This window comes from Variovorax sp. Soil_C_17 (assembly GCF_057657265.1).
This window is the reverse complement of sequence record NZ_JBDGIT010000015.1, coordinates 1-54,666: the sequence shown is the minus strand read 5'-3', so window position 1 is coordinate 54,666 and position 54,666 is coordinate 1. Positions and strand designations below refer to the sequence as shown.

General features: G+C 66.8%; 54 protein-coding genes and 1 tRNA gene (1 of these 55 only partly in view). 36 read left to right on the top strand and 19 right to left on the bottom strand.

The features are described from left to right. The 7 genes from AC3A6Y_RS32420 to AC3A6Y_RS32390 form a co-directional block, all read left to right on the top strand. Nucleotides 1-11 carry the 3' portion of a tripartite tricarboxylate transporter TctB family protein gene (locus tag AC3A6Y_RS32420; RefSeq protein WP_487872326.1) on the top strand. Its footprint begins 478 nt before the window's first position, so the window shows 11 of its 489 coding nt (coding positions 479-489); its start codon lies off the left edge, out of view; it ends in the stop codon at nt 9-11. Nucleotides 12-24: 13 nt separating this feature from the next. Next, entirely contained in the window at nt 25-1,539 is a 1,515-nt protein-coding gene (locus AC3A6Y_RS32415; RefSeq protein ID WP_487872325.1) for a tripartite tricarboxylate transporter permease, read from the top strand. Nucleotides 1,540-1,621: 82 nt separating this feature from the next. Beyond that, nucleotides 1,622-2,602, top strand: coding sequence for a Bug family tripartite tricarboxylate transporter substrate binding protein (locus tag AC3A6Y_RS32410; protein ID WP_487872324.1), 981 nt, complete (start codon nt 1,622-1,624; stop codon nt 2,600-2,602). A 4-nt stretch (nt 2,603-2,606) separates the two neighbouring features. Next, nucleotides 2,607-4,220 carry a gamma-glutamyltransferase family protein gene (locus AC3A6Y_RS32405; protein WP_487872323.1) on the top strand — a complete coding sequence of 538 codons (1,614 nt, stop codon included), beginning with the start codon at nt 2,607-2,609 and terminating at the stop codon, nt 4,218-4,220. A gap of 6 nt (nt 4,221-4,226) precedes the next feature. Then, a complete protein-coding gene (locus AC3A6Y_RS32400) occupies nt 4,227-5,156 on the top strand; it encodes a DMT family transporter (protein ID WP_487872322.1) in 930 nt (309 codons plus the stop codon). Nucleotides 5,157-5,176: 20 nt separating this feature from the next. Continuing rightward, the gene (locus AC3A6Y_RS32395) at nt 5,177-5,980 is read left to right on the top strand and encodes an SDR family oxidoreductase (protein ID WP_487872321.1); all 804 of its coding nucleotides are present in this window, start codon (nt 5,177-5,179) and stop codon (nt 5,978-5,980) included. A 111-nt stretch (nt 5,981-6,091) separates the two neighbouring features. Next, nucleotides 6,092-7,078: a quinone oxidoreductase family protein gene (locus AC3A6Y_RS32390; protein WP_487872320.1), complete on the top strand. Its 987-nt coding sequence runs from the start codon at nt 6,092-6,094 to the stop codon at nt 7,076-7,078. An 18-nt stretch (nt 7,079-7,096) separates the two neighbouring features. On the opposite strand, the gene AC3A6Y_RS32385 is transcribed toward AC3A6Y_RS32390, so the two are convergent. The 4 genes from AC3A6Y_RS32385 to AC3A6Y_RS32370 form a co-directional block, all read right to left on the bottom strand. Further along, nucleotides 7,097-8,755 (bottom strand): Na/Pi cotransporter family protein, encoded by a 1,659-nt coding sequence (locus tag AC3A6Y_RS32385; RefSeq protein ID WP_487872319.1) that lies wholly within the window; start codon nt 8,753-8,755, stop codon nt 7,097-7,099. 53 nt (nt 8,756-8,808) lie between these two features. After that, complete coding sequence (gene lspA / locus AC3A6Y_RS32380; protein ID WP_487872318.1) at nt 8,809-9,312, bottom strand: signal peptidase II; 504 nt, start codon at nt 9,310-9,312, stop codon at nt 8,809-8,811. Continuing rightward, nucleotides 9,312-12,167 (bottom strand): isoleucine--tRNA ligase, encoded by a 2,856-nt coding sequence (ileS, locus tag AC3A6Y_RS32375; protein WP_487872317.1) that lies wholly within the window; start codon nt 12,165-12,167, stop codon nt 9,312-9,314. The genes lspA and ileS overlap by 1 nt, the downstream gene beginning before the upstream one ends. Before the next feature lie 122 nt (nt 12,168-12,289). After that, nucleotides 12,290-13,327, bottom strand: a complete 1,038-nt coding sequence (locus tag AC3A6Y_RS32370) for a bifunctional riboflavin kinase/FAD synthetase (protein WP_487872316.1) — start codon at nt 13,325-13,327, stop codon at nt 12,290-12,292. Between the two features lie 164 nt (nt 13,328-13,491). Between AC3A6Y_RS32370 and AC3A6Y_RS32365 the strand changes: the two genes are divergently transcribed. After that, nucleotides 13,492-14,049: an HNH endonuclease gene (locus AC3A6Y_RS32365; RefSeq protein ID WP_068681453.1), complete on the top strand. Its 558-nt coding sequence runs from the start codon at nt 13,492-13,494 to the stop codon at nt 14,047-14,049. 12 nt (nt 14,050-14,061) lie between these two features. On the opposite strand, the gene AC3A6Y_RS32360 is transcribed toward AC3A6Y_RS32365, so the two are convergent. From AC3A6Y_RS32360 to AC3A6Y_RS32350, 3 genes are all read right to left on the bottom strand, one after another. Next, complete coding sequence (locus AC3A6Y_RS32360) at nt 14,062-15,441, bottom strand: alpha/beta fold hydrolase (protein WP_487872315.1); 1,380 nt, start codon at nt 15,439-15,441, stop codon at nt 14,062-14,064. Between the two features lie 88 nt (nt 15,442-15,529). Then, nucleotides 15,530-16,645: an acyl-CoA dehydrogenase family protein gene (locus AC3A6Y_RS32355; RefSeq protein ID WP_487872314.1), complete on the bottom strand. Its 1,116-nt coding sequence runs from the start codon at nt 16,643-16,645 to the stop codon at nt 15,530-15,532. A gap of 28 nt (nt 16,646-16,673) precedes the next feature. Continuing rightward, the gene (locus AC3A6Y_RS32350) at nt 16,674-17,855 is read right to left on the bottom strand and encodes an acyl-CoA dehydrogenase family protein (protein WP_487872313.1); all 1,182 of its coding nucleotides are present in this window, start codon (nt 17,853-17,855) and stop codon (nt 16,674-16,676) included. 148 nt (nt 17,856-18,003) lie between these two features. On the opposite strand from AC3A6Y_RS32350, the gene purN reads away from it, so the two are divergent. Next, nucleotides 18,004-18,588 (top strand): phosphoribosylglycinamide formyltransferase, encoded by a 585-nt coding sequence (purN, locus tag AC3A6Y_RS32345; protein WP_487872312.1) that lies wholly within the window; start codon nt 18,004-18,006, stop codon nt 18,586-18,588. Nucleotides 18,589-18,717: 129 nt separating this feature from the next. Here the strand turns inward: purN and AC3A6Y_RS32340 are convergent, their stop codons facing one another. Continuing rightward, entirely contained in the window at nt 18,718-18,969 is a 252-nt protein-coding gene (locus AC3A6Y_RS32340; RefSeq protein ID WP_487872311.1) for a DUF1653 domain-containing protein, read from the bottom strand. A gap of 26 nt (nt 18,970-18,995) precedes the next feature. Here AC3A6Y_RS32340 and AC3A6Y_RS32335 point away from each other — a divergent pair, with 26 nt between their 5' ends. The 3 genes from AC3A6Y_RS32335 (at nt 18,996) to AC3A6Y_RS32325 (ending at nt 23,483) form a co-directional block, all read left to right on the top strand. Further along, nucleotides 18,996-20,852, top strand: coding sequence for a M48 family metallopeptidase (locus tag AC3A6Y_RS32335; protein WP_487872310.1), 1,857 nt, complete (start codon nt 18,996-18,998; stop codon nt 20,850-20,852). A gap of 12 nt (nt 20,853-20,864) precedes the next feature. Next, nucleotides 20,865-22,136 (top strand): RsmB/NOP family class I SAM-dependent RNA methyltransferase, encoded by a 1,272-nt coding sequence (locus AC3A6Y_RS32330; protein WP_487872309.1) that lies wholly within the window; start codon nt 20,865-20,867, stop codon nt 22,134-22,136. Nucleotides 22,137-22,268: 132 nt separating this feature from the next. Then, entirely contained in the window at nt 22,269-23,483 is a 1,215-nt protein-coding gene (locus AC3A6Y_RS32325; protein WP_487872308.1) for a DesA family fatty acid desaturase, read from the top strand. A 130-nt stretch (nt 23,484-23,613) separates the two neighbouring features. On the opposite strand, the gene rpmG is transcribed toward AC3A6Y_RS32325, so the two are convergent. The 3 genes from rpmG to trxB all read right to left on the bottom strand — a co-directional run bounded on the left by rpmG (nt 23,614) and on the right by trxB (nt 25,174). Beyond that, nucleotides 23,614-23,787, bottom strand: coding sequence for a 50S ribosomal protein L33 (rpmG, locus tag AC3A6Y_RS32320; protein ID WP_007830291.1), 174 nt, complete (start codon nt 23,785-23,787; stop codon nt 23,614-23,616). 11 nt (nt 23,788-23,798) lie between these two features. After that, on the bottom strand, nt 23,799-24,032 hold the full coding sequence (rpmB, locus tag AC3A6Y_RS32315; protein ID WP_086925294.1) for a 50S ribosomal protein L28: 234 nt from the start codon (nt 24,030-24,032) through the stop codon (nt 23,799-23,801). Between the two features lie 179 nt (nt 24,033-24,211). After that, nucleotides 24,212-25,174 carry a thioredoxin-disulfide reductase gene (trxB, locus tag AC3A6Y_RS32310; RefSeq protein ID WP_487872307.1) on the bottom strand — a complete coding sequence of 321 codons (963 nt, stop codon included), beginning with the start codon at nt 25,172-25,174 and terminating at the stop codon, nt 24,212-24,214. 163 nt (nt 25,175-25,337) lie between these two features. Here trxB and AC3A6Y_RS32305 point away from each other — a divergent pair, with 163 nt between their 5' ends. The 8 genes from AC3A6Y_RS32305 (at nt 25,338) to AC3A6Y_RS32270 (ending at nt 34,439) form a co-directional block, all read left to right on the top strand. Further along, a complete protein-coding gene (locus AC3A6Y_RS32305; RefSeq protein ID WP_487872306.1) occupies nt 25,338-26,012 on the top strand; it encodes a Crp/Fnr family transcriptional regulator in 675 nt (224 codons plus the stop codon). A 128-nt stretch (nt 26,013-26,140) separates the two neighbouring features. Then, nucleotides 26,141-28,525 (top strand): DNA translocase FtsK, encoded by a 2,385-nt coding sequence (locus AC3A6Y_RS32300; RefSeq protein ID WP_487872305.1) that lies wholly within the window; start codon nt 26,141-26,143, stop codon nt 28,523-28,525. A gap of 16 nt (nt 28,526-28,541) precedes the next feature. Further along, nucleotides 28,542-29,180 (top strand): outer membrane lipoprotein periplasmic chaperone LolA, encoded by a 639-nt coding sequence (gene lolA, locus AC3A6Y_RS32295; RefSeq protein WP_487872304.1) that lies wholly within the window; start codon nt 28,542-28,544, stop codon nt 29,178-29,180. A 91-nt stretch (nt 29,181-29,271) separates the two neighbouring features. Next, a complete protein-coding gene (locus AC3A6Y_RS32290; RefSeq protein WP_487872303.1) occupies nt 29,272-30,567 on the top strand; it encodes a replication-associated recombination protein A in 1,296 nt (431 codons plus the stop codon). A gap of 233 nt (nt 30,568-30,800) precedes the next feature. Next, nucleotides 30,801-31,730, top strand: a complete 930-nt coding sequence (locus AC3A6Y_RS32285) for a branched-chain amino acid ABC transporter permease (protein WP_487872302.1) — start codon at nt 30,801-30,803, stop codon at nt 31,728-31,730. A 12-nt stretch (nt 31,731-31,742) separates the two neighbouring features. Continuing rightward, complete coding sequence (locus AC3A6Y_RS32280; RefSeq protein WP_487872301.1) at nt 31,743-32,933, top strand: branched-chain amino acid ABC transporter permease; 1,191 nt, start codon at nt 31,743-31,745, stop codon at nt 32,931-32,933. 17 nt (nt 32,934-32,950) lie between these two features. Continuing rightward, nucleotides 32,951-33,721, top strand: a complete 771-nt coding sequence (locus tag AC3A6Y_RS32275) for an ABC transporter ATP-binding protein (protein ID WP_487872300.1) — start codon at nt 32,951-32,953, stop codon at nt 33,719-33,721. Between the two features lies 1 nt (nt 33,722). Beyond that, on the top strand, nt 33,723-34,439 hold the full coding sequence (locus AC3A6Y_RS32270; RefSeq protein ID WP_487872299.1) for an ABC transporter ATP-binding protein: 717 nt from the start codon (nt 33,723-33,725) through the stop codon (nt 34,437-34,439). 27 nt (nt 34,440-34,466) lie between these two features. On the opposite strand, the gene AC3A6Y_RS32265 is transcribed toward AC3A6Y_RS32270, so the two are convergent. Both AC3A6Y_RS32265 and AC3A6Y_RS32260 read right to left on the bottom strand, forming a co-directional pair. Next, nucleotides 34,467-35,444: a Bug family tripartite tricarboxylate transporter substrate binding protein gene (locus tag AC3A6Y_RS32265; protein ID WP_487872298.1), complete on the bottom strand. Its 978-nt coding sequence runs from the start codon at nt 35,442-35,444 to the stop codon at nt 34,467-34,469. 34 nt (nt 35,445-35,478) lie between these two features. After that, complete coding sequence (locus AC3A6Y_RS32260) at nt 35,479-36,543, bottom strand: CDP-6-deoxy-delta-3,4-glucoseen reductase (RefSeq protein ID WP_487872297.1); 1,065 nt, start codon at nt 36,541-36,543, stop codon at nt 35,479-35,481. Between the two features lie 41 nt (nt 36,544-36,584). Here AC3A6Y_RS32260 and AC3A6Y_RS32255 point away from each other — a divergent pair, with 41 nt between their 5' ends. From AC3A6Y_RS32255 to AC3A6Y_RS32245, 3 genes are read left to right on the top strand one after another with little or no spacing between them, the layout of a single operon-like run. After that, complete coding sequence (locus AC3A6Y_RS32255) at nt 36,585-37,508, top strand: SDR family oxidoreductase (protein ID WP_487872296.1); 924 nt, start codon at nt 36,585-36,587, stop codon at nt 37,506-37,508. Nucleotides 37,509-37,536: 28 nt separating this feature from the next. Next, on the top strand, nt 37,537-38,805 hold the full coding sequence (locus AC3A6Y_RS32250) for a cation:proton antiporter (RefSeq protein WP_487872295.1): 1,269 nt from the start codon (nt 37,537-37,539) through the stop codon (nt 38,803-38,805). A 22-nt stretch (nt 38,806-38,827) separates the two neighbouring features. Further along, entirely contained in the window at nt 38,828-39,409 is a 582-nt protein-coding gene (locus AC3A6Y_RS32245; RefSeq protein ID WP_487872294.1) for a GNAT family N-acetyltransferase, read from the top strand. Between the two features lie 60 nt (nt 39,410-39,469). Here AC3A6Y_RS32245 and AC3A6Y_RS32240 read toward each other — a convergent pair whose 3' ends face one another. Continuing rightward, the gene (locus tag AC3A6Y_RS32240; RefSeq protein ID WP_487872293.1) at nt 39,470-39,820 is read right to left on the bottom strand and encodes an alpha/beta hydrolase; all 351 of its coding nucleotides are present in this window, start codon (nt 39,818-39,820) and stop codon (nt 39,470-39,472) included. 194 nt (nt 39,821-40,014) lie between these two features. On the opposite strand from AC3A6Y_RS32240, the gene AC3A6Y_RS32235 reads away from it, so the two are divergent. Together AC3A6Y_RS32235 and AC3A6Y_RS32230 are read left to right on the top strand one after the other, a co-directional pair. Then, nucleotides 40,015-40,899, top strand: a complete 885-nt coding sequence (locus AC3A6Y_RS32235; RefSeq protein WP_487872292.1) for a S1C family serine protease — start codon at nt 40,015-40,017, stop codon at nt 40,897-40,899. Between the two features lie 20 nt (nt 40,900-40,919). Continuing rightward, entirely contained in the window at nt 40,920-41,282 is a 363-nt protein-coding gene (locus tag AC3A6Y_RS32230) for a response regulator transcription factor (protein WP_487872291.1), read from the top strand. 171 nt (nt 41,283-41,453) lie between these two features. Here the strand turns inward: AC3A6Y_RS32230 and AC3A6Y_RS32225 are convergent, their stop codons facing one another. Next, entirely contained in the window at nt 41,454-41,609 is a 156-nt protein-coding gene (locus AC3A6Y_RS32225; protein WP_487872290.1) for a hypothetical protein, read from the bottom strand. A gap of 163 nt (nt 41,610-41,772) precedes the next feature. On the opposite strand from AC3A6Y_RS32225, the gene AC3A6Y_RS32220 reads away from it, so the two are divergent. The 3 genes from AC3A6Y_RS32220 (at nt 41,773) to rbp (ending at nt 43,030) form a co-directional block, all read left to right on the top strand. Beyond that, the gene (locus AC3A6Y_RS32220) at nt 41,773-41,949 is read left to right on the top strand and encodes a hypothetical protein (protein ID WP_487872289.1); all 177 of its coding nucleotides are present in this window, start codon (nt 41,773-41,775) and stop codon (nt 41,947-41,949) included. 183 nt (nt 41,950-42,132) lie between these two features. Next, nucleotides 42,133-42,411, top strand: a complete 279-nt coding sequence (locus AC3A6Y_RS32215; protein ID WP_487872288.1) for a hypothetical protein — start codon at nt 42,133-42,135, stop codon at nt 42,409-42,411. Between the two features lie 223 nt (nt 42,412-42,634). Then, nucleotides 42,635-43,030, top strand: coding sequence for an RNA-binding regulator (rbp, locus tag AC3A6Y_RS32210; protein ID WP_487872287.1), 396 nt, complete (start codon nt 42,635-42,637; stop codon nt 43,028-43,030). A 96-nt stretch (nt 43,031-43,126) separates the two neighbouring features. Here rbp and AC3A6Y_RS32205 read toward each other — a convergent pair. Further along, a tRNA-Leu gene (locus AC3A6Y_RS32205) sits at nt 43,127-43,211 on the bottom strand. A gap of 51 nt (nt 43,212-43,262) precedes the next feature. On the opposite strand from AC3A6Y_RS32205, the gene cysM reads away from it, so the two are divergent. From cysM to AC3A6Y_RS32185, 4 genes are read left to right on the top strand one after another with little or no spacing between them, the layout of a single operon-like run. Continuing rightward, nucleotides 43,263-44,165: a cysteine synthase CysM gene (gene cysM, locus AC3A6Y_RS32200; RefSeq protein ID WP_487846294.1), complete on the top strand. Its 903-nt coding sequence runs from the start codon at nt 43,263-43,265 to the stop codon at nt 44,163-44,165. Between the two features lie 5 nt (nt 44,166-44,170). Beyond that, nucleotides 44,171-44,728: an NUDIX domain-containing protein gene (locus AC3A6Y_RS32195; protein ID WP_487872286.1), complete on the top strand. Its 558-nt coding sequence runs from the start codon at nt 44,171-44,173 to the stop codon at nt 44,726-44,728. A gap of 40 nt (nt 44,729-44,768) precedes the next feature. Next, the gene (locus AC3A6Y_RS32190) at nt 44,769-44,996 is read left to right on the top strand and encodes a sulfurtransferase TusA family protein (RefSeq protein ID WP_106558597.1); all 228 of its coding nucleotides are present in this window, start codon (nt 44,769-44,771) and stop codon (nt 44,994-44,996) included. A 10-nt stretch (nt 44,997-45,006) separates the two neighbouring features. Continuing rightward, on the top strand, nt 45,007-46,122 hold the full coding sequence (locus AC3A6Y_RS32185; protein WP_487872285.1) for an SGNH/GDSL hydrolase family protein: 1,116 nt from the start codon (nt 45,007-45,009) through the stop codon (nt 46,120-46,122). Here the strand turns inward: AC3A6Y_RS32185 and galU are convergent. From galU to AC3A6Y_RS32170, 3 genes are all read right to left on the bottom strand, one after another. Beyond that, complete coding sequence (galU, locus tag AC3A6Y_RS32180) at nt 46,103-46,993, bottom strand: UTP--glucose-1-phosphate uridylyltransferase GalU (protein WP_487872284.1); 891 nt, start codon at nt 46,991-46,993, stop codon at nt 46,103-46,105. The genes AC3A6Y_RS32185 and galU overlap by 20 nt on opposite strands. Nucleotides 46,994-47,081: 88 nt before the next feature. Then, on the bottom strand, nt 47,082-49,952 hold the full coding sequence (locus AC3A6Y_RS32175) for a valine--tRNA ligase (protein ID WP_487872283.1): 2,871 nt from the start codon (nt 49,950-49,952) through the stop codon (nt 47,082-47,084). Between the two features lie 93 nt (nt 49,953-50,045). Beyond that, entirely contained in the window at nt 50,046-51,023 is a 978-nt protein-coding gene (locus tag AC3A6Y_RS32170; protein ID WP_487872282.1) for an MBL fold metallo-hydrolase, read from the bottom strand. Between the two features lie 84 nt (nt 51,024-51,107). Between AC3A6Y_RS32170 and yaaA the strand changes: the two genes are divergently transcribed. The 4 genes from yaaA to queF are packed head-to-tail and all read left to right on the top strand — an operon-like array spanning nt 51,108 to nt 54,517. Further along, nucleotides 51,108-51,893, top strand: a complete 786-nt coding sequence (gene yaaA / locus AC3A6Y_RS32165) for a peroxide stress protein YaaA (protein WP_487872281.1) — start codon at nt 51,108-51,110, stop codon at nt 51,891-51,893. Further along, nucleotides 51,890-52,732, top strand: a complete 843-nt coding sequence (locus AC3A6Y_RS32160; protein WP_487872280.1) for a 2OG-Fe(II) oxygenase — start codon at nt 51,890-51,892, stop codon at nt 52,730-52,732. Before yaaA ends, AC3A6Y_RS32160 begins: the two co-directional genes overlap by 4 nt. A 37-nt stretch (nt 52,733-52,769) precedes the next feature. Beyond that, on the top strand, nt 52,770-53,663 hold the full coding sequence (locus AC3A6Y_RS32155; protein WP_487872279.1) for an alpha/beta fold hydrolase: 894 nt from the start codon (nt 52,770-52,772) through the stop codon (nt 53,661-53,663). Next, complete coding sequence (queF, locus tag AC3A6Y_RS32150; RefSeq protein ID WP_487872278.1) at nt 53,660-54,517, top strand: NADPH-dependent 7-cyano-7-deazaguanine reductase QueF; 858 nt, start codon at nt 53,660-53,662, stop codon at nt 54,515-54,517. Before AC3A6Y_RS32155 ends, queF begins: the two co-directional genes overlap by 4 nt. The last annotated feature ends 149 nt before the right edge of the window (nt 54,518-54,666 follow it).

The following is a 54,666-nucleotide window of genomic DNA, read 5'->3' as shown; positions in this document are numbered from 1 at the left end:
TTACCGGCTGAGAGCGACAACGCCATGGATCTCATCAACAACCTCACCATCGGGTTCACCGCGGCTTTCACGCTGCAGAACCTCATCTACGCTTTCGTCGGCTGCCTGCTGGGCACGCTGATCGGCGTGCTGCCGGGCATCGGCCCGGTCGCCACCATCGCCATGCTGCTGCCGGCCACCTACGCGCTGCCACCGGTGGCCGCGCTGATCATGCTGGCCGGCATCTACTATGGCTCGCAATACGGCGGCTCCACCACGGCCATCCTGGTGAACCTGCCGGGTGAATCGTCCTCGGTCGTCACGGTGATCGACGGCCACCAGATGGCCAAGCAGGGGCGAGGAGGGGCCGCGCTCGCGGCAGCCGGCCTGGGGTCCTTCTTCGCGGGCTGCGTCGGCACGCTGATCCTGGCCGCCTTCGCACCGCCGCTGACCGAGCTGGCCTTCAAGTTCGGCCCGGCCGAGTACTTCTCTCTGATGGTGCTGGGCCTGATCGGCGCGGTGGTGCTGGCCTCGGGCTCGCTGCTCAAGGCGATCTGCATGATCGTGCTGGGCTTGCTGATCGGGCTGATCGGCACCGACGTGAACTCGGGTGTGGCGCGCTACAGCTTCGACATCCCCGAGCTGACCGACGGCATCGGCTTCATCGTGATCGCGATGGGCGTGTTCGGCTATGGCGAGATCATTTCCAACCTTTCGCGTCCCGAGGAAGACCGCCAGGTCTTCACCTCCGAGGTGCACCACCTGTGGCCCACCAAGGAAGACTTCAAGAACGGCTTCCCCGCGGTGCTGCGCGGCACCACGCTCGGCTCCTGCCTCGGCATCCTGCCCGGCGGCGGCGCGCTGCTGTCGGCCTTCGCGGCCTACACGCTCGAGAAGAAGATGAAGCTCAAGGCCGGCGAAGTGCCCTTCGGCAAGGGCAACATCCGCGGCGTGGCCGGGCCCGAGGCGGCCAACAACGCGGGCGCCCAGACCTCCTTCATCCCGCTGCTGACCCTGGGCATCCCGCCGAACCCGGTGATGGCGCTGATGGTCGGCGCGATGACCATCCACAACATCCAGCCCGGCCCGCAGGTGATGACCAGCAATCCCGAGCTGTTCTGGGGCCTGATCGCCTCGATGTGGATCGGCAACCTGATGCTGATCATCCTGAACCTGCCGCTCATCGGCATCTGGATCAAGCTGCTGTCCATTCCTTACCGCTGGCTGTTCCCGGCCATCGTGCTGTTCTGCGCCATCGGCGTGTACTCGACCAACAACAACACCTTCGACGTCTGGATGGTCGCGATCTTCGGTGTGGTGGGCTACATGTTCATCAAGCTGGGCTGCGAGCCGGCGCCGCTGCTGCTGGGGCTGATCCTCGGGCCGATGATGGAGGAGAACCTGCGGCGTGCGCTGCTGCTGTCGCGCGGCTCGTGGAGCGTGTTCGTCACGCGGCCGATTTCGGCCGGGCTGCTGGTCGCGGCTGCGCTGATGGTCGTGATCGTGCTGCTGCCGGCGGTCAAGTCCAAGCGCCAGGAAGCCTTCGTCGAAGTCGACTGAAGCTTCTCGCTTCGCCGAGCGGCGCCTTCGGGCGCCGTTTTGCTTTGAGCAGCCGCAACGCCGAAGCCTCAGAATCTGACCCATGAAAGTGAAAAGATCCGCCCTTCTTCGTGCCGGCGCACTGGTGCTGTGCGCGGCTGCATTGCCCGCTGCCTTCGCGCAGCAGGCCTACCCCAACAAGCCGATCCGTCTGATCGTGCCTTTCCCGGCCGGTGGCGCCACCGACCTCTTCGCGCGCACCCTGTCGCAAAAGATGGGCGAGAAGCTGGGTACGACGCTGGTCATCGACAACAAGCCGGGCGCCGGCGGCGCCATCGGCTCCGACCTCGCGGCCAAGGCGCCGGCCGACGGCTACACGCTGCTTTTGGCGACCACCAGCACGCACTCGATCGGCCCCGCCATCAACGCGAAGCTGCCCTACGACGCCGTGCGCGACTTCACGCCCATCGCGCATGTGGGCGATGCCCCCAGCATCATGCTGGTGCCCAACAGCTCGCCGGCGAAGACGGTGCGCGAATGGATCGAGTATGCGAAGAAGAATCCCGGCAAGCTCAACTACGCCTCCAGCGGCAACGGCACCATCGTGCAGCTCACGGCGGAGCTCTTCAAGGCGCAGGCGGGCGTGTTCGTCACCCACATCCCGTACAAGGGCACGGCGCTGGCGATCCCCGACCTGATCAGCGGCAAGATCGACGTGCTCTTCGATTCGCTGCCCACCGGCATGCCGCACGTGCGCGACGGCCGGCTGCGCGCGCTCGGCGTGACCTCGCTCGATCGGAGTCCGCTGGCGCCCGAGCTGCCGGCCATCGCCGACGTGCTGCCGGGCTTCGAGTCGAACACCTGGTTCGGCCTCTATGCGCCCAAGGGGCTTCCGGCCGATCTACTGGCGCGCATCAATGCCGCGGCCAACGAGTCGGTGAGCGACCCCGAGGTGCGCGACAAGCTCTCCAAGCTGGGCATCGCGCCCGCCACCGGCAGCCCGGCGCGGTTCGCGGCCATGGTGGCGCAAGACTCCGCCAAATGGAAGAAGATCATCACCGAACGAAAAATCATCAGCGACTGAAGCCATGAAGTTCGACTACGCCAATCCCTACACCTCCACCCGCATCCCGGTCTTTGCGCGCAACGTGGTCTCGACCTCGCATCCGCTCGCGGCGCAGGCCGGCCTGCGCATCCTTCAGCAGGGCGGCAATGCGGTCGATGCGGCCGTCGCCACCGCGGCCGTGATGACCCTGGTCGAGCCCGTCAGCAACGGCCTGGGCAGCGACGCCTTCTGCATCCTGTGGGACGGCGAGCGGCTGCACGGGCTCAACGCATCCGGCTGCTCGCCGGCCGCCTGGACGCCCGAGTACTTCCATCGCAAATACGGCAAGGACGCCGCGGCACCGCCACAGCGCGGCATCGACTCCGTCATCGTGCCCGGTGCCGTCGGCAGCTGGGTCGCGCTGTCCGAGCACTTCGGCAAGCTGCCCTTCGAGGACCTGATGGCACCGGCCATCGAGATCGCCGAGCGTGGCTACCTGGTGCCCCCGGTGGTGCAGCAGAAATGGGCCGCAGCCACGCCGATCCTGCAATCGCAGCCCGGCTTCGCCGACGCCTTCCTGCCCTGGGGCCGCGCGCCCGAGGTCGGCGAGCTGTTCCGCTTTCCCGCCGCGGCGCGCGCGCTCAAGGCGATCGCCGCCACCCGGGGCGACGCCTTCTACAGCGGAGAGATCGCCGAGGCGATGGAGAAGTTCTCGCTGGCCCACGGCGGCTGCCTCAAGGTGCGCGACCTCGCCAACTGGAAGCCGGAATGGGTGGCTCCGATCGCGCAGGACTATCGCGGCTACACGCTGCACGAGATGCCGCCCAACGGCCAGGGCATCGCCGCGCAGATCGCGCTGGGGATCCTGCAGAACTTCGACATGGCCTCGATGCCGCCCGACTCGGTGGCCTCGCAGCACCTGCAGATCGAGGCGATGAAGCTGGCCTTCGCCGATACGTACCGCTACGTGTCCGACCCATCGTCGATGGAGGTGTCCCCGCTGCAAATGCTCGATGACGCCTACCTCGCCTCGCGTGCCAAACTGATCGACGTGAAAAAAGCGCAGGATTTCAAGGCCGGCAACCCCGTCAAGGGCGGCACCATCTATCTCACCGCGGCTGACGAGAGCGGCATGATGGTGAGCTTCATCCAGAGCAACTACATGGGCTTCGGCTCCGGCTGCGTGGAGCCGTCCTTCGGCATCAGCCTGCAGAACCGCGGCCACGGCTTCAGCCTGGATGCCAAGAGCCCCAATGTGGTCGAGCCGCGCAAGCGCCCCTTCCACACCATCATCCCGGGCTTCCTCACGAAGGACGGTCAGCCGGTGATGAGCTTCGGCGTGATGGGCGGCAACATGCAGCCGCAGGGCCACATGCAGACGCTGGTGCGCATGCTGGACCACGCCCAGAACCCGCAGGCGGCCTGCGACGCGCCGCGCTGGCGCTTCAACCACGGGCTGGAGATCAACGCCGAAGGGGCGATGAAACCCGAACTCGTGCAAGGCCTCGGCGCGCTCGGCCACAAGGTCGAGGTGATCAACGACTCCTACCAGGACTTCGGCGCCGGCCAGTTCATCTGGCGTGCAGGCGAGCCGGCGGTCGAGGGCTACGTGGCGGCGAGCGATGCCCGGCGCGACGGCCTCGCTGCTGGTTACTGAGCGCCGATGTCTTGCGTGCAGGCAGGCGCCGCGGGACCCGCGCACACGCACAAGCGCATCGGGCCCGGACTGGCGCTCGCCTCGCTGGGCGCCATCGCCTTCAGCGGCAAGGCCATCATCGTCAAGCTGGCCTACCGCTACGGCGTGGACGCGGTCACGCTCATCATGCTGCGCATGCTGTTCGCGCTGCCGCTGTTCGCGCTCATGGCCTGGTGGGCGGGGCGCGGGAAGCCGGCCCTGACGCGGCGCGACTGGATGGGCGTGGCCGGCCTCGGCTTCTCCGGCTACTACCTCTCCAGCTTTCTGGACTTCGCAGGTCTGGCCTACGTCACGGCCAGCCTCGAGCGGCTGATCCTGTATCTCAACCCGACGCTGGTGCTGCTGTTCGGCTGGATCGTGTACCGCCGCCGCATCACGCGCTGGCAGGCCGCCGGCATGGCGATCAGCTATGCGGGGGTGCTGTTGGTCTTCGGCCACGAGTTGCAGCTGGGCCAGAGCGCGGCGGCCGCCTGGGGCACGCTGCTCGTCTTCCTGAGCGCGGTGAGCTATGCGGTCTACCTCGTGGCCAGCGGCGAATTCGTCAAGCGCCTGGGATCGCTGCGGCTGGTGGGGCTCGCGACCAGCGTGGCCTGCGTGCTGTGCATCGTGCAGTTCCTGTTGTTGCGGCCGCTGGAAACGGCCTTCCTCGTGGCGCCTGCGGTGATCTGGCTGTCGGTGCTCAACGCGATCGTCTGCACCGCACTGCCGGTGCTGGCGGTGATGATGGCCATCGAACGCATCGGGCCCGCGATGGCCGCGCAAACGGGCATGATCGGCCCGATGTCGACCATCCTGATGGGCGTGCTGATCCTCGGCGAGCCCTTCACCGCGTGGATCGCGGCCGGCACCGTGCTGGTGATCGCGGGCATTTTTGTTTTCACACGTACAGGGCGCTGAACGCCCGAAGGAATTCGATCATGGATCTTGGAATCGCAGGCAAAACGGCCCTCGTGTGCGGGGCCAGCAAAGGGCTCGGCTACGGCTGCGCGGAGGCGCTGGTGCGCGAAGGCGTGAACGTGCTGATCGTGGCGCGCGGCGCAGAGGGCCTGGCGGATGCGGCGAAGAAACTCGAGGCGGCGGCCGCAGCCTGCGGGAGCGCCGTCAAGCCCTGGGTCAAGCCGGTGGCCGCCGACATCACGACGGTCGAAGGGCGCGCCGCGGTGTTCGCGCTGCAGAAGGACTTCGACATCGTCGTCACCAACGCCGGCGGCCCGCCCCCGGGCGACTTCCGCGACTGGGACCGCGAGGCCTGGATCAAGGCGGTGGATGCCAACATGCTCACGCCCATCGAGCTGATCAAGGCGACGGTCGACGGCATGGCGGCGCGCGGCTTCGGGCGCATCGTCAACATCACCTCCAGCTCGGTGAAGGCGCCGATCGACATCCTCGGTCTCTCCAATGGCGCGCGCAGCGGGCTCACGGGCTTTGTCGCGGGCGTGGCGCGCAGCGGGATTGCGGCCCAGGGCGTGACCCTCAACAACCTGCTGCCGGGCTCCTTCGACACCGACAGGCTGAAGGGCACCATGGCCGGCGCAGCGAAGAAGACGGGCCAGGACTTCGACACCGTGTGGGAAAGCCGCAAGAAGAACATTCCGGCGAAGCGCTTCGGGACGCCGGAGGAGTTCGGGGCGATCTGTGCCTTTCTGTGCAGCGTGCAGGCGGGTTATTTGACGGGGCAGAACGTGCTGGCGGATGGCGGGGCGTACCCGGGCACCTACTGATTCGTGCGCACTCTCCCGGAAGGCGAGAGAGTTCAAATACCCCCTCCAGCACCACCATCGCACCCTGACTACGATGTGCCTCCCCAACCCATCCAGACAAAAGGAAAACCCATGCGCAGCAAAGCCATCCGCATCGACCGCAATGGCGGCCCCGAGGAACTGAAGCTCGTCGAGGTCGAAGTGGGCGAGCCCGGCCCCGGCGAGATTCGCATCCGCCATCACGCGGTCGGGCTCAACTTCATCGACACCTACCAGCGCAGCGGGCTCTATCCCTTGTCCCTGCCGCTGCAGCTCGGCATGGAGGCGGCGGGTGTGGTCGAGGCGGTGGGCGAGGGCGTCACGCACCTGAAGGCCGGCGACCGTGCCGCCTATGCCAGCCAGCCGCCCGGCGCCTACTGCGAGCTGCGCGTGATGCCGGCCAAGACCGTGTGCAAGCTCCCGGACTCGATTTCCTTCGAGACCGGCGCGGCCATGATGCTCAAGGGCCTGACGGCCCAGTACCTCTTGAAGAAGACGCTGCCGGCCGAGGGCCTGCAGCCGGGCGACTTCATCCTCTTCCACGCGGCCGCCGGCGGCGTGGGGCTGATTGCGTGCCAATGGGCCAAAGCCCTCGGCCTGCAGCTCATCGGCACGGCCGGCACCGACGCCAAGTGCAAGCTGGCGCTGGAGTACGGCGCCGCGCATGCGATCAACTACAGCACCGAGAATTTTGCCGAGCGCGTCAAGGAGATCACGGGCGGCAAGGGCGTGAAGGTGGTGTACGACTCGGTGGGCAAGGACACCTTCGAGGGCTCGCTGAATTGCCTGCGGCCTTTCGGCCTGCTCGCCATCTTCGGCAACGGCTCGGGGCCGGTGCCGCCGGTCAACCTCGGCGTGCTCGCCTCCAAGGGCTCGCTCTACATCTCGCGGCCCACGCTGTTCACGCACATCGCCACGCGCGAGAGCACGCAGGCCATGGCCGACGACCTGTTCGCCGCGGTCACCAGCGGTGCGGTGAAGATCCCGATCGAGCAGCGCTACGCCCTGGCCGACGTGCAGCAGGCGCACCGCGACCTGGAGGCGCGCAAGACCACGGGCTGCACCATCCTCACGCTCTGAGCGCGCTGGGGCCGCCCCTCACTCGATCTCGGCCAGCCGCGACTCGCGCATGCGCGTGCGGGAAAGCGCGCCGGCCGAGTCGAGGATCGGGTAGGCGATCGAGCAGATGTGGGAGTTGATGCGCTTGAGCTCGCTGATCAGGTCGATGTGCAGCGAGCTGGTCTCGATGCTGGAGGCGGTCTGCTCCGACAGGCGCTCCAGGTGCGTGCCGGCATAGGCGCGCTCCAGGTCGCGAAAGCGCGCCTTCTCCTCCAGCAGCCTCTGTGCGTCGCGCACATTGGCATTGAGGAACACGCTCATGCCGAGCCGCAGGTTGGCGAGCAGCCGCTCGTGCAGCTCGACGATCTCGCGCATGCCGGCGGCGGAGAAGCTGCGCTGCTTCTTGATCTTCTTGTCCTCGATGTCGATGATCACCCGCTCGATGATGTCGCCGATCTGCTCCATGTTGATGGTGAAGCTGATGATGTCGGTCCAGCGCCGGCTCTCTTCCTCGCCCAGCGCCTCGCGCGAGATCTTGGTCATGTAGTACTTGATGGCCGAGTAGAGCTCGTCCACCGTGTCGTCCAGCTTGCGCAGCTCGGCGGCCAGGCGCAGGTCGTTGTCGCGGATCACCTTGAGCATGCCGATCAGCATGGTCTCGACCACGTCGGCCTGATGCAGGGCCTCGCGCGCGGCGTTGGAGATCGCCAGCGTGGGCGTCGAGAGCGCGGAGGGGTCGAGGTGCCGCGGCCGCTGCATGGCGGGCGATTCGGTCGGCACCGGGAGCAGCCGTGTCACCAGCCCCGCGATCCAGCCGGTGAGCCCGATGAAGCCGATGCTGATGATGAGGTTGAAGCCCAGGTGGAACAGCACCACGAGCTGTGTCGCGTCGGAGATGTAGGGCCGGGCCTCGCGCAGGTAGAGGCCGACGAAGGGCGCCGCGATCGCCACGCCCAGCAGCTTGAAGATCAGGTTGCCGACCGTGACCTGGCGCACCGGGACCGCCGACTTCGCGGTGGTCAGCACCGCCAGCAGGCCGCTGCCCAGGTTGGCGCCCAGCACCAGGCCGAGCGCCACATCCAGCGGCACCACGTTGGAGCTGGCCATCGCCGCGACCAGCAGCACCACCGCCAGGCTGGAGTAGGCCGCGATCGCCAGCACGGCACCGATGGTGACCTCCAGCAGCACGTCGCTGGCGAGCGAGGCGAGGAGCTCCAGCACCGCGGGCGAGGAGAACAGCGGCCCGGTCGCCTCGACCACCAGCTGCAGCGCCAGCAGCATCAGGCCGAGGCCGATCAGCACTCGCCCGATGCGGCCGGCCACCGTGGAGCCGCGCGAGATGAAGAGCACCACGCCGACGAAGATGAAGAGCGGCGACAGCCAGGAGAGGTCGGCCGAGAACAGCACCGACATCAGCGCCGTGCCGACGTCGGCGCCGCGCATCACGGCCAGCGCGGCCGGCAGCGCCACCAGGCCCTGGCCGACGAAGGAGGAGGTCATCAGCGAGGTGGCGGTGCTCGATTGCACCAGCGCCGTGACGCCGATGCCCGAGAGCGCGGCCGTGAAGCGGTTGCGCATGCTGTGCACCAGGATCTTGCGCAGGTTGGCGCCGAAGACGCGCAGCACGCCGGTGCGAACGAGATGGGTGCCCCATACCAGCAGCGCGACGGCGGCCAGCAGATTCAACAGGTGCTTCATGGAAGCGAAGGACTATAGACCAGCCTTCGGCTCCCGCCGCCGGGGCCGGCGCCTTACTTGCCGCGGCGCACGCGCCGCAGCTCGTCGAGGATGAGGCAGATGGCGCCGATGGTGATGGCGCTGTCTGCCACGTTGAAGGCCGGGAAGTGGCGGCCTGCCAGGTGGAAGTCGAGGAAGTCGACCACGTAGCCGTGCATCATGCGATCGACCACGTTGCCGATCGCTCCGCCCAGGATGGCGGCCATGGCGAAGGAGAAGAGCTTCTGGCCGGCGTGCGACCGGAGCATCCAGATGATGAACAGCGCCGCCGCCACCCCGATGGCGGTGAAGAACCAGCGCTGCCAGCCCGCCGCATCCGCGAGGAAGGAGAAGGCGGCGCCGGTGTTGTGGGCGCGCACGATGTTGAAGAAGCTGGTGATGTAGGTGGCATCGCCCAGCTTGTAGTAGCCCAGGATGAGCGTCTTGGTGAACTGGTCGAGGATCAGGATGACCAGGGCCAGGGCGAGCCAGGGCCAGATGCCGGTGCGCGGCGAGGCGAGCGAGCGGGTCGCGGCCATCAGGCGGCACTCCTGGCTTCGCCGGCACCGAACAGGTTGCTGGTGCAGCGGCTGCACAAGCTCGGATGCGCCGGGTCGTGGCCCACGTCGTCGCGCCAGTGCCAGCAGCGCTCGCACTTGGTGGCGGTGCTGGGCGTGACCTGCACCGCCAGGGCCCCGCTCTGGTCCAAGTCGACCACCGAGGTGATGAGGACGAACTTCAAGTCTTCGCCCAGAGAAGCCAGCAGGGCATGGTCTTCGGCCGGCACGGCGAGCTTCACGTTGGCTTGCAGCGAGGAGCCGACCTGGCCGGCCGCGCGCACGTTCTCGATCTCCTTGTTGACCGCATCGCGCACCTCGCGGATGCGCGACCACTTGGCCAGAAGCGCTTCGTCGGGCTGCCCCAGGTCGCAGTACACCTGGGTGAAGATCGATTCGCCGTTGCCGCAGAACTTCCAGGCCTCTTCGGCCGTGAAGCTGAGGAAGGGCGCCATCCAGCGCAGCATCGCCTGCGTGATGTGCCACAGCGCCGTCTGCGCGCTGCGCCGCGCGCGCGATCCGGGCGCGGTGGTGTAGAGGCGGTCCTTCAGGATGTCGAGGTAGAAGGCGCCCAGGTCCTCCGAGCAGTAGACCTGCAGCTTGGCCACCACCGGGTGGAACTCGTAGACCTTGTAGTGCGCCAGCACCTCGGCCTGGAACTGGGCGGCGCGGCTCAAGGCGTAGCGGTCGATCTCGAGCAATTCGGCCAGCGGGACCGCGTCCTTGGCGATGTCGAAGTCGCTGGTGTTGGCGAGCAGGAAGCGCAGCGTGTTGCGGATGCGGCGGTAGGCGTCCACCACGCGGGCGAGGATCTTGTCGTCGCCGGCGATGTCGCCGGAGTAGTCGCTGGCCGCGACCCAGAGGCGGATGATCTCGGCGCCCAGCTTCTTGTTGACCTCCTGCGGCTCGATGCCGTTGCCGAGCGACTTGCTCATCTTGCGGCCCTGGCTGTCGACCGTGAAGCCGTGGGTCAGGAGGCCCTTGTAGGGCGCGCGTCCGTACAGCGCGCAGGCGATCAGCAGCGAGGAGTGGAACCAGCCGCGGTGCTGGTCGTGGCCTTCGAGGTAGAGATCGGCCTCGGGGCCGGTTTCGTGGTGCCCGTTCGCGTGCGTGCCGCGCAGCACGTGCGAGAAGGTGGAGCCCGAGTCGAACCAGACCTCGAGGATGTCGGTGCTCTTGGTGTAGTGCGGCGCGTCGTCGGCGCCCAGCATCTCTTCGGTGGTCGCGCGGCTCCAGGCCTCGATGCCGCCTTTCTCGACGATGTCGGCCGCCTGGTCGAGGATCTCCATGGTGCGCGGATGCAGCTCGCCCGTGTCCTTGTGCAGGAAGAAGGGGATGGGCACGCCCCAGCTGCGCTGGCGGCTGATGCACCAGTCGGGCCGGTTGGCGATCATGTCGTGCAGGCGCGCCCTGCCGTTCTCGGGGTAGAAGCCGGTGTCGTCGATGGCAGCCAGCGCCAGCTGGCGCAGGGTCTTCGGGGCCTTGTCCTTGGTGAACACGCCCTCGCCCTCGTCCATGCGCACGAACCACTGGGCCGCGGCGCGGTAGATCACCGGCGTCTTGTGGCGCCAGCAGTGCGGGTAACTGTGGGTGATGGTGTCGGTGGCCAGCAGCCGGCCGGCATCGCGCAAGGCCTGGATGATGTGCGGCACCGCCTTCCAGATGTGCTGGCCGCCGAAGAGCGGGAAGTCGGGCGCGTAGGCGCCGTTGCCCTGCACCGGATTCAGGATGTCGTCGTAGGCGACACCGTGCGCGATGCACGAGTTGAAGTCGTCCACGCCATAGGCGGGCGAGGAGTGGACGATGCCGGTGCCGTCGTCGGCGGTGGCGTAGTCGGCCAGGTACACCGGCGACAGGCGGCGGTAGCCGGCATCGGCGTCGTACAGCGGATGCTCGAATTCGAGGCCGCCCAGCTTCTCGCCCTTGACGGTCGCGAGCACCTTGGCGTCGAGTGCGTAGCGGTTCATGCACATCTCGACCAGCGAGGCGGCCAGGATCAGCAGGCCGCGGTCGGTGTCGACCAGCGCGTAGTCCAGCTCGGGGTTGAGGTTGAGGGCCTGGTTGGCGGGGATGGTCCACGCGGTGGTGGTCCAGATCACGACGAAGATGTCCTTGCCTTCGCTCCCTGTCTCTCCAGGCAGGCCGAAGGCCTCCAGCACGCGGTCGGGCGCATGCGCCTTGAATGCGACATCGACCGTGTTGGACTTCTTGTCCGCATACTCGATTTCGAACTCCGCCAGCGAGGAGCCGCAGTCGAAGCACCAGTACACCGGCTTGAGCCCGCGGTAGACGAAGCCGCGCTCGATCACGCGCTTGAAGGCGCGCAGCTCGCCCGCCTCGTTGGCGAAGTTCATCGTCTTGTACGGATGGTCCCATTCGCCCAGCACGCCCAGGCGCTGGAAGTCGGTCATCTGCTGCGCGATCTGCTCCGCGGCGTAGGCGCGGCTCTTGGCCTGCATCTCGTCGCGGCTCAGGTTGCGGCCGAATTTCTTCTCGATGGCGTTCTCGATCGGCAGGCCGTGGCAATCCCAGCCCGGCACGTAGAGCGCGTCGTAGCCCTCGAGCTGGCGCGCCTTGGTGATCATGTCCTTCAGGATCTTGTTGACCGCATGGCCCATGTGGATCTGGCCGTTGGCATAGGGCGGGCCGTCGTGCAGGATGAACTTGGGCGCACCCCGGCGCGCATCGCGCAGCCGGTGGTAGCGCCCTTCGTCGTTCCATTCCCGGACCCAGCCCGGCTCGCGCTTGGGCAGGTCGCCGCGCATCGGGAACGGGGTGTCGGGCAGGTTGAGGGTGGCGCGGTAGTCGGTGGTGGTGGAGGCGGCGTCAGCAGACATGATGAAGTTCGAAACAGAGGGGCTTCGACAGGCTCGGCCCGAACCTGGATGCAGGTGTCGGTGCGAAGGAGAAAGCCGTCCGCCCTGAGCTTGCAGAAGGGCGGCAGCGCGATCGGGCCCGGTTAAATTCGATCGCGCGTGGTCTGGCGACGGGTCTCGGCGTGGGCGGAAGCGAAGAACGCACGTGCATCGCGGCCATCCTTCGCGATGCCCGCCGTCAGGGCCTCGAGGCTGGTGTAGCGCAATTCGTCGTGCAGTTTGTGCAGCAGTTCCACGCGGACGAGTTTACCGTAGGCCCCCTCCTCGCCGAGGTGGGCGGGCCAATCGAGGCAATGGGTCTCGAGCAGCACCCGGCCGGCGTTCACGTCGTTGGCATCGAGCGAGGGCCGCACGCCCAGGTTGGCCACGCCGTGCAGCGGGTGATCGTCAAGTCCGTGCACCAGCACCGCGAAGATGCCGCTTGCGGCCGGTTTCCAGTGCTTGAAGCGCAGGTTGAGCGTGCGAAAGCCGTCGTTGCGTCCCGGTGCCGAGGCGCCCAGCGCGCGGCCGAGCTTGCGGCCGTGCACCACGTGGCCGGAGATCGCGTAGGGCCGGCCGAGCAGGGCCTGCACGTCGGTCATCCGGCCCTCGGCCAAGGCCTCGCGAACGGCCGAGCTGGACACGCGCAGGCCATGCACCTCGTAGCTGTTCATGCGGGCCACGTCGAAGCCGTTGGCTTCGCCGGCTGCGTCGAGCATCGCATAGTCGCCGGCGCGCTTGGCGCCGAAGCGGAAGTCGTCGCCCACCAGCACGTAGCGCACGCCCAGGCCGTCGAGGAGCACATGCTGGATGAATTCCTCCGGCGTCTGGGCGGCCAGCCGCTTGTCGAAGGGAAGCACGATGGTCTGGCCCACACCGCTGGCAGCCAGCGCGCTGAGCTTGTCGCGCAGAGTGCCGATGCGCGCGGGCGCCAGTTCGGGCCGCTTGCTGAGCTGGGCGAAGTAGTCGCGCGGGTGCGGCTCGAAGGTCAGTACGCAGCTGGGCAGGCCGCGCAGGCGCGCCTCGGTATTGAGCAGCCCCAGCATGGCCTGATGGCCGCGGTGCACGCCGTCGAAATTGCCGATGGTCAGGGCGCAGGCCGGAGCCACGCCCGGATGCCTGAACCCCCGGAAAACCTGCATCGTTGGTATCTTTTTGATAGCGCTTCGCGCCCGTCGAATGGGCCCACTCGGGGCTTTTTGTCACAAAGCCGGTATATTGTGACGCAGTGCGTCGCCCGCAAGCTGTTCGATGTGCGCGATGTCCTGGTCTTTCCGTGGTTCTTCCCTTTTGTGAGGAGGCGTGTGTGAAGGTCTTGAAGCTGTCGGCCCAGGGGCTGCCCCAGTCGTGGATCTCGCTGGAACAAGCGGTGATCCACTATGCGGCGGACGAGGTGCGCTGGGAAGTCGGCGCGCAGGTCGCGGTGTTCCGCGGCGGGCACAACGCGGTCACGGGCCAGCAGTCGCAGATCGCGATCAACAGCATCATCGGCACCAAGGGCGTGCCGCGCATCAATCCCTTCGCGATGCGCCCCGGCCTGACCAACAGCAAGCTCTTCGCGCGCGACCGCAATATCTGCGCTTACTGCGGCGGCCATTTCCACGAGGAAGACCTGACGCGCGAGCACATCATCCCCTTCGCGCAGAACGGCATCGACAGCTGGATGAACGTGGTCACGGCGTGCAAGCCGTGCAACCACCGCAAGAGCAGCCGCACGCCCGAGCAGGCGAACATGCCCTTGCTCTACGCGCCCTACGTGCCCTCGCTGTGGGAAGACTTCATTCTGCGCAACCGCCGCATCCTGGCGGACCAGATGGAGTTCCTGATGGCGCACCTGCCGCACAACTCGCGGCTGCACGGCTAGCGCGCGGCTGTTTCAGTAGCTCAGCTCGAGCACGCTGATTTCGCCCTTCTCGGCCGGCCAGGTGCGGCCGGCCACGCGCTCGCCGTTGAATTCCGCCGTCACGCTTTCCGGCGCATCGCTCGCCAGCCGGATCTTCGAGCTCGAGACCCCGGCGCCCTGCGGCGGAACGCCGGGCAACGCGCTCTGACCGTTGAAGCGCATGGTGTCGCGCTGGGCGTCGAAGTAGCCGCGCGGGCGCGTGAAGATGACCAGGGCCTTGGCGTCGCGGTCGGCTTCGGCGAAGCGTTCCGGGCGCAACTGCACCACGGCGCTGGAGCGCGGGAAGGGGCTGCGGTAGATGTGCGTGGTGGCGTAGCCCGGTGCGCTCAGCACGAATTCATAAGGGGTCGTCGCTTGCCCCGCGAAAGGGCCCCAGCGGCCGTCCGCACCGATGCTCTGGTCCCAGGCGGCTTGGCCCCGGCGGGCGCCGGTCGCCGCATCGACGGCGTAGACGGCCAGCCGCGCACCGACCAGGGGCAGGTTGTTGACGAACGCGCCGCTGGCGGGATTGAGCGGATCGAGCCCGAGGCCCGTGACCCGGCCGGAGAGCGTGACGGTCGATTCCGCCACCGGCTGCAATGTGCGCGGCGCCTCTCCAGTCAGGAAGCGCCAGGTTGCGTCGAAAGCGGCCGGCGAGAAGGAGGTCTCGCGGTGGTCCGCCCGCGGCAGCGCGATGTTGGTCGCCCCCTTGAGCGCCGGTCCGTCGAAGCCGATGTTCGTGGCCGTGCCCTTGGCCCCGATCCACACGCCGTCGGGCTGCGCGTACTTGTCGTTGTTGTCCGACCGGATGGTGAGCCACTTCACGCCCGGCGTCACCTCGTCGCCAGCCGCGTTCTTCGGCGTATTGAGCTGCTGGATGAAGCGGCTCAGGCCTGAAAACTCGCTGCCTTCGCGCAGGCCTTTCACGGCCCAGATGCCGTGCGCCGGATTGCCGCCCAGCACCACATGGCTCACGACCTGGTCGCCGCCGCCGTTCTGCACGTAATTGCGGATGGTGTTGCCGCCGCGCGAGTTGCCGATCAGCACCACCCGGGGCGCGCCGGTGGCCTTCAGCACCCGCTCGACCTCGGCCTTGAGGAAGGCCATCGACTCGGCGGTCGAGCTGCGCCCGGGCTGCGCCACGCCGTCGTCGTCGCGTGCGAGCGGAAAGGGCTGGTCGGGCGCGAACAGCCGGTCGCGCGGCCAGCCGTTCGACTCGAAGCGCCACAGCGTGGTCTGCCACAGCGCCGCCGAATCGCCGTTGCCGTGCATGAAGACGATCGGCGGACGATCGGTCATGGTGGGCACGGAGCTGCAGGCGGCGAGCATGGTCGTGGCGAGGCTGAAGGCGATCAGGTGTCGGCGAGTGTGCATGGAAGCTCCGGCGCAATAAAGAAAGCGCCCGCCAGCACAGGTCTGGCGGGCGCGGCGTGCTATCGGAAGAAGATGGCAGCTCTGCCTGTCATGCAAAGACGCCGGCGCTGTCCTGCATGCGTGACGATACCTCGCCGAGGTGGTGCAAGGTGTCGCCGAACACCATTTCCAGCTGGGTCAGCTTTCGGAAGTAGTGGCTGCCGACGTACTCGTCGGTCACCCCTATGCCGCCGTGCAGCTGCACCGACTGCTGGCCGATGAAGCGCATGGACACGCCCAGCTGGTACTTGGCGCGCGCCATCGCCTGGCGGCGCTCGGCGGCCGGAGCATTGAGCTTGAGGGTCGCGTAGTAGCTCATCGAGCGGGCCAGTTCGAGCTGCATCTTCATGTCGGCCACGCGGTGGCGCAGCGCCTGGAAATTGGCGATGACCGTGCCGAACTGCTTGCGCGTGTTCATGTATTCGACGGTGAGCGCGAGGGTCTTGTCCATCACGCCCACACCCTCGGCGCAGGTGGCGGCGATGCCGATGTCGGCCGCATGCTCGAGTGCCGGCAGCCCGTCCTGCGCCACCAGCGTTGCGGCGGCCTTGTCGAAGACGACTTCGGCCGCGCGGCTGCCATCCTGGGTGCCGTAGCCGCGCACGGCCACGCCGTCTTCGGAGCGCGGGACGAGGAAGAGGGCGATCTTGCCGTCCAGCTGAGCGGGCACGATGAAGGCATCGGCTTCGTCGCCGGCCGGCACCAGGCTCTTGGTGCCGCTCAGGCGATAGGTGTCGCCGTCCTTCGTCGCATTGGCCTCGCAGACGTCGAGCCGGTACCGCGCCTTGCGCTCCTGGTGCGCCAGTACCACCAGCGCCTGGCCGCCTGCGATGCGCGGCAGCCAGCCGTCGCGGGTGTCCTCGTCGGCATGCCCCGCGAGCACGGCGCCGGCAATGAAGGATTGCGCCAGCGGCTCCAGCACGATGCCGCGGCCGAGCTCTTCCATCACCACCATGCCTTCGACCGGGCCCATTCCCAGCCCGCCCTCGTCCTCGGGGATGTAGAGGCCGCCCAGGCCAAGCTCCGCCAGTTCGTCCCAGGCCTCGCGCGAGAAACCGCCCGCGGCCTCGATGCCGCGGCGACGCTCGAAGCCGTAGCCCTTTTCCACCCACTTGGCGACGGCGTCGCGAAGCTGCTGCTGGTCGTCGCTGAAATTGAAGTCCATCGTCTCGTTCCTTGCTGCTGTGTGGCGCTCAACCGAGGACGGTCTGAGCGACGATGTTGCGCTGCACTTCGTTGCTGCCGCCGTAGATGGTGGTCTTGCGCATGTTGAAGTAGGTGGTCGACAGCGGCGCCAGCTCGGGGTGGCCGCCGGGGAAGTCGCCTTGCCAGCCCGCGGCCATGGCCTCGCGGATCAGCGGGAGCGCGAAGGGGCCGGCCGCCAGCATCATGAGCTCGGAATAGCGCTGCTGGATCTCGCTGCCCTTGATCTTGAGCAGGCCCGCGATGTCCAGCGAATTCTTTCCGGAGGTGGCGGCGGAGAGCACGCGCAGAACCAGCATCTCGAGCGCGACCACATCGACCTCGAGCTTGGCGATCTCGTCCCGGAAGCGCGTGTCTTCCCAGACATCTTCACGCTTGGCGATGCGCTTCAGGCGCTCCAGCTCACGCTTGGCGCGGTTGACGTCGGCGATGTTGGTGCGTTCGTGGGAGAGCAGGTGCTTGGCATAGGTCCAGCCCTTGTTCTCCTCGCCGATCAGGTTCTCGGCCGGGACCTCGACGTTGTCGAAGAACACTTCGTTGACCTCGTGGCCGCCGTCCATCAGCTTGATCGGCCGCACGGTGACGCCGGGCGACTTCATGTCGATCAGCAGGAAGCTGATGCCGGTCTGCGGCTTGCCTTCGTTGCTGGTGCGCACCAGGCAGAAGATCCACTCGCCGTACTGGCCCAGGGTGGTCCAGGTCTTCTGGCCGTTCACGATGTACTTGTCACCCTTGCGCTCGGCGCGGGTCTTGACCGAGGCCAGGTCCGAGCCCGAACCGGGTTCGCTGTAGCCCTGGCTCCACCACACCTCGCCGCTGGCGATGCCGGGCAAAAAGCGCTTGTGCTGCTCGGCATTGCCGAAAGCCTGGATGACCGGCGCCACCATCACAGGCCCGAAGGGCACGATGCGCGGCGCGCCGGCCAGCGCGGTTTCTTCCTCGAAGAGGTGCTTCTGCACCGCGGTCCAGCCCGGGCCGCCGAACTCCACCGGCCAGCCGTAGCCCAGCCAGCCCTTCTTGCCGAGGATTCTGGCCCAGCGCTGCATATCGTCGCGCGTGAGCTCCAGGGCGTTGTGCACCTTGTGGGAGATGTCTTGGGGGAGGTTGTCCTTGACCCAGGCGCGAATCTCTTCGCGGAACTTCTGTTCCTCGGGCGTGAAGCTCAAATCCATGCGTTGCCTCGCTGTGTTGGTCGGGCGCCGCGAAGGCGGCGCGTCGGTCTGTCGAACCGATCGGTTTTAGCACGGTCGTGCTTGTTTGCGCTGTCAGCGCGGCGACAAAAGCAGGGGGTGGAAACGAGCACAGATAATCCCGCCTCCCATGAAAAACATCGTGATCCTGATCTCAGGCGGCGGCTCCAACATGGCGGCCATCGTGCGCGCCGCCACGCGTGAGCGCTGGGCCCAGCGCTTCGATGCACGGGTGGCCGCGGTGATCAGCAACAAGGCGGATGCGGGCGGACTGGCGCTGGCGAAGGCACAAGGCATCGCGACCGCCGTGGTCGCGCACCAGGACTACACCAGCCGCGAGGCCTTCGACGCAGCGCTGGCCGATGCGATCGATGCGCACGCGCCGGCACTGGTGGTACTGGCCGGCTTCATGCGCATCTTGACGCCGGGCTTCGTGGCCCGGTACGAAGGCCGCCTGCTCAATATCCATCCTTCGCTGCTGCCGGCCTTTCCGGGGCTGCACACGCACCGCCGTGCCATCGAAGCGGGCTGCAAGGTGGCCGGGCTGACCGTGCACCAGGTGACCGTCGATCTCGACCACGGGCCCATCTTGGCGCAGGCGGCCGTTCCGATCCTCTCGGATGACACGCCCGCAACCCTCGCCGCGCGGGTGCTGACGCAAGAACACAGGGTTTACCCGCAGGCTATTGCAACTTGGCTGTCAGAAACAAACTGACACAATCTGGCTTTCCCCTGGAGAGCACCTTCGTGAATTGTCGTTTTCGACTCAGCCAGGTCGCCGCTGTCCGCAGCCTTGTGACGGCCGTGCGCTGCAGCTGAAGAAAGTCCGCGTTGCGACGCGCCTTCACCTCTGTCCGATCCGTGCGAAGCGCGGCTGGGGCCGGCCGTCGATTTCTACCGACTCGCCGAACATCGCAGCGGGCCTCACCCAAAGGCCCTGGGCGCCGTAGAGCGCGCGATAGAGCGTCATCGGCTCCAGCGTCTCGCTGTGGCGCACGGTGCCCAGCACTTGGTATTCGCCGCCCTTGTAGTGGCGGTAACGGCCGGGCGGGGTCTCGATCAGGGGCGGCAGGTCGTCGTCGGTCGGGGTGCTCATGGGCTTCAAACGCTTAAGGAGTGGGAATGGACCGCGCCGATTTTGTTCACCTCGTGCGCTTGAGCGAGCATGCCAGCGCTGACGACAGCCAAGGCTATCGCCGCGGAGTCGCGGTGTTCGCCGCCCTGGGCTACCTGTGGGTGATCGCCTGCATGGCACTCGCGGTCGGCATCATCGCCTGGGTGCTGCTCTCGCTGGGGCACGGGCGTTTCAATTTCACCAGGGGCTGGCTGCTGCTGTTCGCACTCGGCCTGCTGTGGGCCACGTTGCGGGCGCTGTGGGTTCGGCTCGACGAGCCGCAGGGCGTGCGGCTGGCGCCCGAAGATGCGCCTGAGCTCTTCGAAGGACTGGACCGCATCCGCCGGAAGATCGACGGACCGCCTGTTCACCATGTCTACCTCGACGGCGAGTTCAACGCCAGCATCCGCCAACTGCCGCGCTTCGGCCTCTTCGGTGGCGCCGTCAACTACCTGAGCGTGGGGCTGCCGCTGCTGATGGCGCTGGACCGGCGGCGGCTGCTGTCGGTGCTGGCCCACGAGTACGGACATCTGCGCGGAAACCACGGCAAGCTGAGCGCCTGGGTTTACCGCACGCGCCTGTCCTGGCTCAAGCTCGACGCCAACCTGCAGAACGACAGCGGCGTCGTGGCGCTGGCCTCGCAGGCCTTCTTCCGCTGGTACTTCCCGCGCTTCGCCGCCAAGACCTTCGCGCTGGCGCGCCAGGACGAGTACGAAGCCGACCGCATCTCGGCCCGCCTGCTCGGGCCGGGCGTGGCAGCCGCCGCGCTGGCCGAGATCGCCGTCAAGAGCAACTGGTACGCGAACGAGTTCTGGCCTGCGCATTGGGCGCGCGCGGCCACGGAGGCGCTGCCGGCCGGGCCCTTCGCGGCGATGGAGGTGCAGCTGATCGCACCCGTCGCGCCTGAGCTGGCGCGCGACGCCTTGCGCGGTGCGTTGCGGCGCGTGAGCGATGTCGACGATACCCATCCGGTGCTGCGCGACCGGCTCGAGGCGCTGGACGAAAAGGCGGTGCTGCCGGCCTGGTCGGCCAAGTCGGCACTCGGCCTGCTGGCCGACCGGGCGCGCTGGGTCGGTCATTTCGATGCGGAATGGCGCCGCACTCACGCCAGCGACTGGAAGCAGCACCATGCCTACCTCCAGCGAGTGCGGCAACGGGTCACGGCCCTGGCCGGCGGCGCAGGGCGCAACAGCGCGGACGAAATGGTCGAATGGGCCGACTGCGAGCGCCGCCTGGATGCAAGAGCCGATGTGCGCGGCCGCTACGAGCGTGCCTTGCAGCTCACCCCTGACCACGCCGGTGCGCTGCGGGGCCTGGCGCAAACGCTGCCGGCGAAGGACCGCCCCGCCCGCCTTGCGGTGCTGGACCGGCTGCACGAATCCAGCACCGCCAGCCGCTGGTGGGCGGCCCGGAATGCGGTCGCGCTGCTCGAGGACCCCGATGCCGGGCCGCACGACGAGGCCGCCCTCAAGCGCTGGCGCGAGCGGATGAAGACCGCGGAAGAGGCCGAGCAGCGCGCCTGGGAGGAGATCACGAGCACGCCCTTCTTCAGCCAGATCGCGCACCACGACCTGAACGACTTCGAGCTGGGCGAGTTGCGGGCGGATCTGGTGCGCTGCAAGCCCGCCGCCCGGGCCTGGCTGGTACGCAAGAACCTGCGCGAGTTTCCGTGGCGCCGCGCCTACGTCGTGTTCCTCGAGCTGCCGGGGCTGTCCGATGAGGCGCGTTGGAACCTGTGCCGTGAGCTCGAGCAGACGCTGAGCCTGCCGGGTGCTGCCCTGGTGCTGTGGGCGGGGCATTCGCCGACGCTGGCAGAAATCGAGCAGCAGGCCTTTGCGCCGATCTGGGTTCGCACGGCCGGCTGAGACAATCGGGGCATGCATCCCCGAGCCCTTCTCGAGGCCTGCGCCGAACTGGTCGGCCTGGCCCTCAAATTCGATCACCCGGCCGACCAGGTCGTCTCCCGTTATTTCCGCGAGCACCGCGAACTGGGGCCGCGCGAGCGCGCCACGCTGGCGGAGACGGTCTACACCGTGCTGCGCAAGAAGCTGCTGTTCGACCACATGTCGCCATCGGGCAGCGGGCCGAAGGAGCGGCGCATGGCCATCCTCGGCTTTCACGGTCCGCGCGATTTCCTCAAGAGCGCGCTCAGCGATGTGGAGAAGCGCTGGCTCGACCAGTGCGATGCGGTCAAGCCCGAAGACCTGCTGGAACGCCATCGCCACAACCTGCCGGAATGGCTGGTGGCGCCGCTGAAGGCGCAGCTGGGCGAGGGATTCTGGCCGCTGGTGCAAAGCCTGCAGCAGCCTGCACCGCTGGACCTGCGGGTCAACGCGCTGACCGACAAGCGCCCGGACGTGCAAAAGGAGCTGGGCCTGGCCGGCATCCCGGCCGCCGCCACGCCTTTCTCTCCCTGGGGCCTGCGCGTCGAGGGCAAGCCGGCGCTTGCCAAGCTCGATGCCTTCGCCCGGGGCGCGGTCGAAGTGCAGGACGAAGGCTCGCAGCTGCTGGCCCTGCTGCTCGACGCCAAGCGCGGCGAGATGGTGGTCGATTTCTGCGCCGGCGCCGGCGGCAAGACGCTTGCAATCGGCGCAACCATGCGCAATACAGGGCGCCTCTACGCCTTCGACACCTCGGCGCACCGGCTCGATGCCCTCAAGCCGCGGTTGGCAAGAAGCAAGCTGTCGAACGTGCATCCGGCGGCCATCGCTCACGAGCGAGACGAGCGCATCAAGCGCCTGGCGGGCAAGATCGACCGTGTGCTGGTGGACGCGCCCTGCTCGGGCCTGGGCACGCTGCGCCGCAATCCGGATCTCAAGTGGAGGCAATCGCCCAAGACCATCGAGGAACTGACCGCCAAGCAGGCTGCGATCCTGCAGAGCGCCGCGCGCCTGGTGAAGCCGGGAGGGCGCTTGATCTATGCCACCTGCAGCGTGCTGCCGGAGGAGAACGAGGCCATTGCCGAGGCCTTTGGGACTGCCCATCCCGATTTCGAGGTCCTCGAGGTCGCGCCGCTGCTGGGCGCCCTGAAGGTCGCGAGTCCCGAAAGCCTCTGTGCAGGCGGGGACGCCGGCGCACGGTATCTGCGGCTTTGGCCGCACCGTCACTCCACCGACGGCTTCTTTGCCGCGGTTTGGCAGAAGAAATAGGGCGAAACCCTCAAAGAAGGGCGATTACTTGTTACAGATCAAGGATTTAGCCCCATTTTTGAGGAGCCGCCCTTTAAAATCGATGGTTACCTGAAGGCTGCACCTTCGTGCGGCCATGGAGTACCGAATTCAATGTTGCTTCCTGACTCTGCCATCCTGAGCGCGACCATCGACTGGCTCGGGAACGGCCTGTGGGATCTCACGTGGTGGCAGATCGTGCTGTACACGCTGGCTACCACGCACATCACGATCGCTGCGGTCACGATCTTCCTGCACCGCACCCAGACGCACCGGGCCATGGATCTGGGCCCGATCCCTTCCCATTTCTTCCGCTTCTGGCTCTGGATCGGCACCGGCATGGTCACCAAGGAGTGGGTGGCAATCCATCGCAAGCACCACGCCAAGTGCGAGACCGAGGAAGACCCGCATAGCCCGCAGGTCAAGGGCATCGACGAGGTGCTCTGGCGCGGCGCCGAGCTCTACCGCGCCGAGTCCAAGAACAAGGAGACGATGGCGCGTTACGGCCACGGCACGCCGGACGACTGGCTCGAGCGCAACCTCTATTCGCGCTACAGCTGGCAGGGCGTGGGCCTCATGCTGGTGCTCAACCTGGCGCTCTTCGGTGCGCTCGGCATGGCGGTCTGGGCGGTCCAGATGCTGTGGATCCCGATCACTGCGGCCGGCGTCATCAACGGCATTGGCCACTACTGGGGCTATCGCAACTTCGAGGCGCCCGACGCCAGCCGCAACATCATGCCCTGGGGCCTGATCATTGGCGGCGAGGAACTGCACAACAACCATCACACCTACCCCACCTCGGCCAAGTTCTCGGTCAAGAAGTACGAGTTCGACATCGGCTGGATTTACATCAGCCTGATGCAGAAGATCGGCTGGGCCAAGGTCAAGAAGCTGCCGCCGAAGATGCAGTTGGGCGACATCCAGCCGGTGGCCGACCAGCGGACGCTGGAAGCCGTCATTGCCAACCGCTACGAAGTGATGGCCGGCTACGCTCGCGAGATGCGCCGGGCCACCAAGCAGGAACTGGCGCAGCTCAAGGCCAAAGGCGCTGACCTGTCGGTGCTGAAGGCCGCCAAGCGCTGGCTGCATCGCGACGACGACAAGGTGCCTGCCACCGCCCGTTCGAACCTGGTGCAGGCCCGTGCGGCGCACCCGGTGCTCGACAAGATGGTGACGATGCGCGAGGAACTGCGTCAGCTCTGGCTCAACACCTCGCAGTCCCGCGAGCAGTTGGCCGCCGATCTGGCCGCCTGGTGCCGTCGCGCGGAAGCCAGTGGGATCGCGGGACTGCGCGACTTCTCCACGCGCCTGCGCGCCGCGCGCGCCTGACCGATCCGTCGGGGCTCTTGGGCCCCTGCAAAAAAGCCGGCCTTCGAGCCGGCTTTTTTGTGTTGGACGAATAGAGGGCAATAAAAAACCCGCTGGATCACAGCGGGTTTTCATCCGGAAATCGGCCGAATTACTTCAGCTTGATTTCCTTGTATTCGACGTGCTTGCGTGCCTTCGGGTCGAACTTCATGATCGACATCTTTTCAGGCATCGTCTTCTTGTTCTTGCTGGTGGTGTAGAAATGGCCGGTACCCGCGGTGGATTCCAGCTTGATCTTCTCGCGTCCGCCTTTGCTCGTTGCCATGATTCAGCTCCTTAGGCTTGGCCGCGCGCACGCAGGTCGGCGAGCACGGCATCGATGCCCTTCTTGTCGATCAGGCGCAGCGCTGCGCCCGAAACGCGCAAGCGAACCCAGCGGTTTTCGCTCTCGACAAAGAAACGGCGGTATTGCAGGTTCGGCAGGAACCGGCGCTTGGTTTTGTTGTTGGCGTGGGAAACGTTGTTTCCGACCATCGGGCCCTTGCCCGTGACTTCGCATACGCGTGCCATGTGGAACTCTTTCTTGAACAGCTGGCACCCGGCGCAAGGATTGCGGGGGTGGGTTGCAGCTTGACCTCGCCAGAAACGGGTGGCGGTACCCCGGCTTGCCGACCAGACTCTGCCCCTTGTGAAGAGGGCGCCGAATTCGGCAAAGCCTTGGATTATAGCCCCAACCCCCCGCGAACAGCTCAAAGCGTGCCGTCCTGCTCCAGGAAGCGCTGGGCGTCGAGAGCCGCCATGCAGCCGGTGCCGGCGCTGGTGATGGCTTGACGGTACACATGGTCCTGGACGTCGCCGGCCGCGAAAACGCCCGGAATGCTGGTCATGGTCGCGAAGCCCTGGAGTCCCGAACGGGTGAGGATGTAGCCGTCCTTCATCTCCACCTGGCCCTGGAAGATGTCGGTGTTCGGATGGTGTCCGATCGCGATGAAGCAGCCCTTGAGGTCAACTTGCTCAGTCGCCCCGGTCTGGGTGTTCTTCAGGCGGACGCCGGTCACGCCTGAATCGTCACCCAGCACCTGGTCGAGCGTGCTGTGCAGCTTGAGCTCGATCTTGCCCTCCTTGACCTTCTCGTGGAGCTTGTCGATGAGGATCGGCTCGGCGCGGAACTTGTCGCGGCGATGCACCAGCGTGACCTTGCTCGCGATGTTCGAAAGATAAAGTGCCTCCTCGACCGCGGTGTTGCCGCCGCCGATCACGCAGACTTCCTGCTCCCGGTAGAAGAAGCCGTCGCAGGTCGCGCAGCCGGACACGCCGCGGCCCATGAAGTGCTGCTCGGATTCCAGCCCCAGGTACTTGGCCGAGGCGCCGGTGGCGATCACCAGCGAGTCGCAGGTGTAGGTGCCGCTGTCGCCTGTCAGCGTGAACGGGCGCTTGCTCAAGTCCACCTTGTTGATGTGATCGAACACGATCTCGGTCTTGAAGCGCTCCGCGTGCTCCAGGAAGCGCTGCATCAGATCGGGGCCCTGGACGCCGTGCACGTCGGCCGGCCAGTTGTCGACGTCGGTGGTCGTCATCAGCTGGCCGCCCTGAGCGATGCCGGTGATGAGCATGGGCTGCAAATTGGCGCGGGCCGCATAGACCGCAGCGGTATATCCGGCAGGGCCGGAGCCCAGAATGAGTACCTTGGCGTGGCGTGGAGAGGACGACATGAGTAGAAAACCTAGGTTTGACGCTGCATCAGCGTGTACATTTTCAAGGGTAGATATGGAGTATCACCGTTCGGTTCAAGACCGGGCGTGGGGTGTTTTCAATGCGTGCGATTGTATTAATGCATGGGCTTTTTAATCGCGCGATAGATCCGGGGATTGATGAATGTCGATGCTGTCCAATCTTGAATTGCTCCGCCGCGTGCCGCTGTTCGCCGCGCTCACGCCGGCCCAGTCGGCGAGCATCGCCGATGCGATCGTCAAGAAGCGTTTCAAGCGCGCCGAGGTGGTCGTCGAGCAGGGCAAGAAGTCGGATGCGCTCTACATCATCCTGACCGGCCGCGCCCGCGTGATGAGCACCGACAGCCGTGGCCGCGAGGTCATCCTGGCGACGCTGCATCCCGGCGACTACATCGGCGAGATGAGCATGATCGACGACGAGCCGCACTCGGCCACCGTGCGCACCGAGGTCCAGACCGACGTGCTGATGCTCGGCCGCGAGGCCTTCGCGCGCTGCCTGCCCGAGAACTCCTCGATGTCGTACAACATCATGCGCGGCCTGGTTGCGCGACTGCGCCACGCCGACCGCAAGATCGAATCGCTGGCGCTGATGGACGTCTACGGCCGCGTGGCGCGCTCGCTGCTCGAGTTCGCGGTGGACGACGGCGCCGGCAACCTCAAGGTGCGCGACAAGATATCCCGGCAGGACCTGGCAAAGATGGTCGGCGCGTCGCGCGAGATGGTCAGCCGCGTCATGAAGGACCTCGAGGAGCGTGGCTTCGTCCAGACGCAGACCGATGGTTCGATGATCGTCAAGGAACGGCTCTCATCGCTCGCCTGACCTTCAGGCCGGCGGCCTCGCAGCCGGCCTTCGCATTGCCGGCCCGATGACAACGCGGCCGCGATGGTGTTCGTTGTAGTTTCCGTGCGTTGCTCGCCCGCTCACGCGGGCAGGCGACCGTGCCTTCCATGACCTATTCGCTCAATACCCTTCAATCCTCCGCGTCGGGCGACGCGCAGCCCGTGCGGGCCCGCGCGATGCGCTTCGCGCACGAGATCACGCTGATCGCCGGCTTCGTCGCGTTGCTGTTCTGGCTGCTCGCCATGCTGAGCTTCACGCCCTCGGACGCTGCCTGGTCCACTTCGGGAACCGGTGGCGAGATCAAGAACTGGGGCGGCCGCGTCGGCGCCTGGCTGGCCGATGCCAGCTATTTTCTCGCGGGCTACTCCGTCTGGTGGTGCCTCGCGGCCGGTCTGCGCGTGTGGCTGTCGTCGCTGGCCGGCTGGATGCGCGGCGGCGAATCGACCGCCGCCGAGCAGCCGCCGCGCGGCCGCTTCAACCGCAGCCGCCTGGCCTTCTGGTTCGGCCTGGTGCTGCTGCTGTGCGCCAGTGTGGTGCTCGAGTGGTCGCGCCTCTATCGACTCGAAGCGCACCTGCCTGGCCATGGCGGCGGCGTGCTCGGCTACCTGGTGGGGCCTGCGAGCGTCAAATGGGTGGGCTTTACCGGCTCGGCGCTCATCGCGATCGCCGCCGGCGTGATCGGCTCGGCCTTGGTGTTCCGCTTCTCCTGGAGCCAGATCGCAGAGCGCATCGGCGCGCGCCTCTATTCGCTGTTCGAGTCGCGCCGCGAGAAGCGCGAGATCGCCGAGGACATCGCGATGGGCAAGAAGGCCATGCGCGAGCGTGAGGAGCTGGCCTCGGTGGAGCAGGGCGGCGACCCCGATTCGCCCGATGAGGAATTGCGCATCGTGCCGCGTCCCAAGCGCCGGCCGCCGGCACCGCCGGTGCAGATCGAGCCCGCACTGGCCGAGGTGCCCAAGAGCGACCGCGTCGCGAAGGAGCGCCAGAAGCCGCTGTTCCGCGAGCTGCCCGACAGCAAATTGCCGCAGGTGGATTTGCTCGATGCCGCGCAAGGGCGCCAGGAAACCGTTTCGGCCGACACGCTCGAGATGACCTCGCGCCTGATCGAGAAAAAGCTCAAGGACTTCGGCGTGGAGGTCCGCGTGGTGCTGGCCTCGCCCGGCCCGGTGATCACGCGCTACGAGATCGAGCCGGCCACCGGCGTCAAGGGCTCGCAGATCGTCAACCTCGCCAAGGACCTGGCGCGCTCGCTGTCGCTGGTTTCCATCCGCGTCGTCGAGACCATTCCCGGCAAGAACTACATGGCGCTCGAGCTGCCGAACGCCAAGCGGCAGTCGATCAAGCTCAGCGAGATCCTGGGCTCGCAGATCTACAACGAGGGCAAGTCCATGCTCACCATGGGCCTGGGCAAGGACATCGTCGGCAACCCGGTGGTCGCCGATCTCGCGAAGATGCCGCACGTGCTGGTGGCCGGTACCACCGGCTCGGGCAAGTCGGTGGGGATCAACGCGATGATCCTGAGTCTGCTCTACAAGGCCGAGGCCCGCGATGTGCGGCTCTTGATGATCGACCCGAAGATGCTCGAAATGTCGGTCTACGAGGGCATCCCGCACCTGCTCGCGCCGGTGGTCACCGACATGCGCCAAGCCGCCCACGGTCTCAACTGGTGCGTCGCCGAGATGGAGCGCCGCTACAAGCTGATGAGCAAGCTGGGCGTGCGCAACCTGGCGGGCTACAACACCAAGATCGACGAGGCGAAGGCGCGCGAGGAGTTCATCTACAACCCCTTCAGCCTGACGCCGGACGACCCCGAGCCGCTCAAGCGCGAGCCGCACATCGTGGTGGTCATCGACGAGCTGGCCGACCTGATGATGGTGGTGGGCAAGAAGATCGAGGAGCTGATCGCCCGGCTGGCGCAGAAGGCCCGCGCCGCCGGCATTCACCTGATACTCGCCACGCAACGGCCGAGCGTGGACGTGATCACCGGCCTGATCAAGGCCAACATTCCCACCCGCATCGCCTTCCAGGTGTCGAGCAAGATCGACTCGCGCACCATCCTCGACCAGATGGGCGCCGAGGCGCTGCTGGGCATGGGCGACATGCTCTATATGGCGAGCGGCACCGGCCTGCCGGTGCGCGTGCACGGCGCCTTCGTGAGCGACGAGGAAGTGCACCGTGTCGTCGCTTACCTCAAGTCACAAGGGGAGCCGGACTACATCGAAGGGGTGCTCGAAGGCGGAACCGTCGACGGTGAAGGCGATCTACTGGGTGAAGGCGGCGGCGAAGGCGGCGAGAAGGACCCGATGTACGACCAGGCGGTCGAAGTCGTGCTCAAGAACCGCAAGGCCAGCATCTCGCTGGTGCAGCGCCACCTGAAGATCGGCTACAACCGCGCCGCGCGGCTGGTCGAGGACATGGAACAGGCGGGTCTGGTCAGCGCGATGAGCGGCAGCGGCCAGCGCGAGATCCTGGTGCCTGCGCGCACCGAATGACGGAACACAAGGGATGATGCTGTTGAAGAAAATGTTTGCGGCCCTCGGCCTCGTGACCCTCGCGAGCGGCGCCTGGGCCGGCGGCATGGAAAGCCTCGAGGCCTTCGTGAAGAACACGAAGTCGGGCCGCGCGGAATTCACCCAGACCGTCACCGCCCCGGCCAGGGAGGGGCAGCCCTCGCGCGCCAAGGTGTCGAGCGGCACCTTCGAATTCCAGCGCCCGGGCAAGTTCAGGTTCGAATACAAGAAGCCCTTCGCCCAAAGCATCGTGGCCGACGGCGAAACGCTCTGGCTCTACGACGCCGACCTGAACCAGGTCACACAGCGCAAGCAATCGCAGGCCCTGGGCTCGACGCCCGCCGCGCTGATCGCCTCCGCGGCCGACCTGCGCGCGCTGCAAGCCGATTTCACGCTCGAGGGCGCGCCCGAACGCGAGGGGCTGCAATGGGTCAAGGCCAGTCCGAAGAGCAAGGACGGGCAATTGCAGAACGTGCAGATCGGCTTCCAGGGCGAGGCCTTGGCCTCGCTCGAGATCCTCGACAGCTTCGGTCAGCGCTCGGTGCTCAAGTTCAGCAAGGTCGAAGTCAACCCAACCCTGCCTGCGAGCACCTTCCAGTTCAAGGCGCCGGCCGGCGCGGACGTGATCCGCCAGTAGCGCCGCGCCGCGGCGCGGTTTGCCGCTGCCCGACGACCCGGCGCCCTCCGCGAGGCGGCGCGCGCGACACATGCGCGACACTACGCCTTCCATGGCCCCTACCTCCCATCAACCCCTGGCCGAGCGGCTGCGCCCCAAGACCTTGGGCGAGGTCATCGGCCAGCAGCATCTGTTGGGTCCGGGCATGCCGCTGCGCATCGCCTTCGAATCGGGCCAGCCGCATTCCTGCATCCTCTGGGGCCCGCCCGGCACCGGCAAGACCACCATTGCGCGCCTGATGGCCGATGCCTTCGACGCCCAATTCCTCAGCATCAGCGCCGTGCTCGGCGGCGTGAAGGACATCCGAGAAGCGGTCGAGCGCGCGACCGCCGCGCGCGACGGGCTGGAGCAGCGCCGCACCATCGTTTTCGTCGACGAGGTGCATCGCTTCAACAAGAGCCAGCAGGACGCCTTCCTGCCGCATGTGGAGTCGGGCCTGTTCACCTTCATCGGCGCCACCACGGAAAACCCCTCCTTCGAAGTGAACTCGGCGCTGCTCTCGCGCGCCGCCGTGTACGTGCTGAAGTCGCTGACCGAGGACGACCTGCGCCAGATCGTCAAGCGCGCCCAGGACATCCAGGCCGTGCCCGCCGTCGAGGCCAAGGCGGTGGAGCGTCTCGTGGCCTACGCCGACGGCGATGCGCGCCGATTGCTCAATACGCTCGAGACCCTTTCCGTCGCGGCCGCCGCCGAGAAGCGCGGCGACATCGGCGACGAGTGGCTTCTGCGCGTGCTCGGCGAGCGCATGCGTCGCTACGACAAGGGTGGCGAGCAGTTCTACGACACCATTTCGGCGCTGCACAAGTCGGTGCGCGGCAGCGATCCCGATGCCGCGCTTTACTGGTTGGTGCGCATGCTGGACGGCGGCGCCGACCCGCGCTACATGGCGCGCCGCCTGGTGCGCATGGCCAGCGAGGACATCGGCCTGGCCGACCCGCGCGCGCTGCGCCTGGCCCTCGACGCGGCCGAAGTCTACGAGCGCCTGGGCACGCCAGAGGGCGAACTGGCGCTGGCCGAATGCGTGGTCTACCTCGCGATCGCGCCCAAGTCGAACGCGGTCTACCAGGCCTACAACGAGGTGCGCGCCTTCGTCCAGCAGGACGGTACGCGCCCGGTGCCAATGCACCTGCGCAACGCGCCGACACGTCTCATGAAGCAGCTCGACTACGGCAAGGGCTACCGCTACGCGCATGACGAAGAGGGCGGCTTCGCGGCCGGCGAGCGCTACCTGCCTGACGGCGTCGAGCCGCAGCAACCCTTCTATCGGCCGGTGGAACGCGGCCTGGAAATCCGCATCGCGGAGAAGCTGCGGGAACTGCGCAAGCGCAACGAAGACGCGGATCGCTGATACACGGTGTATCACCGCTGATACGGCTGCAAACCGAATACCCCGCACCAGCGGGAAAACCCCGGTCGCGGCGCACCGAAATGGCGATGCGGCGTGACTACAATCCCGGCCACAAACCCGCCGTCGATACATGCTGGCGGGTTTTTTGCTAAGCGAAGCCAGGGCGCCGAACCGGTGCGTCTGGTACGTCGGGCGCCAACCAAGGGCGTCTAATACAAAAAGGGATTCTCTTTATGGACATCTTGCTGCAACAGATCATCAACGGTCTGGTCCTCGGCAGCATGTACGCCTTGATAGCCTTGGGCTATACCATGGTGTACGGCATCATCAACCTCATCAATTTTGCGCACGGCGAGGTCCTCATGGTCGGGGCGCTGACCAGCTGGACCATCATCGGCTGGATGCAGACCGCGATGCCCGGCACCCCCGGCTGGATCATCCTCATCATCGCGCTCATCATTGCCTGCGTGGTCGCCGCGACGCTCAATTTCACGATCGAGAAAGTGGCTTACCGACCACTGCGCAACAGCCCCAAGCTGGCGCCGCTGATCACCGCCATCGGCATGTCGATCCTGCTGCAGACGATCGCGATGATCATCTGGAAGCCCACCAACAAGGCCTACCCCACACTGCTGTCCAGCACGCCCATCAATGTCGGCGGCGCGGTGATCTCGCCGACCCAGGTCATGATCCTCAGCGTCACGGCCTTCTGCCTGGTGGTGCTGATGTGGCTGGTCAACTACACCAAGCTCGGCCGTGCGATGCGCGCCACCGCCGAGAACCCGCGGGTCGCCGCGTTGATGGGCATCCGTCCCGACATGGTGATCTCGGCCACCTTCATCATCGGCGCCGTGCTGGCAGCGGTTGCCGGCGTGATGTACGCCTCCAACTACGGCATTGCGCAGCATGCGATGGGCTTCATTCCCGGCCTCAAGGCCTTCACCGCGGCGGTCTTCGGCGGTATCGGCAACCTCGCGGGCGCGGTGGTCGGCGGCATCCTGCTGGGGCTGATCGAGGCCATCGGCTCGGGCTACATCGGGGCGCTCACCGGCGACATCCTGGGCAGCCACTACAGCGACATCTTCGCGTTCATCGTGCTGATCATCATGCTCACGCTGCGGCCGTCGGGCCTGCTCGGCGAGCGGGTGGCAGACCGGGCCTGAGGGGGGAGCGCCATGAAAGACACGAAGAAAATCGTCTCCATCGCGATCGCGGCCATCTGCCTGCTGGTGCTGCCGCTCTTGCTGCAGAGCCAGGGCAACGCCTGGGTGCGCATCGCCGACATCGCACTGCTCTACGTGCTGCTGGCACTGGGCCTGAACATCGTGGTCGGCTATGCCGGCCTGCTGGACCTGGGCTACGTCGCCTTCTTCGCCATCGGCGCCTACATGTTCGCGCTGCTGGGGTCGCCGCACCTGACCGACACCTTCCCGGCGATGAAGGCCATGTTCCCCAACGGGATGCACAGCTCGCTGCTGCTCATCATCCCCGCGGCCTTCGGCCTGGCAGCCCTGTTCGGGGTGCTGCTCGGCGCGCCCACGCTGAAGCTGCGCGGCGACTACCTCGCGATCGTGACCCTCGGCTTCGGCGAGATCATCCGCGTGTTCCTCAACAACCTGGACCACCCCTTCAACCTCACGAACGGGCCCAAGGGCATCACCGCCATCGACCCGGTGCATTTCTGGGGCCTCAACCTCGGCAAGGCCCTCAAGCTCGGCGACTACACGATCTCCTCGGTCTCGCTGTATTACTACCTCTTCCTCGCGCTGGTACTCATCACCATCGTGATCTCGCACCGCCTGCAGCTTTCGCGCATCGGCCGCGCCTGGATGGCGATCCGCGAGGACGAAATCGCCGCCAAGGCGATGGGCATCAACACCCGCAACATGAAGCTGCTCGCCTTCGGCATGGGTGCGAGCTTCGGCGGCGTCTCCGGCGCCATGTTCGCGGCCTTCCAGGGCTTCGTCTCGCCCGAGTCCTTCAGCCTGATGGAGTCGGTGATGATCGTCGCCATGGTGGTGCTGGGCGGCATCGGCCATTTGCCGGGCGTGATCCTGGGCGCGGTGCTGCTGGCGGCGCTGCCCGAGGTGCTGCGCTACGTGGCCGCGCCGCTGCAGGCGATGACCGACGGCCGGCTCGACGCCTCCATCCTGCGCCAGCTGTTCATTGCGCTGGCCATGATCGTGATCATGCTGGTGCGCCCGCGCGGCCTCTGGCCCACGCCGGAGCATGGCAAGTCGCTGCTGCGCAAGGGCGCGCCAACTCCGCCGGTGCCGGGTTCGACGCAGGCCCACGCGCCCGGTGTCCCGACGCCGGCCGACGAGATTGCGGGCGAGGCTTCGCGTCCGATGTCCATCAATCCATGAACGAGGGGAGTACCAGCATGACTGAAACCGTCCTCGACGTTCGCGGCATTTCCAAGCGCTTCGGCGGCCTGCAGGCGCTGTCCGATGTGGGCATCAAGATCACCCGCGGCCAGGTCTACGGCCTGATCGGCCCCAACGGCGCGGGCAAGACCACCTTCTTCAACGTCATCACCGGCCTCTACACGCCCGACAGCGGCAGCTTCGAGCTCGGCGGCAAGCCCTACCAGCCCACCGCCGTGCACGAAGTGGCCAAGGCGGGCATCGCGCGCACCTTCCAGAACATCCGGTTGTTCGCGGAAATGACCGCGCTGGAAAACGTGATGGTGGGCCGCCACGTTCGTACGCACTCGGGCGTGTTGGGCGCCATGTTCCGCACCGGCAGTTTCAAGGCCGAGGAAGAGGCCATCGCCAAGCGCGCGCAGGAGCTGCTCGACTACGTGGGCATCGGCAAGTACGCCGACTACAAGGCGCGCACCCTGAGCTACGGCGACCAGCGCCGGCTCGAGATCGCCCGCGCGCTCGCCACCGACCCCCAGCTGATCGCGCTCGACGAGCCCGCGGCCGGCATGAATGCCACCGAAAAGGTGCTGCTGCGCGAGCTGATCGACCGCATCCGCAAGGACAACCGCACCATCCTGCTCATCGAGCACGACGTGAAGCTGGTGATGGGCCTGTGCGACCGCGTGACGGTGCTCGACTACGGCAAGCAGATCGCCGAAGGCACGCCGGCGGATGTTCAGAAAAACGAGAAGGTGATCGAGGCCTACCTCGGCACGGGAGGACACTGAAATGGCACAAACTCTCTTGAAAGTGAGCGGCCTGAAGGTCGCCTACGGCGGCATCCAGGCGGTGAAGGGCATCGACTTCGAGGTGCGCGAGGGCGAGCTGGTCTCGCTGATCGGCTCCAACGGGGCCGGCAAGACCACCACGATGAAGGCCATCACCGGTACCTTGCCTTTCGCTGCCGGTAGCATCGAGTTCCTCGGCAAGAGCATCAAGGGCCGTGGCGCCTGGGACCTGGTCGGCGAGGGCCTGGTGATGGTGCCCGAGGGGCGCGGCGTGTTCACGCGCATGACCATCACCGAGAACCTGCAGATCGGCGCCTACATCCGCAAGGACAAGGCCGAGATCGCGAAGGACATCGACCGCGTGTTCGCCACCTTCCCGCGACTCAAGGAACGCGCCACGCAGCTGGCCGGCACCATGTCGGGCGGCGAGCAGCAGATGCTCGCCATGGGCCGTGCGCTGATGGCGCGCCCGAAGGTGCTGCTGCTCGACGAGCCCTCGATGGGCCTGTCGCCGATCATGGTCGACAAGATCTTCGAGGTGGTGAAGCAGGTCTACGACCAGGGCGTCACCGTGCTGCTGGTCGAGCAGAACGCCAGCCGCGCGCTGCAGCTGGCCGATCGCGGCTACGTGATGGAGTCGGGGCTGATCACCATGAGCGGCGATGCCAAGGTGATGCTGAGCGATCCCAAGGTGCGCGCGGCCTACCTGGGCGAATGAACACAGCGGCCGACCCGGCCGCTGTCCTCAATCGACCTTTGCGCCGGTCGCCTTCACGACTCGCTCGTACTTCGCGAGCTCGCTTTTCATGAACGCGCCGAACTGATCCGGCGTGTTCGCGACCGGCTCTGCCAACAGCGTGGCGAATCGGCTCTTGGTCTCCGGCGCATTCAGGGCGGCGACGAAGGCGCGGTTGAGCTTGTCCAGCACCGGCGCGGGCGTGCCCGCGGGGGCCACCAGGCCCCACCAGGTGTCGATCGAAAAGCCCTTCAGCGTGCTGGCCACCGTCGGCACCTCGGGCAATGCGCTGCTGCGCTCGGCCGTGGTCACTGCGATCGCCTTGAGCTTGCCCGAACGGATGTTCGGCGCCGCGGTCGCGAGGTTGTCGAAGTTGAAGTCCACCTGGCCCGACAGCAGCGCGAGCTGCGCCGGGTTGCCGCCGTTGTAGGGGATGTGCACGGCGAAGATGCCGGCTTCCTTCTTGAACATCTCGCCCGCCAGGTGGCCGGCGCTGCCGTTGCCGCCGCTGCCGTAATTGAGCTTGCCGGGATTGGCCTTGGCATAGGCGATCAGATCTCGCAGGTTGGCGATCTTCAGGCGCTGCGCGGTCTCGGCGTTCATCACCAGCACGTTGGGCACGCGCACCATCTGCGTGATGGGCGCGAACGCGGTGGCGGCGTCGAAGGGCATCTTGCTGTAGAGCCATGGGTTGACCGCATGGGTGGCAGTCGCCGCGATACCGATCGTGAGGCCGTCGGGCGCGGCCTTCGCCACTGCGTCGGCACCAATGTTGCCGCCCGCGCCGGGCTTGTTGTCGATGATGACCGGGCCCAGCGAGTCCTTCACGCGCTCGGCCAGCGCGCGCGCGGTGACGTCGATCGGACCGCCGGCGGCGTAGGGGACGACGAGGCGGATGGGATGTTGCGCGGACTGGGCCAAGGCCTGAGAGGCGGCGAGGAGGGCGGTGGACGCGAGGAGGGCGAGCAGGAAGTCTCTGGTTTTCATGGTTCGATTGTGCGTGGAGGCGAGTCGCAAGACATCAGGGCAGCGCCTTGTCGGCCTCGGTCGTGAACGCATCCGCGAAGAACTCGTCCTCCGGCAGTCCACGCTGCGCCACGTAGTCTCGCTTCGCCGAATCGACCACGATCGGTGCGCCGCAGGCATACACCTGGTGGCCGGACAGGTCCTCGAAGTCTTCCATCACCGCCAGGTGCACGAAGCCCGTGCGCCCGTGCCAGTTGTCCTCCGGAACCGCGTTCGAGACCACCGGCACATAGCGCAGGTTCGGCATCTCGGCCATCGCCGACCGCACCCAGCCGTCCATGTACAGATCCTCGGGCCGGCGCCCGCCCCAGTACAGCGTCGCAGGCCGGTCGATGGCCTTGAACTTCATGTGCTCCAACAGCGCCTTGATCGGCGCGAAGCCCGTGCCGGATGCCAGCAGCACCATCGGCTTGGGCGAATCCTCCCGCAGGAAGAAGCTGCCGTACGGCCCCTCGATGCGCAGGATCTCCTTCTCCTTCATCGCGCCGAACACATGATCGGTGAACTTGCCCCCCGGCAGGTGCCGGATGTGCAGTTCGATGCCGGTGCCGGGCTCGCCCAGGGTGTGCGGCGCGTTGGCCATGGAGTAGCTGCGCCGAGTGCCGTCCCGCAGGATGAATTCGATGTACTGCCCGGCGTGGAACTGCAGCGGCTCGCCCGCCGGCAGCTGCAGGCGCAGCATCACCACGTCGTGCGACTTCCTCGAGATCGACTGCACGCGCACGGGCATCTTGCGGATCGGGAAGGCGTTGGCGTCGGTGACCTGGCGCGACTCGAGCACCACATCGCTCTGCGGCGTCGCGCAGCAGGTCAGCACATAGCCCGCCGCTTCCTCCTCGGCGCTCAGTGCCTTGCTTTGATGCAGGCGCAGCGTGACCTCGCCCGAGAGCTTTTTGCATTTGCAGGAGCCGCAGGCCCCGTCCTTGCAGCCGTAGGGCAGGCCGATGCCTTGGCGGATGCCGGCCGCGAGGATGGTCTCGTCGGCATGCGCGGTGAAATGCCGTCCACTCGGCTCGACGGTGATGTGAAAGCCCGCCTCGTCCGGCGCTGCGCTGGTCATGGGTATTCTTCGACTCTTGTTCAGCAAAAAGGACACCGATTTTGCCCGGATTCAACAGCCCGTTCGGCAGCAGGCCTACCCGCTTTCGCCGCGAGCGCGTGCTCGTGGTCGGCTGCGGGGACGTCGGCCTGCGGGCAGCGCGCGCTCTGCGTGGCCGCGTGCGGCTGATCGCGCTGACCTCCTCGACCGAGCGGGTGGCTGCCCTGCGGCAGGCCGGCCTGACGCCGATCGTGGCCGATCTCGACGACCCCGCCACGCTGCGCCGCCTCTCCGGGCTGGCCACGCGTGTGCTGCACCTCGCGCCGCCCGCGCGCGTGGAAGGTGCGCGCTGGTGGCGGGATGAGCGCACCGCCGCGCTCGTGCGCGCCCTGCGCCTGCGCACGCTGCCGGCCGCGCTGGTCTACGGCTCGACCAGCGGCGTCTATGGCGATTGCGGTGGCGCGCGCATCGACGAAACGCGCGCCGTGCGGCCCGACACGCCCCGCGCGCATCGCCGCGTTGACGCCGAGCGCGCGGTGCGCTGGCTGGGCCGCGCCGGCGTGGCCACGCGCATCCTGCGCATTCCCGGCATCTATGCGCCCGATCGCGATGGCGGCACCCCGCGCGAGCGGCTGCACAAGCGCACGCCGGTACTGCGCGCCGAGGACGACGTCTACACCAACCACATCCATGCCGACGACCTGGCGCGTGCCTGCGTGGCCGCGCTGTGGCGTGGCGGGCCGCAGCGCATCTTTCATGCGAGCGACGACAGCGAGCTCAAGATCGGCGACTACATCGACCTCGCGGCCGACCTCTACGGACTGCCGCGGCCGCCGCGCATTTCGCGCGAGGAGGCGCGCGTGCAGCTGCCGCTTGCGCAGATGAGCTTCATGAGCGAGTCGCGGCGACTCGACAATACGCGGCTCAAGCGCGAGCTGCGCGTGCGCCTGCTTCATCCGACCGTTGCCACGGGCCTGGTGCCCTGACCTGCTTCGAGCTTTTCTTCTTCTCTTCATGCCCACCACTCAGCTGTCTGTGTACTTCTTCCTTCAGGTCGCCGTGATCATCGCGGTCTGCCAGCTCGTGGGCCGTTTGGCACAGCGTCTCGGCCAGCCGCAGGTGGTGGGCGAGATGATCGCCGGCGTGATGCTCGGCCCCTCGCTGCTGGGCCTCTTTTTCCCCGAAGTCCAGCGCGCGCTCTTCCCCAAGGAAACGCTGGGCATGCTCTACGTGGGCGGCCAGCTGGGCGTGGGCATGTACATGTTCCTCGTGGGGACCGAGTTCCGTGCCGACCACTTCAAGAGCCGCTTCAGGAGTGCCGCCTCCGTGTCGATGGCCGGCATCCTGGTGCCCTTCGTGCTGGCCTTCGCGCTGGTGCCCTGGCTGCACCAGATCCCCGGGCTGTTCTCGGCGCGTGCCAAGCCGCTGGAGGCCTCGCTCTTCCTCGGCGCGGCCATCGCCATCACGGCCTTTCCGATGCTGGCGCGCATCATCCACGAGCGCGGCCTGGCCGGCACTTCGCTGGGCACGCTGGCGCTGACGGCCGGTGCGGTCGACGACGCGGCTGCCTGGTGCATCCTGGCGGTGGTGCTCGCCAGCTTCGGGGGCTCCTGGGGCGGCGCCTACGCGGCGATCGGCGGCGGCGTGGGCTATGCGCTCTTCATGGTCTTCATCGGATCGCGCCTGCTGCGCCGGCTCGCCGCCCATGTGCGGCCGGAGGCGCCGCTGTCCGCTTCCCTGCTCGCGCTGGTGCTGGTGCTCTTCTGCCTGAGTGCCTTTGCGATGGACGCGATCGGCATTCATGCCGTTTTCGGCGGTTTCCTGCTCGGCGCCGCGCTGCCGCGCGGGGCGCTCACCGAGAAGCTGCGCGAGCAGCTGCAGCCCTTCGTCGTGATCTTCCTGCTGCCGCTGTTCTTTACGTACTCGGGACTCAACACGCGGCTCGCGCTGCTGTTCGAGCCCGGCATCCTGCTCGGCGCGGTCGCGATCCTGCTGGCCTCCTTCTGCGGCAAGGGCATCGCCTGCTGGGCCGCTGCGCGGCTGGCCGGCGAGCCGCAACGCGATGCGCTCGCCATCGGCGCGCTGATGAACGCGCGAGGGTTGATGGAGCTGATCATCATCAACATCGGCCTGCACGCGGGCGTGATTCTGCCGGGACTGTTCTCGATCCTCGTGCTGATGGCGATCCTCACCACGTTGATGGCAACGCCGCTGTTCAACTGGGTGACGGGTGCGCGTGGCGCGAGAGGCACGAGCGGCGCGGGTGCGGGCGCTCCGGTCTGATGGAGTAGGACCGCCTTTCTCCATGCCTGCTCACACCGCGCGATTGACCACGCCCCGCCTGATCCTGCGTGCCTGGCGGGAGGAAGATCTCGAGCCTTTCGCCCGCTTGAATGCGGACGAGCGCGCGACGCAGTACCTGCTGCATCGATTGAGTCGTGAGCAAAGCGATGCGCTGGTGGAGCGCATCGGCGCGCATTTCGAACGCAAGGGCTTCGGGCTGTGGGCCGTGGAAGCGCCGGGTGTCGCGCCCTTCATCGGCGCGGTGGGCCTGGTGGTTCCAGGTTTCTCGGCGGCATTCACGCCTTGCGTCGAGATCGGCTGGCGCCTGGCGCCGGAGTTCTGGGGCCACGGCTTCGCCAGCGAGGCCGCGCGTGCGGCGCTGGCCTTCGGCTTCGAGACGCTCGGGCTCGACGAGATCGTCTCGTTCACGGTGCCGGCGAACACGCGCTCGCAAGCCGTCATGCAGCGGCTCGGCATGATGCACTCACCGGCGGACGACTTCGATCATCCGCTGGTGCCCGCCGGCCATCGGCTTCTGCGGCATGTGCTCTACAGGTTGTCGAAGGAAACGTGGCGGGTCTCCACGGCCACAGCGCACGCCTGATCAAAAGAAAAACGGGCCCGAGAGGCCCGTCTTTCTTCTTGCTTTTATCTCGTCCTGGACTCAGAGGCCGGCTTGGCGCGTGAACGACACCTTGGGCTTCTTGTACGCGTCCGGTACCTGATCGCGATAGAAGGCGCGGCGGTCCAGGCTTGCGAAGGGATCGTGCGCCTTCGCAACGGCTTCCTGGTACACCTGCGCGCGATCGGCCGTCGAGTTGATGGCCACGGCGCCGGCGCCGGCGACATCGCCATAGGCATTGCCGGCACGCGCGGCCGCGACGGCCTCGCTGGCAACTTCGGCACGGGTGGCGCCGGAGGTCAGGGGATGCACGCCTTCATAAGTTTCGGCCTGTGCCCCGGCGACAGCCAGAAGCGAGAAGGCAGCTGCGGTAAGGATCTTCGAGGCTTTCATTTTCGGGTTCCTTGAAAGGGGTTGATCGATGAAAGCAAGTGTGGTTGCAAACGCTTCCGTCAAAGCGCTGCTGTTGGAACCACGGTGTTTTCAGGCTGGAAACAATCGAGCGCTGCGAAGGCAGCCCTGCCCAACCGGGCAGTAGCCGAGCGCGCGCCGCCTTTCGACAATGCAAGCCGAGCCCAGGAGTTGCGATGTCGAACACTTCTTCTTTCTCTGTCTTCGAACAGATCTCGGCCGCGATGGCCGATGCGGTGAGCGCCGCGGCGCCCAGCGTGCTCGCCATCCAGACGCGGCATGCGCGCGCCAGTGGATTCGTCTGGCGGCCCGGATGGATCGTGAGTTCCGATGAGGGATTGCCGGAGGACGAGGAGGCTGAGCTCGTGCTGCCCGGCGGCACGACCGTCGCGGCCAAGGTGGCGGGCCGCGATCCCACCACCGACGTGCTTCTGCTGCGCTGCGAAGGCGCGACCGCACCTCCGGTGGTCTTCGATGCCGCGCCCCTGCGCGCCGGCGAGATGGTGATCGCGCTCGGCGCACGCGAAGGCCTGCCGCTGGTGGCGGGCGGGCTGGTCTCGCTGGTCGGACCGGCATGGCGCAGCCTGCGCGGCGGCGAGATCGACGCGCGCATCGAGCTCGACCTGCGGCTGCGCCTCGGCGCCGAAGGCGGCATCGTGCTCAACGCGAGGGGGCAGGCCGCGGGCATGGCGGTGTTCGGCCCCAGGCGGCGCGTGCTGGTCATTCCCGCGGCCACGATCGAGCGCGTGGCCACGCAGCTCATGACGCACGGCCGCATGCCGCGCGGCTACCTGGGCCTGAGCCTGCAGCCGGTGCGCGTGGATGCGTGCAGCGTCGGTGCGATGGTGATGGGTGTGGCGGCGCAGGGGCCGGGCGCGGCGGCTGGCATTCGCCAGGGCGACGTCATCGTGGCGATGAACGGCCAGCCCATCCGCGGCGTGCCGCTGTTGCTGCGCGCACTGGGCCCGGCGAGCGTGGGCAGGGTGCTCGCGCTCTCGCTGCGGCGCGGCGGCGAAGCCGTGGAGGTGCAGCTCACGGTAGGCGAAAGGCCGGCCGATTGAGCGCGGTCCAAAATGGCGCGATGAAGCCGATCGTGGTCGCGCTCGAGATCGAGGACGAGGCCTTGTCGCAGCGCCTCTTCGCCGCGCTGGCCGGGGCACCGGACATCCGCGTGGCCGAGCGCGGCGAGGCCGCCGACGCGGCGCTGGTCCTGCCCGATGCCGTCCAGCGCGCCGAGACGACGGACTCGACACTGACCCGGCGCGAGCTGGAAGTGCTGGCCCTCGTTGCCGAGGGTGCGTCGAACAAGCTCATCGCGCGGCGTTTGGGTATCTCGGTGCACACGGCGAAGTTCCATGTGGGCTCGCTCATCGACAAGCTCGAGGCAACGGGCCGCACCGATGCGGTCGCGCAGGCGGCGCGGCTCGGCGTCATTCATCTCTGAAGGGGCGAGCGCTCATTCCTGCCGCAGCGGACAGAAGGGGCGTCCTTCGACGGCCGCCCAGATGCAGGCGCGTATGCAGGCGATGACCAGGCGTGCGTCCTGCGCGCGGGGCACGGTTCTCATGACGATAAGCATGGCTTGTTCTCTTTCTTGAAAGCGATGCGCGCCGCTTCACGCCGCCCAATGCGAATAGTGGAGCACCACATAGCCGAGCGAATGCCAGAAGCAGGCCTCCGCGTGGCTGCGGGTCAGGATGCGCGAGCCGTTCAATCCGAGGCATTCGTAGCCGCGGTTGTCGCCCGCTGAATCCAGAATGATCTTGTCCATGACGCGCCTCCTATGTTGCAGGTATAGGCGCGAGCGTCTTCCGGAGCCAGCGGCTGGCGGCGCGGTGCTTCGTCGGCTGCCGGGCGCAGCGCTTGTCCGCCGCATCCGGGCGACAGGCGTCGGCATCGGCTGACAGAACCGCCGTTCAGAGGGGCAACGCAGCATGCCGGCCAGACGCGCGAAGCGCAGCCCGATCTCCTTTCGCGAGCTGCGCCATGCCGAGCAGCAGGCTGCTCTCTCGGCCGCTGCTGCGCAGCGCGTGGCGTTCTCGCCCACGATCTTGGGACTTGCCGCCGCGCGACTTCAGGCAGGACGGGCAGATGAGCGAGCCCGCAGCTGAAAACCATCCTTCAACCCATGCCCGCTAAGGCGTAACACTTTTGGTGGATGGCAGTCGGCGAGATTTTTGGAAAACTGAGAACTAATTCATGACTAAAAAACAACAAGAGCGCTTGCACCTACAGCGCCGGCCCGGCGACTAAAGCTAAAAAGAGTTCCTGTTGGCTCCCGATGGAGGGTTTCGATGTTCAGTTTTTTCCAGCCCAACCGAAATGGTCATTTGCGCCGGGTCATGGCCCTGCTCGAGGAGGCGCACCTCGCGCGCATCGAGCACCAGGCGGCCGCCGAGCACCACGGTGCCCTGGCCCGCATGTACTCCGAGCGTGCGAAGCGACTGGAGCGCGAGCTTTACGGTTCGGCACAACTGCCAATCGGGGAGGCGGCGGGCAAAAACCAGGACGAGAAGGCCGTGCTCTACGCGTTGGACGCCAACCGCCGTCTGGAGGCGCAGGCCAAGGGCTGAGAAGCGCGGATCCAAGAGGCCGCCGGCGGGCATTTTGAGCACTTAGGCTTTTCCCTCGCTCAGAAATTGGACCAGGCCCACAAATGTGAGAGACAATGCCGGGGCGTCGCCGCTTGCGGCTTCGTATCGGTAATCGGTTCAGTTTCGCGCCACTGCGCATCCTTGCTTGTTGTGACCCTGGGACTCCATCGATTGTTTTTTTGGTTTGATTAGGAGTCCCTTCATGGGCAAGAAACTTTACGTGGGCAACCTCGCCTACTCCGTCCGCGACGAAACCCTGCAACAGGCCTTTGGTGCCTACGGCAACGTGACCAGCGCCAAAGTCATGATGGAACGCGACAGCGGTCGCTCCAAGGGCTTCGGCTTCGTCGAAATGGGCAGCGATTCGGAAGCGCTCGCAGCCATTGAAGGCCTGAACGGCCAATCGCTCGAAGGCCGCGCCCTGACGGTCAATGAGGCCCGCCCCATGGAGCCCCGTTCGGGCGGCTTCGGCGGCGGCGGTGGCCGCAGCGGTGGTGGCGGCGGCTACGGCGGTGGCGGTGGCGGTGGCGGCTACGGTGGTGGCGGCCGCAGCGGTGGCGGTGGTGGCTACGGCGGCGGTGGCCGCGGCGGTTACTGATCGCCTGCAGGCATCAGCACAGAAAAAGGCTCCCTCGGGAGCCTTTTTTACTTGGTGCCGTGTTCTCAGGGAAAGCGACAGGTGCCAGCATCGCTTTGGTGCCCGGGGCCGGAATCGAACCGGCACGCCTTGCGGCGGGGGATTTTGAGTCCCCTGCGTCTACCAATTTCACCACCCGGGCAGGGGAAGGAAGGGAGCTCAAAATTATGGCACAGTGCCTGGCATGGCAAATGTGAACTATCCGACGATCGAGGATGCGATCGGCAAGACGCCGCTGGTCGCGCTGCAGCGCATCGATGCAGCCGAGAACTCGAAGCGCGGCAATGTGATCCTGGGCAAGCTGGAGGGCAACAACCCGGCCGGATCGGTCAAGGACCGGCCGGCACTCTCGATGATCAAGCGTGCCGAGGAGCGCGGCGAGATCAAGCCCGGCGACACACTGATCGAGGCCACCTCGGGCAACACCGGCATCGCACTCGCGATGGCCGCGGCCATCAAGGGCTACCGCATGGTGCTGATCATGCCGGAGGATCTTTCGGTCGAGCGCGCCCAGACGATGAAGGCCTTCGGCGCCGAGTTGCTGCTCACGCCCAAGAGCGGCGGCATGGAGTACGCGCGTGACCTGGCCGAGCAGATGGTGGCGCAGGGCAAGGGCCGCGTGCTCGACCAGTTCGCCAATGCCGACAACCCACGCATCCACTACGAGACCACCGGGCCCGAGATCTGGGCCGATACCGGCGGGCGCATCACGCACTTCGTGAGCGCGATGGGCACCACGGGCACGATCACGGGCGTCTCGCATTTCCTCAAGGAGAAGAACCCGGCGGTGCGCATCATCGGCGCGCAACCCGAGGAGGGTTCGCGCATCCCGGGCATCCGCAAATGGCCCGAGGAGTATCTGCCCAAGATCTATGAGCCCAGCCGCGTCGATCAGCTGGTCCACGTGAGCCAGGACCACGCCGAGGAGATGTGCCGGCGCCTTGCGCGCGAAGAGGGCATCTTTGCGGGCATCTCGTCGGCGGGCGCCCTGTGGGTGGCGCTCGAGATCGCAAAGAAGGTGGAGAACGCGACCATTGTCTTCGTGGTCTGCGACCGGGGCGATCGCTATCTATCGACCGGCGTGTTCCCGGCGTGAGCGCCATGGTCGATCCCAAGTTCTGCACGACTTGCGCCACGCCGCTCGCGCGCATCGAACTGGCCGAGGACGGCGGCCCGAAGTCGCGGCTGCGCTGCCCGGCCTGTGGCTGGACGCACTGGAACAACCCGACGCCGGTGCTCGCCGCCATCATCGAGTACCGCGGCCAGGTGCTGCTGGCGCGCAACGCCGCGTGGCCGCACAAGATGTATGCGCTGATCACCGGCTTCATGGAGGCCGGTGAAACGCCGCAGGAAGGCATCGCGCGCGAGATCAAGGAAGAGACGAACCTCGATGCCAGTGCGCTGAACCTCGTCGGCGTCTACGATTTCCAGCGCATGAACCAGGTGATCATTGCCTACCACGCAGTGGCCGACGGCGAGGTGCGGTTGTCGCCCGAATTGGTCGACTACCGGCTCTACGACCTGTCCGCCTTGCGCTGCTGGCCGGCAGGGACCGGCTACGCGCTGGCCGACTGGCTGCGCACGCGCGGGCACGAGCCGCAATTCATGGAGTGGCCACGACCGGCAACCCCCGCGCCCGACGCGGCGGCAGCCTCCTAGAATTCCGGCAGCGTCCGGCAGCCCGGTAGAAGGAACATCGATGGACATCCACAAAGAACTCGACACCCGCGGACTCAACTGCCCGCTGCCCATTCTCAAAGCCAAGAAGTCGCTCAACGAGATGGAGAGCGGCCAGTTGCTCAAGGTGGTGTCGACCGATCCGGGCTCGGTGCGCGACTTCCAGGCCTTTGCGCGGCAGACCGGCAACGACCTGGTCGAGCAGCAAACCGTGGGAGACGACTTCATCCACGTCCTGCGCCGCCGCTGACGGTGCCGCCGTGAAGCGCAGCGCCCGCCTTGTCGCCGGTGCTCTGGCGCTGGCCCTTGCGGCTGGGGCGCTCACGCTCGGCTTGTGGAGCGACGGCATGCCGCACGACACGACCCCTCGTTCTTCTTCCAATGCGATCCCGCTCGCGGTGCTGGGCGATTCCAACAGCCACTCCTACCAGGACAACGCCTGGTTTCCCGCCGACACCACCGAGCGCGGGGGGCGCCTGCGTTCGCGAACCTTTCAATGGATCGAGGTGTTGGCGCGCTTGCGCGGGCAGCAGCTGGATCCCGGCCCCTGGGTGCGCTGGGGCCGGCCCGGCGTTGTTGCGCTGGCGCGCGAATGGATGGGCTTGCCGGGTGGCCGCGCGCCACGAAAAGAAGACTACCTCTACAACTTCGCCAACTCCGGCGCCGCCTGCAAGAACCTGATGAACGGGCGCTTCCGCCAAGTGCCGCGCCTCGTCGCGCTGATGGACCAGGCGCCGGCGCGCTGGGCCCGCGGCGTGGTCGTGATCCGCATCGGCCTCAACAACTGGAGCGGGCTGCTGGACCTGCAGGCAAGCGATCCGAATGCGCCCGAGCTGCGCGAGGCCACCGCCCATTGCGCGGGCGAAATCGGCGCGGCGGTTCGGCGAATCCATGCCTCGCACCCGGGGACGCGCATCCTGCTGGTGGGCATCGGCAACGAGGCGGACGATCCCGCCAACTTCGAGCGCTGGCAGTCGGCGGCCGAAACCCGCAACATCCGGACGGCGCTCGATGGCTTCAATGCCGCCATTCGCCAGCTGGCCGAGGGCGACGCCCGGCTCGCCTATTTCGACGATCTGGCCTGGTTCCAGTCCCACTGGGGCTCGCGCAACGCCGAGGGCAAGCCGGACTACAAGACGGTCGAGATCGGCCCGGAACTGCGCGTGACCAACACCATCGGCGACGACCCGCGCAATGCACTCCTCACGGACCTGCATCCGGGCCTGGTATGGAACGCGCTCTGGGCGAAGGCGCTGGTGGCGCGCCTGCATGAAGCCTTCGGCCTGCCGCTCACACCGATCGGCGACGAGGAGCTGCGTCGCTTCCTCGAGCCGCTGGTCGCGCCGGCCGAGCGCGCTAAAGCTCCAGGGTCTTGAGATAGGCGCGGAACTGGGCGCCGACTTCCGGGTGTGCGAGCGCGAGCTCGACACTGGCCTGCAGGAAACCTTCCTTGCTGCCGCAGTCATAGCGCACGCCCTGGTACGAATAGGCGTAGACGGCTTCCTTCTTCATCAACGAGGCGATGCCGTCGGTCAACTGGATCTCGCCGCCGGCACCCTTGGGCTGGTTGCGGATCTCGTCGAACACGCCCGGCGTCAGGATGTAGCGGCCTGCGACGCCAAGGCGCGAGGGCGCTTCCTCGGGCTTGGGCTTCTCGACCATGCGATTGACTTTGACCAGGCCTTCCTCGATCGTGTCGCCGGCCACGATGCCGTAGCGCTTGACGTGCTCCAGTGGCACTTCCTGCACCGCCAACAGCGAGCCGCCGAGCCTGGCGAAGGCGCGCGTCATCTGGGCCAGCACGGGCTCGCCGTGCTCCGGGCCGACCATCAGGTCGTCGGCCAGCAGCACTGCAAAGGGTTCGTCGCCAACGAGATGCTCGGCGCACAGCACGGCGTGGCCCAGGCCGAGCATTCGGGGCTGGCGCACGTACGAGCAGGTCATGTCGTCCGGCATCACGGAATGGGCGATCTTGAGCAGCTCCAGCTTGTTGCTGGCCTCGAGCTGGCTTTCGAGCTCGTAGGCGGTGTCGTAGTGATCTTCGATGGCGCGCTTGTTGCGGCCGGTGACGAAGATCATGTCGCGGATACCGGCGGCGTAGGCCTCCTCGACCGCGTACTGGATCAGCGGCTTGTCCACCACCGGCAGCATTTCCTTGGGTTGTGCCTTGGTTGCCGGCAGGAATCGGGTGCCGAATCCGGCAACGGGGAACACGGCCTTGCGGATGCGCTTGGTGGAAGTGGACATGGCTTAGCGTCTGATCGGGTGAATGGGAGGATAGGGGCGCGCGGCGGCGCCGAACTCGAATACTAAAGCTCTCCGTGTCCAGGATGTGTCAGCCGAGGCGCACAAGCTGGTCGCGCAGCCGCTCCAGGGTGGCGCTGAAATCCGCCAGCCGCTTGCGCTCTTGCTCGATCACAGCGGGCGGCGCCTTGGCGACGAAGGCCTCGTTGCCGAGCTTGCCGTTGACCTTGGCGATCTCGCCCTCGATGCGCGCGATTTCCTTGCCGAGGCGGGCTTTTTCCGCGGCCTTGTCGATTTCCATGTGCAGGCACAGCCGCACGTCGCCCACCACGGCGACGGGTGCGGCCTCGGCTGCGGCGGCCCACGCGGGCGCGTCGTCGAAGACCTTCACTTCCTTGAGCTTGGCCAGCGCCTGCAGCACCGCTGCGGCCTCGCGCACGAAGGCGTTGCCATCCGCGGTGTCGGCTACGGCATACAGCGGCAGCCGCATGGCGGGCGAGACGTTCATCTCGCCGCGCAGCGTGCGGCACGCATCGACCAGCGACTTGAGGCGTGCGACATGGGCCTCGGCCGCCTCGTCGATCTTCTCGGGCTGGCTTTGCGGGTAGGGCGCGATCATCACCGACTCGCCGGGGCGGCCGGCCACCGGCGCCACCTTCTGCCAGAGCGCCTCGGTGATGAAGGGGATCAGCGGATGAGCCAGGCGCAGCAGCGCCTCGAGGGTGCGGATCAGGGTGCGGCGGGTGGCGCGCTGCTGTGCCGGCTCGCCCTGCTGGATCTGGACCTTGGCGATCTCCAGATACCAGTCGCAGAACTCGTCCCAGGCGAACTGGTAGATGGCGTTGGCGACGTTATCGAGCCGGTATTCCTCGAAGCCCTTGGCCACCTCGGCCTCGACTCGCTGCAACTGCGAGGCGATCCAGCGGTCGGCCTGGCTGAACTTCAGATAGCCATGCGCGGTTCCGCCGGGAGCGCATTCCGCCTTCGTGTGCTCGCGCAGCCCGCAGTCCTGGCCTTCGCAATTCATGAGCACGAAGCGCGTCGCATTCCAGAGCTTGTTGCAGAAGTTGCGATAGCCCTCGCAGCGCTTCGGGTCGAAGTTGATGTTGCGGCCCAGCGAAGCGAGAGAGGCGAAGGTGAAGCGCAGCGCATCGGCGCCGAAGGCGGCGATGCCGTCGGGGAATTCTTTCTGTGTGTTCTTGCGCACGGCCGACGCGGTCTCGGGGCGGCGCAGGCCCTGGGTGCGCTTCTCCAGCAGCTCGGGCAGGGCAATGCCGTCGATCAGGTCCACCGGGTCCAGCACGTTGCCTTCGGACTTGCTCATCTTGTGGCCGTGCGAGTCGCGCACCAGGCCGTGGATGTAGACGTGCTTGAAAGGCGCACGGCCGGTGAAGTGCTTGGTCATCATGATCATCCGGGCAACCCAGAAGAAGATGATGTCGTAGCCGGTGACCAGTACGGTGGAGGGCAGGTACAGGTCGTAGTCCTTCGTCTGCTCGGGCCAGCCCAGCGAGGAGAAGGGCACAAGCGCCGCGGAGTACCAGGTGTCGAGCACGTCTTCGTCGCGCGTGAGCGTCTTGCCGGGCGCCTGCGCCTGCGCCTCGGCTTCGTTGCGCGCCACGTACACCTTGCCTTCGGCGTCGTACCACGCCGGGATCTGGTGGCCCCACCAGAGCTGGCGCGAGATGGTCCAGTCCTGGATGTTCTCCATCCAGTGGTTGTAGGTGTTGACCCAGTTCTCGGGCACGAAGCTCACTTCGCCCGAGCGCACCGCGTCGATGGCCTTCTGTGCGATCGACTGACCCTTGGCGTCGGGCTTGGTCATGGCGACGAACCACTGGTCGGTCAGCATCGGCTCGACCACGGCGCCGGTGCGCGCGCAGCGAGGCACCATCAGCTTGTGCTTCTTGGTCTCGACCAGCAGGCCCATGGCCTGGAGATCGGCCACCACCGACTTGCGAGCATCGAAGCGGTCGAGGGTGCGGTATTTCTCGGGCGCGCTGTCGTTGATGGCGGCATCCAGCGTCAGCACGCCGATGATGGGCAAGCCATGGCGCTGCCCCACCGCGTAGTCGTTGTGGTCATGCGCGGGCGTGACCTTGACGACGCCGGTGCCGAACTCCTTGTCGACGTAGCTGTCGGCGATCACCGGGATCAGGCGGTCGACCAGCGGCAGCTTGACCTTGCGGCCGATCAGCGCCTTGTAGCGCTCGTCCTCCGGATGGACCATGACGGCGACGTCGCCCAGCATGGTCTCGGGCCGCGTGGTCGCAACCGTGAGCGAACCCGAGCCGTCCTCGAGCGGATAGGCAATGTGCCAGAGGAAGCCTTCCTCTTCCTCGCTCTCGACCTCGAGGTCGCTCACCGCGGTCTTGAGCACCGGGTCCCAGTTGACCAGCCGCTTGCCGCGGTAGATCAGGCCCTCCTCATAGAGCCGCACGAAGGTGTCGGTGACGACCTTCGAGAGCTTCTCGTCCATCGTGAAGTACTCGCGGCTCCAGTCCACCGTGTCGCCCATGCGGCGCATTTGGTTGGTGATGGTGTTGCCCGACTGCTGCTTCCACTCCCACACGCGCGCCACGAAGTTCTTGCGGCCCAGGTCGTGGCGGCTGATCTTCTGCTCTTGCAGCTGGCGCTCGACCACGATCTGGGTGGCAATGCCGGCATGGTCGGTGCCCGGCACCCACAGCGTGTTGTCGCCCTTCATGCGGTGGTAGCGCGCCAGGCTGTCCATGATCGTCTGATTGAACGCATGGCCCATGTGCAGCGTGCCCGTGACGTTCGGCGGCGGCAGCTGGATCGCGAAGGAGGGCGAGCCCTCTTTCGGCTGGCCCGTGCCGCGGAAACCTGCGACCGCGTAGCCGCGCCGCTCCCACTCGGGACCCCAGTGCGCCTCCAGGGCGGCGGGTTCGAAGGATTTGGACAGGCTCTCGAGGCCGGGCTGGGACAAGGTGTCGCTCATGGGGTGCAAAGACGAAAACGGCATCCCGCAGGATGCCGTTCGGGTGGGTTGAGGAAGCCCTCGATTTTATTCGAGCGCGACTGATTCAGGGGTTCAGCGCCCGGGCGCGTAGTTGACCGGAATCCAGAGGTAGCCGTTGCCTTGCGCGCGCAGCCGGCCCATGCCGGGGAAGGGGATGTGTGCGCTGGCCACCGGATAGCCCTGGGCGGCGGCCTCGGTGTAGGCCTTTCGCCGCTGTGCGGCGGCCGGCCGCGAGTCCGTGTCGAACTGGATGGTGATCGACGGGTTCTCGAACTGGACGGCGGCCACGTGCATCAGGTCGCCCCAGAACACCATCTTCTGACCTTTGCTCTCCGCGACGTAGAGAGTGTGGCCCGGCGTGTGGCCATAGGCGGCTTTGGCCTTGATGCCGCGCACGAGGTCGGTGTCTCCGTCGAAGGGCTTGAACTTGCCGGCGCTGACATAGGGGTTGAGCGAGGCCATGGCGCCCTTGAAGGAGTCCTTGGCATCGTCGGGCGCCTTGTCCATGTTGGCCGTGCTCAGCCAGTGGTCGGCATCGCGCTTGTCGGCGCGCACCGTTGCATTCGCGAAGACGGGTTTGCCGTCGACGGCGAGGCCACCGACGTGGTCGGGGTGCAGGTGTGTGATGTAGATCTCGTCGACCTGATCGGGGTGGTAGCCGGCCGCCTTGAGGCTGGCGGCCAGCTTGCCCAGCGTCGGTCCGAACAGGCCGCCGGCGCCGGTGTCGATCAGCACCAGCTTCTCGCCGGTGTTGACGAGGTAGGCATTCACCGAGGTCTCGAGCGGGCTCTGGAGGTACGACCGGGCCAGCGTCTTCTTCACCTGCTCGGGCGTGGTGCGCGTCAGGAGCTTGTCCACGGGCAGCGCGACGGTTCCATCCGACAGGGCCGTCACCTGGAAGTCGCCGACCATGACGCTGTAGAAACCGGGGGCAGCTTCCTTGGCGAGGGGCGCCTCGGCTTGCGCCATGGTGGGCACCCAGGCTGCAGCCCAGGCACAGGCGGCGGCAAGGACGAGAGCGTGGGCTCGCGCCAGCGGGACAACCTTCATCGGAATCTCCTCGGGGTGGTTGCGAATCAGCCGGACTCTAACCCCTTCGCGCCGCCTCGCTTCGGCCCCGCGGATAATTCGCGGATGCTGTTTTTGCTCTCCCCGGCCAAGTCGCTCGATTACGAAACCCCCGTGCCTGACACCCTGCCCGCCACACAGCCGCACTTCGAGGGACCCCGAGGCCCCTCGGCCGAGCTGATCAAGATCCTGCGCGAGAAGTCGCCGCAGCAGATCGCCGAGCTCATGCGGCTGTCGGACAAGCTGTCGGCACTGAACGTGGCGCGCTATGCGGCCTGGGCATCCAAGGGCACGGTCGGCAATGCGAAGCAGGCCGCCCTGGCCTTCGATGGCGACGTCTACGGCGGGCTCGACGCGAAGACACTGAGCCCGGGCCAGCTCGGCTGGGCGCAGGAGCGCATCTGCATCTTGAGCGGCCTCTATGGCGTGCTGCGCCCCTTGGACCGGCTGCAGCCCTACCGCCTCGAAATGGGCACGCAGTTAGCCAACCGGCACGGCAAGGATCTCTACGCCTTCTGGAATTCGCGCATTGCCGAGTATCTGAACCAGCGCCTGATGGCGGACCGCACGCCAGTCGTGATCAACCTTGCATCGCAGGAGTACTTCAGGTCGGTCGATCTGAGCGTGCTCAAGGCGCGCGTGGTGGAGTGCGTGTTCGAGGAATGGAAGAACGGCAAGTACAAGGTCATCAGCTTCTTCGCCAAGCGGGCCCGTGGCCTGATGGCGCGCTGGGCCGTGCTGCACAAAGCCTCCACGCCCAGGGCGCTGGAGAAGTTCGATCTCGAAGGCTACGCCTTCGACGCGACGGTCTCGGCGCCGGAGCGCTTCGTTTTTCGGAGGAGATCAGCGTGACGGGTCAAGCCATCAGCCCCGAACTGCGCGAATGGGTCGTCGCCCAACTCGCGGCCGGGCATTCCATCCCGAGCCTGCGTGCCTCGATGCGCGATGCCGGCTGGCACGACGATGCGGCGGACGCGGCGCTTGCAGAGGTCGAGGCGCCTGCCCGAGGCCTTGCTGCCGCCGCGCCTGTACGCGCGTCGATGCCGGGCCCGGATCTGTCGAACGCGCCCTTGTACATCGACACCGGCGACCGCCGTGTGCAGGTGCTCCAGACATTGCGCCATCCGCGGGTCCTGGTGTTCGGAGACTTGGTCTCGGACGAAGAATGCGAGGCCCTGATCCAGGCGGCGCGGCAGCGGCTCGCACGGTCCCTCACCGTCGAGACAAAGACGGGCGGTGAGGCACTCAATGTCGATCGCACCAGCGACGGCATGTTCTTCGAGCGCGGGGAGAACCCCGTCGTTGCACGCCTGGAGCAGCGCATTGCTGCGCTGCTGCGCTGGCCGCTCGACTTCGGGGAGGGCTTGCAGGTCTTGCGCTACGCACCGGGCGCCCAATACCGGCCGCACTACGATTACTTCGACCCCAACGAGCCCGGCACGCCCACCATCCTGCGCCGTGGAGGGCAACGCCTGGCCACGTTGGTGATGTACCTGCAGGAGCCCGAACTCGGCGGGGCCACGACTTTCCCCGACGTGGGCCTCGAAGTCGCGCCCAAGCGCGGTACCGGCGTCTTCTTCAGCTATGAGCGGCCGGATCCGTCGACGCACACCTTGCATGGTGGCGCCCCGGTGCTGGCGGGCGAGAAATGGGTGGCCACCAAATGGTTGCGCGAGCGCGAGTTCCGCTAGGCGCCGCGACTGTTTGCAAGGAGCGGACGGCCAAGTCATGAAACTCACCGCCAACGGTATCCAGATCGAGGTCGAGGACAGCGGCGGCGAAGGCCGGCCTGTGGTGCTGCTGATCATGGGGCTGGGCATGCAACTGATCGCCTGGCCCGAGGACTTCGTTCGGACGCTGGTCGATGCCGGCTTTCGGGTCGTGCGCCACGACAATCGGGACATCGGACTGAGCCAGGGCTTCGACCAAGCGGGCGCTGGCAACCTCGTCTGGCAGAGCGTACGGCATCGCATCGGGCTGCCGGTTCGCTCGGCCTATTCGCTGCAGGACATGGCGGACGATGCGCTCGGCGTGCTTGATGCGCTGGGAATCCGGCGCGCGCATGTGGTGGGCGCATCGATGGGCGGCATGATCGCTCAGCGCCTGGCCATCGGCGCCCCGCAGCGCGCGGCGAGCCTGGTCAGCATCATGAGCTCGAGTGGTGCGCGCAACCTGCCTGGGCCACGCCCCGACGTGGCTGCGGCGCTGATGCGCCGGCCGGCCAGCCGGACAGAGGCCGCGCTGATCGCGCACAGCCTCGGCGTCGTCCGGCTGATTGCCAGCCCCGCCTATCCACAGGACGAAAGGACCGTGGCCGAGCGCATCGCCCGCGGCCTGCGCCGCGCCTACCGGCCGAACGGAATCGTGCGGCAGATGCTGGCGATCGGGGCCGACAGCGGACGCCACGCGTTGCTGGCGCGCATCTCCAGCCCGACGCTCGTCCTGCATGGCGACGCGGATCCGCTGGTGCCCATCGCCTGCGGTCAGGACACGGCGCGCCGCATCCCGGGCGCGCAGTTCGTCCCCGTGCCCGGCATGGGCCACGACCTGCCGCCGCCGGTTTGCGACATCCTGCTGCGGAACATCATTCCTTTTATGCAGACCGCCGAAAAGCTTGCATGAGCCTCGACAACACACCTGAACAATCTCAGCTGGGGCGCACTTCGACCTATGTCGACCGCTACGACCCTGGCCTTCTGTTTCCGATTCCGCGCGCCACGCAGCGCCAGGCCATGGGCATCGCGACCCGGCCGCTACCGTTCTTTGGTGCGGACCTGTGGACGGCTTTCGAGCTGAGCTGGCTCAATCCGCGTGGCAAGCCGCAGCTGGCGATCGTACATTTCACGGTGCCTTGCGAGACGCCCAACATCATCGAGAGCAAGTCCTTCAAGCTCTATCTCAATAGCTTCAACAGCACCGTCTTCGTCGACGCGGAGGCCGTCCGCGAGCGGCTGCGCGCCGACCTGAGCGAAGCGGTCTGGCGGGGCAGCGAGCGTGCGGAGGGTATCGGGGTCAAGCTGGTGGGCTCCGAGACGTTCGATCGCGAGCAGATCCATGAGCTCGACGGCCTCGATCTCGATCGACTTGACATCGAGTGCACGCAGTACCAGCCAGCGCCAGAGCTACTGTCCAGCGACGCGACGCAGGTTCCCGTGACCGAGACCTTGAGCAGCCGGCTGCTCAAGAGCAACTGCCTGGTGACGGGGCAGCCCGACTGGGGCAGTGTTCAGATCCGCTATAGCGGGCCGCCGATCGACCAGGCAGGACTGCTGGCGTACATCGTGAGCTTTCGAAATCACAACGAGTTCCATGAGCCTTGCGCCGAGCGCATGTTCTGGGACATCTGGCGCCGCTGCCAGCCGACAAAGTTGGCCGTTTATGCGCGCTACACGCGGCGTGGTGGTTTGGACATCAATCCGTTTCGCACCAGTTGGCCGCAGGCGTTGCCGTCGAACACTAGGATGGCGCGGCAGTAGGAAGGGGCGCTGTCCGCGTCGTTTGGGCAGTACGCGAAAAAGTTGAGCCCGGATTGCACATCGGTGGCAAACCGTGTCATAATCGAGGGCTCCGCACAAGACGGCAGGCAGTTGAAGCTCTCAGGGGTTTTGGTGGCTGCGGTGGTGGA

Excerpts from the sequence above, each read along its gene's own strand:
- AC3A6Y_RS32415 (WP_487872325.1), top strand. The coding sequence starts at position 25 with ATGGATCTCATCAACAACCTCACCATCGGGTTCACCGCGGCTTTCACG.
- AC3A6Y_RS32410 (WP_487872324.1), top strand. The coding sequence starts at position 1,622 with ATGAAAGTGAAAAGATCCGCCCTTCTTCGTGCCGGCGCACTGGTGCTG.
- AC3A6Y_RS32405 (WP_487872323.1), top strand. The coding sequence starts at position 2,607 with ATGAAGTTCGACTACGCCAATCCCTACACCTCCACCCGCATCCCGGTC.
- AC3A6Y_RS32400 (WP_487872322.1), top strand. The coding sequence starts at position 4,227 with ATGTCTTGCGTGCAGGCAGGCGCCGCGGGACCCGCGCACACGCACAAG.
- AC3A6Y_RS32395 (WP_487872321.1), top strand. The coding sequence starts at position 5,177 with ATGGATCTTGGAATCGCAGGCAAAACGGCCCTCGTGTGCGGGGCCAGC.
- AC3A6Y_RS32390 (WP_487872320.1), top strand. The coding sequence starts at position 6,092 with ATGCGCAGCAAAGCCATCCGCATCGACCGCAATGGCGGCCCCGAGGAA.
- AC3A6Y_RS32385 (WP_487872319.1), bottom strand. The coding sequence starts at position 8,755 with ATGAAGCACCTGTTGAATCTGCTGGCCGCCGTCGCGCTGCTGGTATGG.
- lspA (WP_487872318.1), bottom strand. The coding sequence starts at position 9,312 with ATGGCCGCGACCCGCTCGCTCGCCTCGCCGCGCACCGGCATCTGGCCC.
- ileS (WP_487872317.1), bottom strand. The coding sequence starts at position 12,167 with ATGTCTGCTGACGCCGCCTCCACCACCACCGACTACCGCGCCACCCTC.
- AC3A6Y_RS32370 (WP_487872316.1), bottom strand. The coding sequence starts at position 13,327 with ATGCAGGTTTTCCGGGGGTTCAGGCATCCGGGCGTGGCTCCGGCCTGC.
- AC3A6Y_RS32360 (WP_487872315.1), bottom strand. The coding sequence starts at position 15,441 with ATGCACACTCGCCGACACCTGATCGCCTTCAGCCTCGCCACGACCATG.
- AC3A6Y_RS32355 (WP_487872314.1), bottom strand. The coding sequence starts at position 16,645 with ATGGACTTCAATTTCAGCGACGACCAGCAGCAGCTTCGCGACGCCGTC.
- AC3A6Y_RS32350 (WP_487872313.1), bottom strand. The coding sequence starts at position 17,855 with ATGGATTTGAGCTTCACGCCCGAGGAACAGAAGTTCCGCGAAGAGATT.
- purN (WP_487872312.1), top strand. The coding sequence starts at position 18,004 with ATGAAAAACATCGTGATCCTGATCTCAGGCGGCGGCTCCAACATGGCG.
- AC3A6Y_RS32340 (WP_487872311.1), bottom strand. The coding sequence starts at position 18,969 with ATGAGCACCCCGACCGACGACGACCTGCCGCCCCTGATCGAGACCCCG.
- AC3A6Y_RS32335 (WP_487872310.1), top strand. The coding sequence starts at position 18,996 with ATGGACCGCGCCGATTTTGTTCACCTCGTGCGCTTGAGCGAGCATGCC.
- AC3A6Y_RS32330 (WP_487872309.1), top strand. The coding sequence starts at position 20,865 with ATGCATCCCCGAGCCCTTCTCGAGGCCTGCGCCGAACTGGTCGGCCTG.
- AC3A6Y_RS32325 (WP_487872308.1), top strand. The coding sequence starts at position 22,269 with ATGTTGCTTCCTGACTCTGCCATCCTGAGCGCGACCATCGACTGGCTC.
- rpmG (WP_007830291.1), bottom strand. The coding sequence starts at position 23,787 with ATGGCAACGAGCAAAGGCGGACGCGAGAAGATCAAGCTGGAATCCACC.
- rpmB (WP_086925294.1), bottom strand. The coding sequence starts at position 24,032 with ATGGCACGCGTATGCGAAGTCACGGGCAAGGGCCCGATGGTCGGAAAC.
- trxB (WP_487872307.1), bottom strand. The coding sequence starts at position 25,174 with ATGTCGTCCTCTCCACGCCACGCCAAGGTACTCATTCTGGGCTCCGGC.
- AC3A6Y_RS32305 (WP_487872306.1), top strand. The coding sequence starts at position 25,338 with ATGTCGATGCTGTCCAATCTTGAATTGCTCCGCCGCGTGCCGCTGTTC.
- AC3A6Y_RS32300 (WP_487872305.1), top strand. The coding sequence starts at position 26,141 with ATGACCTATTCGCTCAATACCCTTCAATCCTCCGCGTCGGGCGACGCG.
- lolA (WP_487872304.1), top strand. The coding sequence starts at position 28,542 with ATGCTGTTGAAGAAAATGTTTGCGGCCCTCGGCCTCGTGACCCTCGCG.
- AC3A6Y_RS32290 (WP_487872303.1), top strand. The coding sequence starts at position 29,272 with ATGGCCCCTACCTCCCATCAACCCCTGGCCGAGCGGCTGCGCCCCAAG.
- AC3A6Y_RS32285 (WP_487872302.1), top strand. The coding sequence starts at position 30,801 with ATGGACATCTTGCTGCAACAGATCATCAACGGTCTGGTCCTCGGCAGC.
- AC3A6Y_RS32280 (WP_487872301.1), top strand. The coding sequence starts at position 31,743 with ATGAAAGACACGAAGAAAATCGTCTCCATCGCGATCGCGGCCATCTGC.
- AC3A6Y_RS32275 (WP_487872300.1), top strand. The coding sequence starts at position 32,951 with ATGACTGAAACCGTCCTCGACGTTCGCGGCATTTCCAAGCGCTTCGGC.
- AC3A6Y_RS32270 (WP_487872299.1), top strand. The coding sequence starts at position 33,723 with ATGGCACAAACTCTCTTGAAAGTGAGCGGCCTGAAGGTCGCCTACGGC.
- AC3A6Y_RS32265 (WP_487872298.1), bottom strand. The coding sequence starts at position 35,444 with ATGAAAACCAGAGACTTCCTGCTCGCCCTCCTCGCGTCCACCGCCCTC.
- AC3A6Y_RS32260 (WP_487872297.1), bottom strand. The coding sequence starts at position 36,543 with ATGACCAGCGCAGCGCCGGACGAGGCGGGCTTTCACATCACCGTCGAG.
- AC3A6Y_RS32250 (WP_487872295.1), top strand. The coding sequence starts at position 37,537 with ATGCCCACCACTCAGCTGTCTGTGTACTTCTTCCTTCAGGTCGCCGTG.
- AC3A6Y_RS32245 (WP_487872294.1), top strand. The coding sequence starts at position 38,828 with ATGCCTGCTCACACCGCGCGATTGACCACGCCCCGCCTGATCCTGCGT.
- AC3A6Y_RS32240 (WP_487872293.1), bottom strand. The coding sequence starts at position 39,820 with ATGAAAGCCTCGAAGATCCTTACCGCAGCTGCCTTCTCGCTTCTGGCT.
- AC3A6Y_RS32235 (WP_487872292.1), top strand. The coding sequence starts at position 40,015 with ATGTCGAACACTTCTTCTTTCTCTGTCTTCGAACAGATCTCGGCCGCG.
- AC3A6Y_RS32230 (WP_487872291.1), top strand. The coding sequence starts at position 40,920 with ATGAAGCCGATCGTGGTCGCGCTCGAGATCGAGGACGAGGCCTTGTCG.
- AC3A6Y_RS32225 (WP_487872290.1), bottom strand. The coding sequence starts at position 41,609 with ATGGACAAGATCATTCTGGATTCAGCGGGCGACAACCGCGGCTACGAA.
- AC3A6Y_RS32220 (WP_487872289.1), top strand. The coding sequence starts at position 41,773 with ATGCCGGCCAGACGCGCGAAGCGCAGCCCGATCTCCTTTCGCGAGCTG.
- AC3A6Y_RS32215 (WP_487872288.1), top strand. The coding sequence starts at position 42,133 with ATGTTCAGTTTTTTCCAGCCCAACCGAAATGGTCATTTGCGCCGGGTC.
- rbp (WP_487872287.1), top strand. The coding sequence starts at position 42,635 with ATGGGCAAGAAACTTTACGTGGGCAACCTCGCCTACTCCGTCCGCGAC.
- AC3A6Y_RS32195 (WP_487872286.1), top strand. The coding sequence starts at position 44,171 with ATGGTCGATCCCAAGTTCTGCACGACTTGCGCCACGCCGCTCGCGCGC.
- AC3A6Y_RS32190 (WP_106558597.1), top strand. The coding sequence starts at position 44,769 with ATGGACATCCACAAAGAACTCGACACCCGCGGACTCAACTGCCCGCTG.
- galU (WP_487872284.1), bottom strand. The coding sequence starts at position 46,993 with ATGTCCACTTCCACCAAGCGCATCCGCAAGGCCGTGTTCCCCGTTGCC.
- AC3A6Y_RS32175 (WP_487872283.1), bottom strand. The coding sequence starts at position 49,952 with ATGAGCGACACCTTGTCCCAGCCCGGCCTCGAGAGCCTGTCCAAATCC.
- AC3A6Y_RS32170 (WP_487872282.1), bottom strand. The coding sequence starts at position 51,023 with ATGAAGGTTGTCCCGCTGGCGCGAGCCCACGCTCTCGTCCTTGCCGCC.
- yaaA (WP_487872281.1), top strand. The coding sequence starts at position 51,108 with ATGCTGTTTTTGCTCTCCCCGGCCAAGTCGCTCGATTACGAAACCCCC.
- AC3A6Y_RS32155 (WP_487872279.1), top strand. The coding sequence starts at position 52,770 with ATGAAACTCACCGCCAACGGTATCCAGATCGAGGTCGAGGACAGCGGC.
- queF (WP_487872278.1), top strand. The coding sequence starts at position 53,660 with ATGAGCCTCGACAACACACCTGAACAATCTCAGCTGGGGCGCACTTCG.